This window comes from Streptomyces sp. NPDC036984, assembly GCF_055607665.1.
In genome coordinates, this window is record NZ_JBVJRL010000028.1 from 30,957 (window position 1) to 88,627 (window position 57,671).

General features: G+C 71.3%; 45 protein-coding genes and 6 pseudogenes (1 of these 51 only partly in view). 25 read left to right on the forward strand and 26 right to left on the reverse strand.

Annotated elements, in window-relative coordinates:
- Nucleotides 1-501: pseudogene (locus ACZ7DL_RS33960) on the forward strand (hypothetical protein); the annotation flags it as partial.
- A 763-nt stretch (nt 502-1,264) separates the two neighbouring features.
- Here ACZ7DL_RS33960 and ACZ7DL_RS33965 read toward each other — a convergent pair.
- From ACZ7DL_RS33965 to ACZ7DL_RS33995, 7 genes are all read right to left on the reverse strand, one after another.
- Nucleotides 1,265-4,120 (reverse strand): DEAD/DEAH box helicase, encoded by a 2,856-nt coding sequence (locus tag ACZ7DL_RS33965; RefSeq protein WP_470780159.1) that lies wholly within the window; start codon nt 4,118-4,120, stop codon nt 1,265-1,267.
- Nucleotides 4,121-4,216: 96 nt separating this feature from the next.
- Nucleotides 4,217-4,798 carry a sugar kinase gene (locus tag ACZ7DL_RS33970; RefSeq protein ID WP_470780161.1) on the reverse strand — a complete coding sequence of 194 codons (582 nt, stop codon included), beginning with the start codon at nt 4,796-4,798 and terminating at the stop codon, nt 4,217-4,219.
- Nucleotides 4,795-5,940, reverse strand: a complete 1,146-nt coding sequence (locus ACZ7DL_RS33975) for an ROK family glucokinase (protein WP_470780163.1) — start codon at nt 5,938-5,940, stop codon at nt 4,795-4,797. The genes ACZ7DL_RS33970 and ACZ7DL_RS33975 overlap by 4 nt, the downstream gene beginning before the upstream one ends.
- A gap of 141 nt (nt 5,941-6,081) precedes the next feature.
- Nucleotides 6,082-6,852, reverse strand: coding sequence for an ATP-binding cassette domain-containing protein (locus ACZ7DL_RS33980; protein WP_470780165.1), 771 nt, complete (start codon nt 6,850-6,852; stop codon nt 6,082-6,084).
- A complete protein-coding gene (locus ACZ7DL_RS33985) occupies nt 6,849-7,901 on the reverse strand; it encodes an ABC transporter permease (protein ID WP_470780167.1) in 1,053 nt (350 codons plus the stop codon). The genes ACZ7DL_RS33980 and ACZ7DL_RS33985 overlap by 4 nt, the downstream gene beginning before the upstream one ends.
- Nucleotides 7,898-8,902 (reverse strand): sugar ABC transporter substrate-binding protein, encoded by a 1,005-nt coding sequence (locus ACZ7DL_RS33990; protein WP_470780169.1) that lies wholly within the window; start codon nt 8,900-8,902, stop codon nt 7,898-7,900. The genes ACZ7DL_RS33985 and ACZ7DL_RS33990 overlap by 4 nt, the downstream gene beginning before the upstream one ends.
- A gap of 194 nt (nt 8,903-9,096) precedes the next feature.
- Nucleotides 9,097-9,834: a GntR family transcriptional regulator gene (locus ACZ7DL_RS33995; RefSeq protein WP_470780252.1), complete on the reverse strand. Its 738-nt coding sequence runs from the start codon at nt 9,832-9,834 to the stop codon at nt 9,097-9,099.
- A gap of 130 nt (nt 9,835-9,964) precedes the next feature.
- Between ACZ7DL_RS33995 and ACZ7DL_RS34000 the strand changes: the two genes are divergently transcribed.
- Nucleotides 9,965-10,981 (forward strand): Gfo/Idh/MocA family protein, encoded by a 1,017-nt coding sequence (locus tag ACZ7DL_RS34000; protein ID WP_470780171.1) that lies wholly within the window; start codon nt 9,965-9,967, stop codon nt 10,979-10,981.
- A gap of 17 nt (nt 10,982-10,998) precedes the next feature.
- On the opposite strand, the pseudogene ACZ7DL_RS34005 reads toward ACZ7DL_RS34000, so the two are convergent.
- The 3 pseudogenes from ACZ7DL_RS34005 to ACZ7DL_RS34015 all read right to left on the reverse strand — a co-directional run bounded on the left by ACZ7DL_RS34005 (nt 10,999) and on the right by ACZ7DL_RS34015 (nt 13,374).
- Nucleotides 10,999-11,799: pseudogene (locus ACZ7DL_RS34005) on the reverse strand (IS5 family transposase).
- A 300-nt stretch (nt 11,800-12,099) separates the two neighbouring features.
- Nucleotides 12,100-12,291, reverse strand: a pseudogene (locus ACZ7DL_RS34010) (hypothetical protein); the annotation flags it as partial.
- A gap of 480 nt (nt 12,292-12,771) precedes the next feature.
- Nucleotides 12,772-13,374, reverse strand: a pseudogene (locus ACZ7DL_RS34015) (DUF2867 domain-containing protein).
- Between the two features lie 94 nt (nt 13,375-13,468).
- Here ACZ7DL_RS34015 and ACZ7DL_RS34020 point away from each other — a divergent pair.
- On the forward strand, nt 13,469-14,029 hold the full coding sequence (locus ACZ7DL_RS34020) for a TetR/AcrR family transcriptional regulator (protein ID WP_470780173.1): 561 nt from the start codon (nt 13,469-13,471) through the stop codon (nt 14,027-14,029).
- Nucleotides 14,030-14,246: 217 nt separating this feature from the next.
- Entirely contained in the window at nt 14,247-14,375 is a 129-nt protein-coding gene (locus tag ACZ7DL_RS34025; RefSeq protein ID WP_470780265.1) for a hypothetical protein, read from the forward strand.
- Nucleotides 14,376-14,429: 54 nt separating this feature from the next.
- Here the strand turns inward: ACZ7DL_RS34025 and ACZ7DL_RS34030 are convergent.
- Nucleotides 14,430-14,621 (reverse strand): annotated as a pseudogene (locus ACZ7DL_RS34030) (transposase); the annotation flags it as partial.
- 195 nt (nt 14,622-14,816) lie between these two features.
- On the opposite strand from ACZ7DL_RS34030, the gene ACZ7DL_RS34035 reads away from it, so the two are divergent.
- Nucleotides 14,817-16,130, forward strand: a complete 1,314-nt coding sequence (locus tag ACZ7DL_RS34035) for a vanadium-dependent haloperoxidase (RefSeq protein WP_470780175.1) — start codon at nt 14,817-14,819, stop codon at nt 16,128-16,130.
- Between the two features lie 429 nt (nt 16,131-16,559).
- A pseudogene (locus ACZ7DL_RS34040) lies at nt 16,560-17,379 on the forward strand (IS5 family transposase).
- 118 nt (nt 17,380-17,497) lie between these two features.
- Here ACZ7DL_RS34040 and ACZ7DL_RS34045 read toward each other — a convergent pair.
- From ACZ7DL_RS34045 to ACZ7DL_RS34065, 5 genes are all read right to left on the reverse strand, one after another.
- Nucleotides 17,498-18,034, reverse strand: coding sequence for a hypothetical protein (locus ACZ7DL_RS34045; RefSeq protein ID WP_470780177.1), 537 nt, complete (start codon nt 18,032-18,034; stop codon nt 17,498-17,500).
- A 254-nt stretch (nt 18,035-18,288) separates the two neighbouring features.
- Nucleotides 18,289-19,563, reverse strand: coding sequence for a hypothetical protein (locus ACZ7DL_RS34050; RefSeq protein WP_470780179.1), 1,275 nt, complete (start codon nt 19,561-19,563; stop codon nt 18,289-18,291).
- A 129-nt stretch (nt 19,564-19,692) separates the two neighbouring features.
- Nucleotides 19,693-20,007, reverse strand: a complete 315-nt coding sequence (locus tag ACZ7DL_RS34055; protein ID WP_470780182.1) for a DUF6980 family protein — start codon at nt 20,005-20,007, stop codon at nt 19,693-19,695.
- A gap of 42 nt (nt 20,008-20,049) precedes the next feature.
- Complete coding sequence (locus ACZ7DL_RS34060; protein ID WP_470780184.1) at nt 20,050-20,751, reverse strand: response regulator; 702 nt, start codon at nt 20,749-20,751, stop codon at nt 20,050-20,052.
- A 140-nt stretch (nt 20,752-20,891) separates the two neighbouring features.
- On the reverse strand, nt 20,892-22,154 hold the full coding sequence (locus ACZ7DL_RS34065; RefSeq protein ID WP_470780186.1) for a sensor histidine kinase: 1,263 nt from the start codon (nt 22,152-22,154) through the stop codon (nt 20,892-20,894).
- Between the two features lie 200 nt (nt 22,155-22,354).
- On the opposite strand from ACZ7DL_RS34065, the gene ACZ7DL_RS34070 reads away from it, so the two are divergent.
- Nucleotides 22,355-22,555 carry a hypothetical protein gene (locus ACZ7DL_RS34070; RefSeq protein WP_470780187.1) on the forward strand — a complete coding sequence of 67 codons (201 nt, stop codon included), beginning with the start codon at nt 22,355-22,357 and terminating at the stop codon, nt 22,553-22,555.
- Between the two features lie 86 nt (nt 22,556-22,641).
- Nucleotides 22,642-23,028 (forward strand): guanyl-specific ribonuclease, encoded by a 387-nt coding sequence (locus ACZ7DL_RS34075; protein WP_470780189.1) that lies wholly within the window; start codon nt 22,642-22,644, stop codon nt 23,026-23,028.
- A 246-nt stretch (nt 23,029-23,274) separates the two neighbouring features.
- Here ACZ7DL_RS34075 and ACZ7DL_RS34080 read toward each other — a convergent pair whose 3' ends face one another.
- From ACZ7DL_RS34080 to allB, 4 genes are all read right to left on the reverse strand, one after another.
- Nucleotides 23,275-23,907 (reverse strand): dihydrofolate reductase family protein, encoded by a 633-nt coding sequence (locus ACZ7DL_RS34080; protein WP_470780254.1) that lies wholly within the window; start codon nt 23,905-23,907, stop codon nt 23,275-23,277.
- A 75-nt stretch (nt 23,908-23,982) separates the two neighbouring features.
- Nucleotides 23,983-24,798: an AIM24 family protein gene (locus ACZ7DL_RS34085; protein WP_470780192.1), complete on the reverse strand. Its 816-nt coding sequence runs from the start codon at nt 24,796-24,798 to the stop codon at nt 23,983-23,985.
- A gap of 124 nt (nt 24,799-24,922) precedes the next feature.
- Nucleotides 24,923-26,062: an allantoicase gene (gene alc / locus ACZ7DL_RS34090; RefSeq protein WP_470780194.1), complete on the reverse strand. Its 1,140-nt coding sequence runs from the start codon at nt 26,060-26,062 to the stop codon at nt 24,923-24,925.
- 90 nt (nt 26,063-26,152) lie between these two features.
- Nucleotides 26,153-27,490 (reverse strand): allantoinase AllB, encoded by a 1,338-nt coding sequence (gene allB / locus ACZ7DL_RS34095; RefSeq protein ID WP_470780196.1) that lies wholly within the window; start codon nt 27,488-27,490, stop codon nt 26,153-26,155.
- Between the two features lie 273 nt (nt 27,491-27,763).
- On the opposite strand from allB, the gene ACZ7DL_RS34100 reads away from it, so the two are divergent.
- Nucleotides 27,764-28,558 carry an IclR family transcriptional regulator gene (locus ACZ7DL_RS34100; RefSeq protein ID WP_470780198.1) on the forward strand — a complete coding sequence of 265 codons (795 nt, stop codon included), beginning with the start codon at nt 27,764-27,766 and terminating at the stop codon, nt 28,556-28,558.
- A 185-nt stretch (nt 28,559-28,743) separates the two neighbouring features.
- Here the strand turns inward: ACZ7DL_RS34100 and ACZ7DL_RS34105 are convergent, their stop codons facing one another.
- Complete coding sequence (locus tag ACZ7DL_RS34105) at nt 28,744-29,058, reverse strand: DUF5955 family protein (protein WP_470780200.1); 315 nt, start codon at nt 29,056-29,058, stop codon at nt 28,744-28,746.
- Between the two features lie 144 nt (nt 29,059-29,202).
- On the opposite strand from ACZ7DL_RS34105, the gene ACZ7DL_RS34110 reads away from it, so the two are divergent.
- The gene (locus ACZ7DL_RS34110) at nt 29,203-29,811 is read left to right on the forward strand and encodes a nucleotidyltransferase family protein (RefSeq protein WP_470780202.1); all 609 of its coding nucleotides are present in this window, start codon (nt 29,203-29,205) and stop codon (nt 29,809-29,811) included.
- A gap of 185 nt (nt 29,812-29,996) precedes the next feature.
- Entirely contained in the window at nt 29,997-31,622 is a 1,626-nt protein-coding gene (gene aceB, locus ACZ7DL_RS34115; protein ID WP_470780204.1) for a malate synthase A, read from the forward strand.
- Nucleotides 31,623-31,625: 3 nt separating this feature from the next.
- On the opposite strand, the gene ACZ7DL_RS34120 is transcribed toward aceB, so the two are convergent.
- Nucleotides 31,626-31,904 (reverse strand): Rdx family protein, encoded by a 279-nt coding sequence (locus ACZ7DL_RS34120; RefSeq protein WP_470780206.1) that lies wholly within the window; start codon nt 31,902-31,904, stop codon nt 31,626-31,628.
- Nucleotides 31,901-32,815: a HipA family kinase gene (locus tag ACZ7DL_RS34125; RefSeq protein ID WP_470780208.1), complete on the reverse strand. Its 915-nt coding sequence runs from the start codon at nt 32,813-32,815 to the stop codon at nt 31,901-31,903. Before ACZ7DL_RS34125 ends, ACZ7DL_RS34120 begins: the two co-directional genes overlap by 4 nt.
- 379 nt (nt 32,816-33,194) lie before the next feature.
- Here ACZ7DL_RS34125 and ACZ7DL_RS34130 point away from each other — a divergent pair, with 379 nt between their 5' ends.
- The 4 genes from ACZ7DL_RS34130 (at nt 33,195) to ACZ7DL_RS34145 (ending at nt 39,198) form a co-directional block, all read left to right on the forward strand.
- Nucleotides 33,195-33,617 carry an nSTAND1 domain-containing NTPase gene (locus tag ACZ7DL_RS34130; RefSeq protein ID WP_470780256.1) on the forward strand — a complete coding sequence of 141 codons (423 nt, stop codon included), beginning with the start codon at nt 33,195-33,197 and terminating at the stop codon, nt 33,615-33,617.
- 106 nt (nt 33,618-33,723) lie between these two features.
- The gene (locus ACZ7DL_RS34135) at nt 33,724-37,062 is read left to right on the forward strand and encodes a non-ribosomal peptide synthetase (protein WP_470780210.1); all 3,339 of its coding nucleotides are present in this window, start codon (nt 33,724-33,726) and stop codon (nt 37,060-37,062) included.
- Nucleotides 37,063-37,091: 29 nt separating this feature from the next.
- Complete coding sequence (locus ACZ7DL_RS34140; protein WP_470780211.1) at nt 37,092-38,183, forward strand: cytochrome P450 family protein; 1,092 nt, start codon at nt 37,092-37,094, stop codon at nt 38,181-38,183.
- Nucleotides 38,184-38,214: 31 nt separating this feature from the next.
- On the forward strand, nt 38,215-39,198 hold the full coding sequence (locus ACZ7DL_RS34145) for an aldo/keto reductase (RefSeq protein WP_470780213.1): 984 nt from the start codon (nt 38,215-38,217) through the stop codon (nt 39,196-39,198).
- On the opposite strand, the gene ACZ7DL_RS34150 is transcribed toward ACZ7DL_RS34145, so the two are convergent.
- Complete coding sequence (locus ACZ7DL_RS34150) at nt 39,199-39,957, reverse strand: thioesterase II family protein (protein WP_470780215.1); 759 nt, start codon at nt 39,955-39,957, stop codon at nt 39,199-39,201. It abuts the gene before it with no gap.
- A complete protein-coding gene (locus ACZ7DL_RS34155) occupies nt 39,950-41,191 on the reverse strand; it encodes a cytochrome P450 (RefSeq protein ID WP_470780216.1) in 1,242 nt (413 codons plus the stop codon). Before ACZ7DL_RS34155 ends, ACZ7DL_RS34150 begins: the two co-directional genes overlap by 8 nt.
- A gap of 686 nt (nt 41,192-41,877) precedes the next feature.
- On the opposite strand from ACZ7DL_RS34155, the gene ACZ7DL_RS34160 reads away from it, so the two are divergent.
- The 10 genes from ACZ7DL_RS34160 (at nt 41,878) to ACZ7DL_RS34205 (ending at nt 57,443) form a co-directional block, all read left to right on the forward strand.
- Nucleotides 41,878-43,545, forward strand: coding sequence for a condensation domain-containing protein (locus tag ACZ7DL_RS34160; RefSeq protein ID WP_470780217.1), 1,668 nt, complete (start codon nt 41,878-41,880; stop codon nt 43,543-43,545).
- 103 nt (nt 43,546-43,648) lie between these two features.
- Nucleotides 43,649-47,248 (forward strand): type I polyketide synthase, encoded by a 3,600-nt coding sequence (locus ACZ7DL_RS34165; protein WP_470780218.1) that lies wholly within the window; start codon nt 43,649-43,651, stop codon nt 47,246-47,248.
- Nucleotides 47,249-47,256: 8 nt separating this feature from the next.
- Nucleotides 47,257-48,654 carry an MFS transporter gene (locus tag ACZ7DL_RS34170; protein ID WP_470780219.1) on the forward strand — a complete coding sequence of 466 codons (1,398 nt, stop codon included), beginning with the start codon at nt 47,257-47,259 and terminating at the stop codon, nt 48,652-48,654.
- 20 nt (nt 48,655-48,674) lie between these two features.
- A complete protein-coding gene (locus ACZ7DL_RS34175) occupies nt 48,675-49,925 on the forward strand; it encodes a cytochrome P450 family protein (RefSeq protein WP_470780220.1) in 1,251 nt (416 codons plus the stop codon).
- A gap of 42 nt (nt 49,926-49,967) precedes the next feature.
- A complete protein-coding gene (locus tag ACZ7DL_RS34180; protein ID WP_470780221.1) occupies nt 49,968-50,669 on the forward strand; it encodes an SDR family oxidoreductase in 702 nt (233 codons plus the stop codon).
- An 11-nt stretch (nt 50,670-50,680) separates the two neighbouring features.
- Nucleotides 50,681-51,373, forward strand: coding sequence for a thioesterase II family protein (locus ACZ7DL_RS34185; protein ID WP_470780223.1), 693 nt, complete (start codon nt 50,681-50,683; stop codon nt 51,371-51,373).
- A gap of 11 nt (nt 51,374-51,384) precedes the next feature.
- Complete coding sequence (locus tag ACZ7DL_RS34190) at nt 51,385-52,209, forward strand: SDR family oxidoreductase (RefSeq protein ID WP_470780225.1); 825 nt, start codon at nt 51,385-51,387, stop codon at nt 52,207-52,209.
- A 342-nt stretch (nt 52,210-52,551) separates the two neighbouring features.
- Nucleotides 52,552-54,858 carry a non-ribosomal peptide synthetase gene (locus ACZ7DL_RS34195; RefSeq protein ID WP_470780257.1) on the forward strand — a complete coding sequence of 769 codons (2,307 nt, stop codon included), beginning with the start codon at nt 52,552-52,554 and terminating at the stop codon, nt 54,856-54,858.
- A 94-nt stretch (nt 54,859-54,952) separates the two neighbouring features.
- On the forward strand, nt 54,953-56,224 hold the full coding sequence (ccrA, locus tag ACZ7DL_RS34200; RefSeq protein ID WP_470780227.1) for a crotonyl-CoA carboxylase/reductase: 1,272 nt from the start codon (nt 54,953-54,955) through the stop codon (nt 56,222-56,224).
- Between the two features lie 442 nt (nt 56,225-56,666).
- Nucleotides 56,667-57,443, forward strand: coding sequence for a CAP domain-containing protein (locus tag ACZ7DL_RS34205; protein ID WP_470780229.1), 777 nt, complete (start codon nt 56,667-56,669; stop codon nt 57,441-57,443).
- A gap of 11 nt (nt 57,444-57,454) precedes the next feature.
- On the opposite strand, the gene ACZ7DL_RS34210 is transcribed toward ACZ7DL_RS34205, so the two are convergent.
- A protein-coding gene (locus tag ACZ7DL_RS34210) for an IucA/IucC family protein (RefSeq protein ID WP_470780260.1) crosses the window boundary here: on the reverse strand, nt 57,455-57,671 show its final stretch. Its footprint extends 1,283 nt past the window's final position; only the last 217 of its 1,500 coding nucleotides appear in the window; its start codon lies beyond the right edge, outside the window; its stop codon occupies nt 57,455-57,457.

Here is a 57,671-nt window from a genome sequence, read left to right on the forward strand (position 1 = left end):
GTCGGGGCCGAGACAGCGGAATCCGACACCGACACGGAAGACGTCGGGGCCGAGACAGCGGAATCCGACACCGACACGGAAGACGTCGGGGCCGAGACAGCGGAATCCGACACCGACACGGAAGACGTCGGGGCCGAGCGAGCGGGATCCGGCGCCGGGTCCGAAGGCGCCGGTGCCGAGGGCGCGGCCGTGGATGCCGAGGGTGCCGGCGACGCTTCGGAGTCCGAGGCCGAGGCCGCCGCCTCGTGCGTACGGAGTGGCGTCGGGGGCGAGGATGCCGAGGAGTCCGAAGACCTGGGGGCGGAGGCCGAGGGCATCGGCGTAGGCGCCGGGCCCGCGGCCACGGGCTCCGATCCCATGGCCGCGGCCGCGGCGCCCGGGTACGCCTGGGCCGTGTCCGAGGGGTGTTCGTCGGTCTGCGTGGGCGTGTCGGTGCCCGGTTCCTCCGGTTCCTCCGGTGATTCCGGCCAGGTGGGCATGCGGAACGCCGTCGCCAGGTAGTGCCGCATGTCCTGCGCGGCCTTGACCTTGGCGGATCGGCGCTCCGGCCCGGGAGCGGACGGCGTACGCGGCGAGGAAGCGGCGGGACGGGCCGGTACGCGGGGCTCCACCGCCTCCGCGCGCAGCGCCTCCCGCCGGGCCGCGCGCAACGCCTGCCGTGCGGCGTCACCGGGGCGCCTGTTCACGTCGACGTCCGGGCCGGACTCCGATGCGGGCCGTGCGGCATCGCCGGAGCGCCTGCGCACGTCAGCGTCCGGACCCGACTCCGATGCGGGCCGTGCGGCGGCCCCAGGACGCCTGCGCACCTCAGCGCCCAGGCCGGACTCCGATGCGGGCCGTGCGGCATCGCCGGAGCGCCTGCGCACGTCAGCGTCCGGACCCGACTCCGATGCGGGCCGTGCGGCGGCCCCAGGACGCCTGCGCACCTCAGCGCCCAGGCCCGGCTCCGGTGCCTGCCGCGCGCCCTCCTTCGGGGCTGCGTCCGCCACCGGAGCGGTGGAACAAGCGGGCGGCGCCTCGTCGGTACCCCCGCGCGTGGACATCGCGGCCCTGAGTGCCGCTCGGGCCGCGTCGCCGGGCCGTTGCTCCGTGGGGTGGGAGGAGGCCGTGCCGTCCGCGGTATCGGTACCGGAGGCGGCGTCGCCGGGCTCCGTGCCCCCCACCGCCGCCCGCGCCGTGTCCTCCCGCTCGGCCTCCGCCCTCTCCCGTGCCGCCCGCAGGGCCCGGCGGGCGGCGTCGCCGGGGCGGGGCCCGGCGGCGCCCGTCATGGTGTCCTCCGCAGGGAGACGAGCTCGGACAGTTCGCGGTCGGTCAGCTCGGTGAGGGCCGCCTCGCCGGAGCCGAGGATGGCGTCGGCCAGGGCACGCTTGGCGGCGAGCATCTCGGCGATGCGGTCCTCCACCGTGCCCTCGGTGACCAGGCGGTGGACCTGGACCGGCTGGGTCTGGCCGATGCGGTACGCGCGGTCGGTGGCCTGCACCTCGACGGCCGGGTTCCACCAGCGGTCGAAGTGGACGACATGGCCCGCGCGCGTGAGGTTCAGGCCGGTGCCGGCGGCCTTCAGGGACAGGACGAGGACCGGGGTCTCGCCGTTCTGGAAGCGGTCCACCATGCGCTCGCGCTCCGGCACCGGCGTGCCCCCGTGCAGCAGGTCCACGGGGATCGCGCGGGCGGACAGGTGGGCGGTGAGGAGTCGGGCCATGCCGACGTACTGGGTGAAGACGAGCGCCGAGCCGTCCTCGGCGAGCAGGGTGTCCAGCAGCTCGTCCAAAAGGGCGAGTTTGCCGGAGCGGGCCGCGAGCCGGTCGGCGCGCGCGTCCTCCTTCAGATACAGCGCCGGGTGGTCGCAGATCTGCTTCAGCGCGCCGAGCAGCTTCAGCACCAGGCCCCGGCGGGCCATGCCCTCCGCGGTCTCGATGGCCTGCATCGACTCGCGCACCACCGCCTCGTACAGCGTGGCCTGCTCCCGGGTGAGCGGCACCGGATGGTCCGTCTCGGTCTTGGGCGGCAGCTCGGGCACGATGCCGGGGTCGGACTTCTTGCGGCGCAGGAGGAACGGGCGGACCAGACGGGCCAGACGCTCGGCCGCCTCGGGGTCCTCGCCGGCCTCCACCGCGCGGGCGTGCCGGGCGCGGAAGGACTTCAGCGGGCCGAGGAGTCCGGGGGTGGTCCAGTCGAGCAGGGCCCACAGCTCGGAGAGGTTGTTCTCCACGGGGGTGCCGGTGAGCGCCACGCGCGCGGGGGCCGGGATGGTGCGCAGCGCCTTGGCGGTGGCCGAGTAGGGGTTCTTCACGTGCTGGGCCTCGTCGGCGACGACCATGCCCCAGGGCCGCTCGGCGAGGTGGGCCGCGGTGGAGCGCATGGTGCCGTACGTGGTGAGGACGAAGCCGCCGTCGACGCCGTCCAGGGTGCGGCCCTGGCCGTGGAAGCGGCGGACCGGGACGCCGGGCGCGAACCGGGCGATCTCCCGCTGCCAGTTGCCGAGCAGGGAGGCCGGGCAGACGACGAGGGTCGGCTCGGGACGGGCCCGCTTGAGGTGCAGGGCGATCAGGGTGACGGTCTTGCCGAGGCCCATGTCGTCGGCGAGGCAGCCGCCGAGTCCGAGGGAGGTCATCAGGTCGAGCCAGGCGAGGCCGCGCAGTTGGTAGTCGCGGAGGGTGGCGCGCAGGCCGGGCGGCGCGGTGGCCGGGCGCAGGCCGGCGGTGAGGCGGTCCCGGAGGGCGGCCAGCGCACCGACGGGGACGACCTCGACGGTCTCGCCGTCGACCTCGGCCTCGCCGGTGAGCGCCACGGACAGTGCGTCGACCGGGTCGAGCAGGCCCAGTTCGCGCTTGCGGGCCTTGCGGACCAGCGCGGGATCGACCAGCACCCAGCGGTCCCGGAGCCGTACGACCGGGCGGTGGGCCTCGGCGAGGGCGTCCATCTCGGCCTCGCTGAGCGGATCGCCGCCGAGCGCCAGCTGCCAGCGGAACCGGAGCAGGTCCTCGCTCTCGAAGAAGCCGGTGCCGTCGGTCGCCGAACCGGGTGCCGGGCGGACCACCGCGGCGGCGGTCAGGTCGCGGGCGAGGTCACGCGGCCAGTGCACGGCGACCCCGGCGGCGGCCAGCCGGCTCGCCGCCACGCCGAGCAGCTCGCCCAGCTCCTCCTCGGACAGGGCGAGGACGTCGGGTACGTCCTGCTCGGCGAGGCGGTCCAGGGGCGGCCACACCCGGGCGGCGCGCCGCACGGCGAGGGCCGCGTCCACGCGCGCGCGGGGGCCGAACGCCGTGTCGGCCTCGCCCGCCCACAGGGCCGCCGCGTCGGCCACCAGGGTGGGGTCGGCCAGGCTGTGCACCTGCACGATGGCCGCTCCGGCGGCGCGGGCGCCTTCGCTCGCACCGGCGTCGAACACGTCGTAGGCGGCCAGGTCCAGGCGGAGCGAGATCCGGACGCCGGCGTCCATACCGGCGGCGACCTCGGCCGCCCAGGCGTGGGCCGCGGGCAGGTACTGGGGCTCGCGGGCGGCGAAGGGGCGGCCGGCGGTGTAGGGGGCGGCGGGGGTGCGGGGCAGGGTGTCGGCGACCGCGTCCAGGAAGGAGCGGACGAGGGCCTCCGGCTCGGGCAGCTGAAGTGGGCCCGGGCCCGGGAGGGGCACGGCGTGGCCTTCGGGGGGCAGGGCGGCGGCGATCGCGCGCAGGTGGGCGATGTCGTCGGGCTCCAGGGGGCCGGCCCGCCAGGCGTCGTGGCCGGCCGGGGTCAGGCCGGGCAGCAGCCGGCCGCGGGCGACGAGCCGCAGCGCGTGCAGGGAGGCGGCGCCCCAGCAGGCGGTGGCCGGGTGGGCGGCCGGGTCGCGGCGGGCGCGGACCAGCAGGGGCAGGGCCTCGGCGAGCGGCAGAGTCAGCGCGGGCACCTGTCGGCGGCGCACACCGGCGCCATGGCGCCGTACGACCGTCAGCTCCTGTGCGGCGCCGCCGGCCCCCGGGGGCAGCGGGTCGCCTTCGGGGTCCCAGAAGGCGAGGCGGCCCTCGCGCGGCAGGGGGGCGGGCAGGTAGACGGACGCGAGGCGCACCGGGACCGGGTGCCCGCTCTCCGTCTCCCGGGAACCCCCCGTGCGCTCGGCCACCGCAGCCGTGCCGCTCATACGTCCTGCCACCTCCCGCCCGTGCCTCGGATCAGCTGTCTCCGACTCTACGGGCGGGGTCTGACAATCGGCTCCGAGGCCGGGTCGTGGCCCTGGCTACGGGACCGTGCGGGAGACGACGAAGACCATGGGGCGTTCCGGGTCGGACAGGTTGACGACCACGTCCTGGGTGGGCGCCGGGTTCTTCTGCTCGTGGGTCAGGCCCCACCAGGGGCCGGGGCCGGTGAAGGTCCAGCCGCTGACCTTCCGGTCCCGCTCACCGACCGCGATGTCGTTCTTCCTCAGCTGCTCCCGGCGTACGCCCATGGCCTCCAGGAAGCTGTCCAGGCCGGCGGGGTTGGTGCGGAACTGCACGTAGAGGCGGCTGGTCTTCCAGTTGTTCGTCTCGTAGTAGGCGATGTCGTCGGCCGGGTGCGGGACCGTCACCTGGTAGAGGCGGCGCTGCACCTTCGACGGCCAGCCCGCGGTGAGGCCGGTCGCCGAGTACTTCGCCTCCTTGTCCTTGCCGCTGTTGCGGCTCTGGTTCGCGGAGATCACCAGGTAGCCGGCCGGTACGCCGATGAGCAGCACGATGATCAGCAGGGTGAGGGCCCGCCGTCTGGCCTTGTGGCGCGGGTCCTCGGCGGGCTGTCGCCGCTGCTCCGGCGGGCCGCTCTGGTGGGGCAGCGACGGGGTCATGCGGTGTCCTGGTCGCGGCGGGCCTGGGCGTACCGCTCGTAGCGCTCGTAGCGCTCCACCCGGCGCCGCTTGGCCCGGCGGAACCTGCGGGCGACCAGCCGGGCCAGGTCGGCTGCGCCCACCATGCCGGCCTCGGGCCCGAGCTGGGCGCGGGTGATGCGGGCTTCGGGGCGGTAGCCGCGGCCGGTGAGATGGCGCTTGAAGGCGTCCCGGGCCGGGCCGATGAGCAGGTCGTCGGCGGCCGAGACACCGCCGCCGATCACGAAGCAGGAGGGGTCGAGGGCGGCGGCGAGGTTGGCGATGCCGACGCCGAGCCACTGGCCGATGTCCTGGAGCAGTTCCACGCACATCGCGTCGCCCTCGCGGGCCAGCTCGGTGATCATCGGGCCGGTGATGTCACCGATGTTGCCCTTGACGTGCTCGATGATCCCGTACGCCACCGGGGAGTCGGCCGCGGCCAGCTCCCTGGCCTCGCGGACGAGCGCGTTGCCGGAGCTGTACTGCTCCCAGCAGCCGCGGTTGCCGCACGGGCAGCGATGGCCGCCGGGCACGACCTGCATGTGGCCGAACTCGCCGGCGACGCCGAACTTGCCGCGCTTTACCTGGCCGTCCTCCAGGATGGCGCCGCCGATGCCGGTGCCGAGGGTGATCATGACGAGGTGGTCCTCGCCGTGGCCGGCGCCGAAGCGCCACTCCGCCCAGGCGGCGGTGTTGGCGTCGTTGTCCACCAGGACGGGCACGGAGAGCCGGCCGGCGAGGCGGTCGCGGAGGGGTTCGTTGCGCCAGGACAGGTGGGGGGCGAACAGGACGCGGTTGCGGTCGGCGTCGACCCAGCCGGCGGCGCCGATGCCGACCGCGTGCACGTCGTGCCGGTCGGACAGGTCCAGTACCAGCTCGACGATGGTGTCCTCGACGACCTTGGGGCTCTTGGACTTGTCCGGGGTCTCCGCGCGGAGCTTCTCCAGGATGTTGCCGTCGGCGTCCACGACGCCCGCCATGACCTTGGTGCCGCCGATGTCGATGCCGACCGTGGGCACGCGGGGTGCGGTCAGATGTGACCGACGCTCTCGGGTGCCGACGGTGCGTAGGACCGGGGCTCGGCGGGAGCCGATGGGGGCGGTGAGGTCGCGGTAGGTGCTCATCGCTTGTCGATTCTGCCTCACCGTGGGGGCGGGTGCGGTGCGGGGCAGGGGGTGGGGGTGCGCGGTCGTTGCCGGCTGCGGGTCCGTTCCGGTTGATCGCAACCACGCGGCGGAGCCGCACATCGCACAGCCCCGCGCCCCTTAGGTTCGCTGCAGTTCGTGGCGTAGAGCCTCCAGATCGGATCCTCCCGCCATCTGCTGCGTCAGCTCGTCCAGCGTGATCTCGTCCCGTGTGTGGTTGCCCACCATCGTGCCGCGCCTCAGCAGGACGAAGCGGTCACCGACCAGGTACGCATGGTGCGGATTGTGGGTGATCAAGACAACGCCCAAGCCCTCGTCTCGTGCTGCCGCCACATATTTGAGGACCACACCGGACTGCTTCACTCCCAGTGCCGCCGTCGGCTCGTCCAGGACCAGGACCTTGGCGCCGAAGTGGACGGCCCTGGCGATCGCCACGCACTGGCGTTCGCCGCCGGAGAGGGTACCGATGGGCTGGTCGACGTCCCGGAGGTCGATGCCCATGCGGAGCAGCGCCTCGCGGGTGGTGCGGCGCATGAGGTCGATGTCCAGGCGCTTGAAGGGCCCCTTGCCCGTGCGGGGCTCGGAGCCGAGGAAGAAGTTGCGCCAGACCGGCATGAGGGGGACCACGGCGAGGTCCTGGTAGACCGTGGCGATGCCCCGGTCCAGGGCCTCCCGCGGGGAGGAGAGGGTCGTCTCCTCCCCCTCGATGCTCAGCGTGCCGCGGTCGTGCTGGTGCAGGCCCGCGATGATCTTGATCAGGGTGGACTTGCCGGCCCCGTTGTCGCCGAGGACGCAGGTGATCTCACCGGGGTCGACCTGCAGCGAGACGCCTTCGAGGGCACGGACCGTGCCGTAGTACTTGCTGACATCGGCCAGCTCGACGAGAGTCACTTGGTGGCCTCCGCACGCTTGCGGACCCAGGCGTTGAGCAGGGTCGCCAGGAGCAGCATCGCTCCGAGGAAGAACTTGAACCAGTCGGGGTTCCACTCGGCGAAGACGATGCCCTTGCTGGTCATGCCGAACAGGAGCGCGCCCACGGCCGAGCCGACCGCGCTGCCGTAGCCGCCGGTGATCAGGCAGCCGCCGATGACGGCCGCGATGATGTAGATCAGCTCGTTGCCGACGCCTTCGCCGGACTGGACGGCGTCGAAGGAGAAGAGCAGGTGCTGGCCGGAGATCCAGGCGCCGAACGCGACGCCCATGTAGAGGCCGATCTTGGTCTTCGCGACCGGGACGCCGACCGCGCGGGCCGCGTCCTCGTTGCCGCCGACGGCGAAGATCCAGTTGCCGGTGCGGGTGCGCAGCAGGATCCAGGAGGCCAGGGCGACCAGGCCCAGCCACCACAGGATGGTGACCTTGACGTCGACGCCGCCGATGGTGAGCGTCGAGGCGAAGACCGCGTGGGCGCTCGGGAAGCCCTCCATGTCGCCGATGGTCTTGGTGGAGACGGTGCCGTCGATCAGCTTGGTGAAGCCGAGGTTCATGCCGGTCAGCATCAGGAAGGTGCCCAGCGTGACGATGAAGCTGGGCAGCCTGGTGCGGGTGAGCACGAAGCCGTTGAAGGCGCCGATGGCGAGGGTGACCAGCAGGGACACGCCGACGCCGACCCAGGTGTTGGCCGTCATCTGGTAGCTGAACATCGAGGAGATCAGCGCGGACGACGTCACCAGGACGCCCGCCGAGAGGTCGAACTCCCCGCCGATCATCAGCAGGGCCACGGGTACGGCCATGATGCCGATGGTCGAGGAGGCGTACAGGACCGTGCTGAGGCTGGAGGCGCGCAGGAAGCCGTCGGCGGCGAAGGCGAAGACGACGAGGACGGCGAGGGCGCCGACGACCGAACCCAGTTCGGGGCGGGCGAGCAGCTTCCGCAGCGGCGAGAGCCGCAGAATCCTTTCGTCGGCCGTCTCGTCACCGGTGCGTTCCAGGGCGGCGGTCATCGGGTGCCCCGCTCGGTGTACTCGGCCAGCGCGGACGCCTGGTCCTTGGTGATGATCTGCGGGCCGGTCAGTACCGGCTTGCCGCCGCCGAGGACGTCGCCGTTGTACTTGTACAGCCACAGCAGGTCGACGGCCTGGTAGCCCTGGAGGTACGGCTGCTGGTCCACGGCGAAGCCGAGGGTGCCGTCCTTGAGCGAGGCCGCGACCTTGGCGTTGAGGTCGAAGGTGTCGATCTCGGCCTTGCTGCCCGCGTCCGTCCTCGCCTTCACGGCGGTGTCGGCGTAGGGCGCGCCGAGGGTGACGACGGAGTCGATGGACCTGTCGGCCTGGAGCTTGGCCTCGATCGCGGACTGCACGTCGGGCATGTTGGTGCCGTTGACGTAGAGCTTGCGCAGCGTGCCGTGGAAGGTCTTGGCGACGCCGTCGCAGCGCTGCTCGTGACCGACGTTGCCCTGCTCGTGCAGCACGCACAGGGCCTTCTTCCTGCCGCGCTTGTTCAGCTCGTCGCCGACGGCCTCACCGGCGATGGTCTCGTCCTGGCCGATGTGGGTGAGGGCGCCGAACGCCTTGGACTCCTCCGAGCCGGAGTTCACCGTGATCACCGGGATGCCGGCCTTCTCGGCGCGGGCCACGGCGGCCTTCATGGCGGCCGGCTTGGCGAGGGTGACGATGATGCCGTCGACCTTCTTGTCCACGGCCGCGTCCACCAGCTGGGCCTGCTGCTGTGCCTCGTCGTCGTGCGAGTACAGGAACTTGATGTTGTCCTTGACGGCGGCCTGCTCGGCGCCGCTCTGCACGATGTCCCAGAAGGTGTCGCCGTCCCCGGAGTGGGTGATCATCGCGAAGGTCCAGCGCGGCGTGTTCACCGCCGCCCTCCCCTGGGCCGCGGCGGCTTTGCGGGCGTCCTCCGCCCGCTTGCCTCCGGTGCTGCTGCACGCCGCGAGGGACACGGAGAGTGCCCCCGTCAGCGCTATGCCTACCCAGGTCCGAAACCGTGCCACGAGGCCGTGCCCTTCTTGCTGTCCTGTGTTCCGACGTGCGTAAGGGGCGGGCGACCTCACCGTCGGTGTGTCCCGGCGGTGACCTCACCAGCCCCAAACACTTCAGTATCGAACACAGCGAACACCCATGACACGGCCGGGGACCGCAGACCGGTCACCTTGTCCGGACATTGCGACGAACGCCCGGGGTGCCGTCAGGGCCGGACGAGCAGCTGGAACTCGAAGGAGTAGCGGCTCGGACGGTAGGTGTGGTCGCCGAACTCGACCGCCCGGCCGGTGTCGTCGAAGGTGGTGCGCTGCATGGTGAGCAGCGGGGCACCCTCGGCCTCGGCGAGCCGCTCGGCCTCGGCGGCCGTGGCGCCGCGGGCGCCGATGGACTGGCGGGCGCTGTGCAGGGTGATCCCGGCGGACCGCATCAGCCGGTACAGGCCGGTGGCCTCCAGCTGGTCGGTGTCGAGATCGAGCAGGCCCGGCGGGAGGTGGTTGATCAGATAGGCCATCGGTTCGCCGTGCGCGAGCCGGAGCCGCTCGATGCGGTGGACGTCACCGCCCTCGGCGACCCCGAGCGCGGCGGCGACTTCGGTGGAGGCCGGCACGACCGTGTTGACCAGCACCTTGGTCGCCGGGCGCTGGCCGGCCGCCTCCAGGTCGTCGTAGAGGCTGCTCAGTTCCAGCGGGCGCTTGACCTGGCTGTGGACGACCTGGGTGCCGACGCCCCGGCGGCGGACGAGGAGCCCCTTGTCGACCAGGGACTGGATGGCCTGGCGGACGGTCGGCCGGGACAGGCCGAGCCGCGCGGCCAGCTCGATCTCGTTGCCGAGCAGGCTGCCCGGGGTGAGCCTGCCGTGCTCGATGGCGGCCTCCAGCTGCTGGGAGAGCTGGAAGTACAACGGCACCGGGGAGCTACGGTCCACACGGAGGTCGAGCGACACGGTCGGGTCCACATCTGGTTTCGGCACGGGCCCGAGCGTAGTCCCGTGCATGGTTGACGGGAAGTTGTGTAGTCCGATTGTCAGGACATACGCATTGACAGGATGCGGGGTCGGCCCGCACTTTGTTTCCATGCGCATCGGGGTCATCGGTACGGGCCGCATCGGCACCCTTCACGCGAGGACGCTCAGCCGCCACCGCGAAGTGGGCTCTCTGATCCTGACGGACGCGGACCCGGCGCGGGCGCAGGCCCTGGCGCACCGGCTGGGCGAGACCGCGGCGCCGGGCGTGGACGAGATCTTCACATGGGGCGTGGACGCGGTCGTGATCACCACGGCGACGGCGGCCCATGCGGAACTCATCGGCCGGGCGGCCCGCTCGGGCCTGCCGGTCTTCTGCGAGAAGCCGATCGCCCTCGACCTGCCGGGCACGCTGAACGCGCTCACCGAGGTGGAGACCGCCGGGACGGTGCTGCACATGGGCTTCCAGCGGCGGTTCGACGCGGGGTACGCCGGCGCCCGGGAGGCCGTGCGCACGGGCCGGCTCGGCCGGGTGCACACCGTACGGGCCATGACCTGCGACCAGTCCCCTCCCCCGGCCCAGTGGCTGCCGCTGTCCGGCGGGCTGTTCCGGGACACGCTGATCCACGACTTCGACATGCTGCGCTGGGTGACGGGCCGCGAGGTGGCCGACGTGTACGCCACCGGGTCGGACGGCGGCCCCGCGATGTTCCGCGAGGCGGGGGACGTCGACACGGGCGCGGCGCTGCTCACGCTGGACGACGGCACGCTGGCCACGGCGACGGCGACCCGGCTGAACGGCGCCGGGTACGACGTCCGCATGGAACTGGCCGGGGAGCACGACACCGTGGTGGTCGGCCTGGACGACCGTACGCCCCTCGCCTCCACCGAACCGACCGGGCCGCCGCCCGCGGACAAGCCTTGGGCGGGATTCCTGGAGCGGTTCGGGCCCGCCTACGAGGCGGAGCTGAACGCCTTCGTGGAGGTGGTACGCGGCGAGCGGGCCAACCCGTGCGACGGCCGGGAGGCGCTGCAAGCGCTGCGGATCGCCGAGGCCTGCGAGGTCTCGCGGCGCGAGCGGCGGCCGGTGGCCCTCATGGAGATCCCGGACCGGGAGCAGCCGTCGTAAGAGAGCATCATCAACGTTCACGCTGATGTGAGTGGGATGTTCGTTTCGATTCGCCAGGTTGGTGTGGATTCTCCGGTCAGTTCGCGGGACATTGTTTTAGCCATCGCCCAGTGGATCATCGTGCGGGATCGCTGCGGCAGGACTTCATGGTCCCGGGCCAGACAGCGGTGCTGCATCAGCCAGCCGAAGGTCCGCTCGATCACCCACCGCTTCGGCAGTGGCTCGACCCCCGTCGCCCGCGGCCGCTGCACCACCTCGACATCGATGCCGAGTCCGGCGCCATGGTTCAGGATGCCGCTCTGGGTATCCGCCGTCGGCCCAGACCTTGGTCACGCTGGGATGGGCTGCGGCCAGGTCGTCGAGTAGGAGCTTGCCGCCAGTGGTGTCGTGCACGTTGGCGGCGGTGATGAGGACGGCCAGCACCAGGCCGAGTGTGTCTGTGATCAGATGCCGCTTGCGTCCATTGATCTTCTTGCCGGCGTCCATGCCCTGGCTGGTCTCGGCCACATTTGCCGAGGTCTTCACGCTCTGGGCGTCCACCACGGCCGCGGTCGGCTCCGCGGTGCGGCCGTGGGCCCGGCGGGTCTTGTCACGTAACGGTCGTGGACCTGCTCGGTCGTGCCGTCCGCTTCCCACTTCGCGTAGTAGTCGTAGACGGTCTTGTACGGCGGGAAGTCATGCGGCAGGTACTCGCACGGAATGCCGGTGCGGTTGACGTAGAGGATCGCGTTGACGGTCTCCCGCAGCTCATGCACGCGAACCGCCGTTCCCGGGCCGGTCCGTCCGGCTCGCCAGGCGGTGAAGACCGGTTCGATCAAGGCCCATCGGGCATCGGAGACATCACTGCGGTACGGGCGACGAGCATCACACCTCGTTCAACGACCACCGACACCGAAAGTCACAAAAACATCCCTGACTACCAACTACCTAGATTAGATGCCCTCTAATACTGCAACGGTGCTTACCCTGACTGATGGCCAGGTCAGGGGCTGTGTCCGCGTCGTTTGTAGTGGCTGGTGCGGGCTTGGTGTTGTCGTCGGCGGCGCCAGGTGGACCAGTGCAGGATGTGTTCGACGGGTGTGGGTCGGCGGTTGGTGAGGCGGGTGATCAGCCGTCGTAAGCATCCGGTGGATGCGGTCCGGGCCCGCATGACCGGCTTCCTCCGCCAGCGTCCAGCCGTTCTTCCGTTGCAGCGGAGCGATCAGGCCCCGCATACAGGCCAGTGCCGACTCTCGCGGCTCCGACCTGCCGTCTGGGCTGTGGTGCGGGCGCGAGGAGCCGTCAAACCGGCCTCGCTGTGCGCGCGGCAGCGGTTCCGCCCATCGCTGGGCCGTTGTCGCAGAGCCCTGGAAGCGTTCCGCGCCCCCGGCACAGGGTCCAGCGGTGCTCGACTGTCTTCTACGGTCCGGTCGCCGGAGCTGGACCACCGGTGGTCAGGCGGGTATGGCCTGCCCTGCATCGTCAGGCGAGGTCACCCCAGGGTGGCGGCCGTCGGATCAGGCCCTGCATCACGTCGTGCTCGCGCGCGAAGGAAGAGGGTGCCCTCGTGGACGCAGCCGAACTTTCACCCACTCAGCCCCAGCGGTAAATCCGACACTCAGCGACATACGCGTGTTCCGGTTCATGCAGGGCAATATCGTGGAGCACTTGCGTACCAGCGAGCCGTACGACGCGGCATACGCGATCGGAATCCTCGCGTGCAACGACCCTCACTACGACGGGTTGGATGCCCGGTCAGAGCATGTGACTGGTGCGCTGAAGCGGCCCCACCCTTCGGGTGCTCGGACCGGTCAGCGCGCGCTGCGTCGCGTGGCGTTCGCTTGCCACTCGCGGCCGATGGAGCGCATCAGCGCGGGGTAGACCCCGATGTGGCGGAAGGGCTTGATGGCGGCCATGTAGAGGCTGCCGAACAGCCCGTTCGGCTTCACCAAGACGGCCATCTGGCCGCGTTAGCCGCCGGAACCGTCTTGGACCCAGCCGATATGCATCACCGCGTGCACGGTCTTGTTGCCCATCTCGGCGGCCCACTCCTCGTCCGTCTGATAAAGGGAAGCGAACGGGGAGGAGCCGAGGTCGGGACCTCGGGGGCCCTCGCGAAGATTCGCCGGCAGTCGGTCGTACAGGGAAGGCAGCCGGGTGCCGATGCCGGTATCGGACTGGTCCCAGCCGAGCAGTGCTCCGAGCTTCCATCGGATGGCGAAGAGCATGCGGGAGACGGGGCCTTCTCCGTTCACCCCGCTGCTGATTCCTTCGGCGATCTGGCGCACCAGCCACACAAGGTCCGTGGGTCCGCCGGGAGTGGGCAGCGCCCAGACGTCTTCGACCGTGAAGCCGCCGGCGATTTCGTGGATCCGCCAGGGGCGGTCGGTGTGGGCGGTTCGGGGAAGGCGCATGAGCAGGCCTCTGTCTATACGATGGCGTATATATCGAGCGTACCCGCCTCTATACGCCCCCGTATACTGGCAGGTAGGTGAGGAGGCACACACCATGGGCGCGACCCGCACGCCACGCGGCAAGTGGATCGAGGAAGGCTTGCGGGCACTGGTCGAAGGCGGCCCCCAAGCCGTCCGGATCGAGGCACTGGCGCAGGCACTCGGTGTCAGCAAGGGCGGCTTCTACGGGTACTTCCGCAACCGCGACGCGCTACTCACCGAAATGCTCGACACCTGGGAGCACGAGGTCACCGACAGCGTGATCGAACAGGTTGAAGGCGGTGGGGGAGATGCCAGGGCCAGACTGGAGCGGTTGTTCGCCCTCGTCGCCGCTACCACCGACGGTCCGGTTCGGGGCACCACCGCCGATATAGCAATCCGCGACTGGGCCCGCCGAGACCCGGCAGTCGCCGAGCGCCTGCGCCGCGTCGACAACCGCCGTATGGATTACCTGCGTTCCCTGTTCTCCTCCTTCTGCCCGGACGAGGACGAGGTCGAGGTCCGCTGCCTGCTCGCCGTCTCGGTGCGCATCGGCAATCACTTCAACGCGGCCGACAACGGCAAGCGCAGCCGCGCGGAGGTGATGGAGCTGATCAAGCAACGGCTGCTGGAGTAGCCCCCCACGCGCGCGCCCGGTCGCGAACTGTCTTGGGTTTGATCATCTGGTGGTCTTTTCGACCTGCGGTTCGCCCTCGTCATACACACACCCCCCCGGCAAGAGCCCGTCGTTCAACGCCCTCGTACGCAGCGAGGCGCAGAACGAGGGGTACCTCGTGCTCAGTCGCCGCAACGGGCCGATCGTCGAGCTTGGACTGCGCTCCTACTGTGCAAGCATGCGCACGAACTTGCCGCGCACCGCCCTCAAGGCGGGATGCCTGTGGCAGGACCTCGTCGACAACTTCTGGGTCGCCGCGAACATCGAAACGGACCTGAAGGGCGACGAGCTCCTCGCCCGCGCGTAGGCGGAGGAGACGCAGGCGCTCCTGCTGCTCGGCGCGCTGGCATCGCCCGCGGCCGCTGCAGACGAGTTTGAGGAACGCTTCATGGATGTCGGCTCGGCGTTCCCAGCGGATCCGTAGGCGCCGGAAGCCGTGCAGCCACGCGAAGCTTCTTTCGATCACCCAGCGGTAGGTCCCCAGTCCGGTTGCGGCGCGGTTCTCCGGGGCCTGGGGTGGATGCAGGGTCCGTCCGGCGGCGATGATCTTCTCGTAGCGGGCGGTGAGGCGTTCGAGGGCGCCCTGGGCGCCCGGTCGCGGCGAGTTGTCTTGCTCACGCAGGGGGCCGTTGCTAAGCCTTGGGCACTCAATGCTAGGGAGCCCGGTGTGCATCAAGAGTCCCCCCTTCCCGTTCCTCCGCGTTCACGTTTCCGAGCATTCATCTGCGCCGTCGCGGCCATCGCCCTAGTGACGCTCACTGCTGCGACAAGTCCCCCCGACACGGACACCCGGACGGCGGCGGACCCGGCGGCCGTGGTCCGCGAGTGGAACGCCATCGCCACCGACACGATCAAGACCAGCCTCGGCCCACGCCCCTCCGGGCAGGCAGCGATCTGGGAGGGGTTCGTCTCCGTCGCCGTGTACAACGCCGTGGTGGGGATCGAAGGCGGCTACGCCCTGTACAAATGGCACGAGCTCGGTCCGGCCAAGGCATCCTCCGCGGCGGCCGCCGCCACTGCGGCCCACGACGTGCTGCTCACCTACTTCCCGGCCTTCAAGGAGCGGCTCGACACCGCGTACGCGGACTCGCTCGCCGCTCTTCCGGCCGGTCAGGCCAGAGACCGGGGCGTGGACTACGGAAAGCGCGCTGCCGCCCGCATCATCGAACTCCGGGAGGGGGACGGCAGATTCGCGGACGTTCCTTTCACCGCTTCCCCAGCACCGGGGGTCTGGCGGCCCACCCCGCCCGCGTTCCAGCCCTTCATCGACACCTGGCTCGCCAGGCTCCGCCCCCTCCTGCTCGCTTCCCCGCAGCAGTTCCGCCCCGGCGGACCACCCGCCCTCTCCTCGGCCGCTTACGCCGAGGATGTCCAGGAGCTGAAGGCCATGGGCGCGAAGACCGGCTCGGGCAGGAGCGCGCAGCAGACCGAGACCGCCCTCTTCTTCAGCGGCAACCTGGTCGCACAGGTCCAGACGGCCGTACGAGACCACGCCGCCCGGCATCGGCTCGGCATCGCCGAGACGGCCCGGCTGTTCGCCGCGGTGAACGCGTCGGCGACCGACGCCGTCGTCACCGCATGGGACGCCAAGCTCCACTACGGCTCCTGGCGGCCGATCACCGCCATCCGCCTCGCCGACACCGACGGCAACCCCGCGACGACGGCTGACCCGGCCTGGGAGCCGCTGCTCCTCACTCCGCCACACCCGGACTACATCGCCGGCCATACGACCGTCACCGCGGCCGTAACACGCGCCGTGACCGGCGTTCTCGGCACCTCGCACATCGACCTCTACGTCCCCTCCGAGGTCACCGGCAACACGCGGTTCTACGGGTCCGCCGACGAACTCAACCGGGACGTCGTCGACGCCCGTGTGTGGGGCGGCGTCCACTCCCGCACGGCGGACGTAGTCGGCTGCCGGGCCGGCACCCACGTGGCCGCCTGGGCGCTGGACCACTACTTCCAGCCGGTCGCCAAGGAAGGTACCCAGCCGTCCCCGCCGACACGAGCGGCTCGACAGGGCAGGTCCGCCGAGCCGAAGTGCGGCGACGACACCGACTGAACCACAGAGCCGAAGTGGACCCGACGTCGAGCTGGGGAGGCGTCATGCTCCCCAGCGGCAGCCTCTACCGGCGTCTGGTAGCGCTGCTCTCGGGGATCGCGGGCTGAGTGTGGGTGTCCGCGTGCAAGAAGGCGGGTTCGGCGCCGGCTGCGAGTGGTCACGCGTACTGACGTGAGGGAGGCTGGGGCGATGACAGTGGCCAGCGAGGAAGAGGTGGCTGCGGTACTCACGCGTTGAGCCCCTTCCCAATCAGGGAGGGGGCTCGCTGCTGTCCTGAACAACAAGGGGGCAATCGCTGCCAGGTCGGGTTGCACCGATCACGAAGTTCCCTTCGCCTTGCGGCACTCGCCAGTAACAACTGGCTAACACAATGAGGTGAGGTGGTGCCGTGGATCGTGTCCGTGCGGTGGGTTGAGCCGTTGCCGGTGCATGGGGGCATCACCGTGGATCGTGTCGGACGGGTTGTGGGAGCGGATCGAACCGCTGTTGCCGAGGAGGGAGCGCAGGTTCCGGTATCCGGGCCGGAAGCCGTTGCCCGACCGGCAGGTGCTGTACGGGATCCTGTACGTGCTGCACACGGACATCCAGTGGGAGTACCTGCCCAGGGAGCTGGGTTCGGCTCGGGCATGACCTGCTGGCGCCGGCTGCGGGACTGGAACGAGGCCGGCGTCTGGCAGCGGCTGCACGAGGTGCTGCCGGCTGAGCTGAACGCGGAACGGAAGCTGGACTGGTCCCGCTGCGTGGTCGATTCCTCGCAGGTCAGGGCGTTAAAAGGGGGCTCGCGACGGGCCCGTCGCCGGTCGGCCGGGGCCGGGCCGGCTCCGAACACCACCTGATCACCGACGGACACGGTACCCCGCTCGCCGTCATCCTGACCGGCGCCAACCGCAACGACGTCACCCAGCTCCTGCCTCTGCTGGACGCCGTCCCGCCGGTCCGCGGCCGGGTCGGCCGACCGCGCCGCAGAGCGGTGACGCTCTACGCGGACCGCGGCTACGACCACGACTGCTACCGCGAGGAGGTCCGCGCCCGCGGGATCGTGCCGGCCATCGCACGGCGCGGCACCGAGCACGGCACCGGCCTCGGCGTATACCGGTGGGTGGTCGAGCGGGCCTTTGCCTGGCTCCACGGCTTCCGTCGACTGCGCGTGCGCTGGGAACGACGAGCAGACATCCACGAAGCGTTCCTCAAACTCGCCTGCTGCCTGATCACCCACCGACAACTGAACTCATTCTGTCAGCCGTTGTAAGACCGAAGGTTCGGCCGGGCCGCCGCCGCGCCGGCGAGGTGTGGGGCGGCCGGCTGGGGCGTTTCCTTCGGATCATCGGATCGCCGGTCCGGGTGTGTCGGTGAGCCGACGCAGGGCCTCACCACAGGACGGCGAAGCACCACACCCAGACGGCCATGAGGAGCAGTTCGGCGGTACCGCCGACCCGGCTCCTGCGGCTCGCCTCTGGAGTGCCGGCCAGGCCGCTCCGTCCCACAGCGGTGATCTGTGCCGACACCTGCCTACCGGCTTGTCCGGCCGGCCAGCCCGCGTAGGCGTCGAGACGGACACGGGGACCGCTGTGGAGCCGGAGCACAGGTCCCTGGCCGGATGGCCACGTCATGTCGGCGACATCGCTGAAGGGGATGTGCCAGCGGGAGAAGCGATTCCGCAGAGTCAGGGTGGCCCCGTCTGCCGTGACGCTCGCGCACAGACCCAGTCTCCGGGCGACGTATGCCCCCGTCGCCGCGAGCGTGCCGAACGGAAGACGGCGCCAGGCTTCCAGGTGCCACGTTTCCCGCAGCAACTCGGCGCAGAACCCCAGCCGCACAAGCAGTCCGATCGCCCAGCAGACGGTCTTGCCCGTACGTCGGGAGGCGATCTGGATGTGCCGGACGTCGGCCGCCTGCTGTGGCACGTGCCCTCCCGTGTTCCGTGCGTCCGCAGATCATGATCAGCGCCCGCGCGGGCAAGTCATCACGCGTTGCCGACGAGCTCCGCCAACGGCACCTGGCGTCTCGGGTGGACCGACCGATGGCCAGGGCGAGGGCTACCGCACCATGCAAGTGAGCTGCACCAAGGGCAAGGTGGTGCCGGCCTTCCCCGACTACGAGGTGGAGGAAGGACAGACTCGCATGGTCACCTGCACAAGGTTGAAGACACCCGAGGGCCTCAGATGGGGAGGATGCCGGGGAACGCGCCGTGGCCGACGTCCGGTGCGGTGAGGGCCAGCCAGCCGTGGCCGCGTACCTCGGTGTCCGGGCCGACCTCGCCGGGGTCGACCGAGAGGTACGCGCAGGCGGACCGGGCGCCCGTGGTGCCCGCGTTGGGCGGGGCTTCGTCGTACTCGGGGTCGAAGTCCGGGTCGTCGGCCGCGAGGGTCTCCCAGGGCAGCGGGTCGCCCTCCCATTCGGGGTCGCTCTCGGCGGCGTACTGACGGATCACCCGGCCGTTCTCGGCGACGATCCACACGTCGGAGCCGCCGGCGTCGTCCAGGAAGAAGAACTGGGCCTGGCCGCAGTGGACGCTGACCCGCTCGACCGTCTCGATCATGCCGTCCCAGGGGTCGCCGACGAGGAGGTCGAACGGACCGAAGACCAGGCGCCAGCCGTTCAGTTCCGGGGTGACGAAGGCCCGCCCCACGGTGCGGCCGGCGCCGTCCGGCCCGGGAACCCGGGTCTCCCCGCTCTCCGTCGCGTGGACGCCGGCGGCGACCGTGACGGGCCGCCGGTCGTACAGGCCCAGGGCCTCGAAGGCGCCCTCGTACGACGCCCCGGGCACGGCCATCCACCAGCCGCTGAGGGTCGATGAGGGAAGCCTCGGGATCTCGTGCGGGATCTTCACCCGTATCAGCCGCTCGATCGCCGCCCGGTCGCGGTCGTCGAGCGCGTCGGTGCCGCCGCCCGCGACCAGGGCCGCCATCGCGCCCCGCCGGATCCTCGGCGACACGGCCGGGTCGCGGCGCAGGGAGCGCAGCCGCGGCCGGAAGGAGTCGTGCAGCAGGCGGGCGTAGTCGGATGCCTTGTAGGGGACGAGGCGGCCGCGGGCGTAGGTGTCCACCAGGGCCCGCAGTCCGGCCTCGGAGTCCACCCGCAGTCTGACGAGCCCCTGGAAACCGTCGGTCGACTTCCCGTAGTCCGGATCGGCCGCCAGGGCCGCGTACTGGTCGGCGCAGCGCTCGTCGAACTCCCCGAGGAGCCGGCCCGCCTCCCAGTCCCGCACCTCCTTCCGGCGCCAGGCCGCCAACAGGGCGTCGAAGGCCGGCGGCCCGATGCGCCTCAACGCCCGCATGACCGGCTTCAGATCAGCGGTCCGTTGCGTATCGGGCAGACCCCGCAGCAGCATCGGCACCACGCTGTCGGCCTGCTCCGCCAGCCGTGCGGCGGCGGCCTCCACGCGTGCGGTGTCGTCGCTGTCGAGGTCCTGCAGAAGGGATTCGATCTTCATGGGGCTGCACAGTAGCCCGGGCCACTGACGGAGCCTCGCAGGGCCGTTCGCCGAGGCGGCTGACACCGGGAACGTCCCACGGGGGCGCTGTGGTTCACCCGGCCGCCCGTCGCCCAGGTGGCAAGGGATCTACTCCTGAGGCGGAGAGGCGAGCCAGCGGTCGTCGCGGAACTCGGCGGGGACCTCGTCCTCCCACGGATCGATCCCGCGGCGCTCCAGCTCGTCGAACCACCGGTCCCGCTGCGACTCGGGGAGGCGTCGTCCGCACCAGGGACAGAAGTCGATCGTGATGCTCGACGTGCCGCCGTCATGGATGATCAGCCCGTACTCCTGGAACCTGGCGTCGAAACCGACCAGCGCGTCCGGGCAGGTGAAGGGATCGGCGTGCCGGTCGCAGCGCACGGTCAGGCGGGTGGTCATCGCCTCGCAGCAGTGATGGGGCATGTCCTCGACTTCTCGTTGATCGGCACCGTGACCAGAAGGAGATCACTCTCCGTCGGCGCTTCCGCCGTCCTCCTCGTCGGTGTCCAGCAGCCCCGCGTCGTAGGCCAGCAGGGCGATCTGGACGCGGTTGTCGAGCCCGAGCTTGGCGAGGATGCGGGAGACGTGGGACTTGACGGTGGCCACGCTGATGAAGAGCTCGGCGGCGATCCGGGCGTTGGCGAGTCCGTGCCCGACGGCGACGGCGACCTCGCGCTCGCGGCCGTTGAGGACGGCGAGCCGTTCGCGCGCGCGGGTCTGCCGGGAGTCGGCGGCGGTACCGGCCGCGTGCCGCATGAGCTGCCGGGTGACGGCGGGCGACAGGACCGGGTCGCCGGCCGCGACCCGGCGGACGGCATCGACGATCTCGGCGGGCGGGGTGTCCTTCAGTACGAAGCCGGCCGCACCGGCGCGCAGGGCGTGCAGCACCTGTTCGTCCGCGTGGAAGGTGGTGAGCACCACGACGTGCGGTGCGTTCGGCCGGGCGCGCAGCCGTCGCGTCGCGGTGATCCCGTCCACCGCCGGCATCCGGATGTCCATCAGGACGACGTCCGGCCGCGTCCGCCCGGCGACTTCCTCGGCTGCCGCGCCGTCGGCCGCCTCCCCGACGATCTCGATGTCCCCGGCCCCGCCGATCATCATCGCCAGACCGGCGCGTACGAGGGGGTCGTCGTCCACGAGGAGCACTCTGATCGGTGTCGCAGTCATGGGGTTACGTAATCACGGGCGGGGAGTCGGAGCGGAGGAAACCATCTGAGTCCGGGTGCACGCGTGCGTGTGCGAGCGACTGCCCCGGCGGGCCGGCCGGGTTCACACGCGCCCGGTGATGTCCGCGGATGTGCCGTCCCTCACCCCCGTGGCCACGGCAGCCACCCCCGTACCTCGAATCCGCCGTCGGCTCTCGGGCCGTGTTCCAGGTGGCCTCCGGCGAGGGTGGCCCGTTCGGTGAGGCCGATCAGGCCCTGGCCGGAGCCGGGGACGGGTGGAACCTCGCGGGGCGGGGCGGGGTTGGTGACGGTGATCGTCAGGGCGTCGCCCGGGGTGCCGGCGAGGCGGACCGTGACCTCGGTGCCGGGGGCGTGCTTGCGGGCGTTGGTCAGGGCCTCCTGGGCGATGCGGTAGGCGGTGCGGCCGACGGAGGCGGGGACGGCGGCCGGGTCGGCGACCCGGTGGTCGAGGCCGACCTCCATGCCGGCCTCGCGGGACTCGGCGACGAGGGCGTCCAGCGCGGCCAGCGTCGGCTGGGGTCGTCCGCCGGTCTGCTCGTCGGACTCGCCGGCGCGCAGTACGCCGATGATCTCCCGCAGGTCCTGCAGGGCCTCGTGGGCGCTCTCCCGGATCACCCCGGCGGCCCGCGCGATCTCCTCGCGTGACGCGTCCGGCCGGAACTCCAGGGCGCCCGCGTGCACGCTGAGCAGGGTGAGCCGGTGGGCGAGCACATCATGCATCTCGCGGGCGATGGCCTCGCGGGCCAGCCGCTGCGCCCGCTCGGCGCGCAGCCGGGCCTCGGTCTCCGCCCGGTGCGCCCGGTCCCTGAGGCTCAGCATCAGCATCCGCTTGGAACGGGCGAACATGCCCCAGCCGACGACCGACACGGTGAGCAGTCCGGTGAACGCGACGACCCCGAGGTAGGGCAGGTCGGGGTCGGGCCGCACCCAGTAGAAGAGGGGGACCAGCGCGAGGTCGGCGCCGCCGATCCAGGCCACGTACCGGAAGGGCCGGTGCACGGCCAGCGTGAACAGGGAGACCAGCGCCGCGCCGCCCGCCGAGTTGGACAGGAAGCCGACCGGGACCATGGCCACGGCGAGCCCGACCGGCCGGCGGCGCCGCAGCCAGACCGCCGCGCAGCCGAGGGCGCCCAAGGCCTGGTCGAGGACAGCCAGGGAGCGCGGCAGGCCGGGTTCGCGGGACAGCGTCATGGCGGCGGCCAGCCCCACGCCCACGGCCAGGAGGAAGCAGCAGAAGTCGACGGCCCAGTCGCGCGCCGTGCGCCGCGGCCGCCGGCCGGAGGCCCCGGCGTCCGGGTCCAGCTCGTGGATGAGGGCGGAGGGGAACAGCCACCGGCGCCCCGCCGGCCCCTGCGGCGCCGGCGCCGGCTCGTCATTGCTCACGGTCGACAAATCTACGCACGGACGGCGGCCCGGCGCCGCTCCTCGCCCCGTATCACCGACCGGACGCCGGGAATCACCGACCAAAGTCGCACCGGCGTCGACTTTCGGACCGCGACACCGGCGGCGGAACAGCCTTGTGACGGCACGATGCCGACTCGCGGCCGATGCGGGGCGGGCGGCGAGCCTGGGAAGGTCGTGCCGTGAAACCCGTACTGGAACTTCTCGGATTCGTCGCCCTGGTGCAGGGCGTGCTGGGCCTCGTGCACGAGTTCGCCGACTGGGACGTGGGCCTCGTGCAGCGGATCGGCTTTCTCGACGGCTACGAGGTGTACGCGAGCGTCGCGCTCGTCGCGCTCGCCCTCGCGCTCTTCGCCGCGGCGGAGAGCCGGAAAGCCGAGTGAACTCCCGGAAAATTCATCGGATCTGACGGTTAACACTACAGAGTTGTCATTGACATGCCATCCGCTACGCGCGTCACCATGGCGGTATGAAAATCCCCCACAGCATCACTCGTATCGGCGCCGCGGCCGCCGTCCTGTCCGCCCTCCTCGTCGGTGGCACCGTCTCCGCCACCACGGCGAACGCCGCGGTCGGCAGCATCTGCCACAGCGCCCTCCCCTCGCAGGCGCACGACACGCTCGACCTGATCGACCGGGGCGGTCCGTACCCGTACTCGCAGGACGGCAGCGTCTTCCAGAACCGCGAAGGCGTCCTGCCCAGCCAGTCCTCCGGCTACTACCACGAGTACACCGTCATCACCCCGGGCTCCTCCACCCGCGGAGCACGGCGCATCGTCACCGGCCAGGAGTACGAGGAGGACTACTACACCTCCGACCACTACGCCACGTTCAAGCTGATCGACTTCGACTGCTGAGGTCCCGCGCCCGAGCCCCTCGCCCCGCGTTCCCCCCACAGCCGTACCGGCGCGGGGCGAGGTCGGACCGGCACCCTGCGGGCTAGGGGGTTTCGTTTGGATCAGCCCGGGTCCGCGACGCCCGGCACGGCACCTCGCCGCGTTGTCGGACCACCCGAGTACGCCCAGTACGCGGGTGATCCTCCGCCTTGCGATGCACCGCACCATGCGCCGCGGCCTGATCCGACCTGATCCAAACGAAACCCCCTAGGCCCTGTCGTCTTCGGGCAGCTCGTACGACCCGTACTCGGGGCTGCCCGCGAAGTCGTACGTCTGGATGGAGACCCCCGCGCCCGTGACGCGCCCGGCACTGTGCCGGAAGCGGGCGGGCATCGTGCCGTCCGGGAACAGGCGGCGGCCGGTACCGAGGACCACCGGGAAGGTCAGCAGGTGCAGGGTGTCCAGGAGCCGCAGGTCCAGCAGGGAGCGGACCAGGGCGCCGCTGCCGTGGATCTGGAGTTCGCCGTCCGTGCGTTCCTTGAGGGCCGTGACCTCCTTGACGAGGTCACCGGAGACGACGGTGGTGCCGGACCACTCCGGCTTCGGGAGGGTGGCGGAGACGACGTACTTCGGGAGGGCGTTGAGCCTGCCCGCGACCGGGTGCGCCGGGTCGGTCACCTTCGGCCAGTAGGAGGCGAAGATCTCGTAGGTACGGCGGCCCAGCAGGAAGGCGCCCACCCGGCCGAAGACCTCGTCGACGAACCGGCCGAAGTCGTCGTCGCCGAACGGGAAGCTCCAGCCGCCCTGGTCGAAACCGCCGCTGGGGTCCTCCTGGGGGCCGCCGGGGGCCTGATAGACGCCGTCGAGGCTGACGAAGACGGTGGAGACGAGCTTGCCCATGGCGGGTGCCTTCTTCCAGGTGGTGGGGTCCGCTGTCATCACCTCAGACCCCGCCCGGCCCCGCAACTCATCGGTTCAGCCGGCGTGCGTCGAGAACAGTCCGCCGGTCGGGCCCTGCTTGTCGCCGCCCTGGGCCTTCTTCAGGGCGTTGGCGAGGCTCTCGATGGTGAGGGACTGGAGGATCACCCGGCCGTTGCCCTCCAGGGTGGCCAGGGACAGGCCCTCGCCACCGAAGACGGCGTTCATGATGCCCTGCCGGTTGAGGCCGCCGACGCGCTGGACGCCGTACTCGATGCCCTCCTCGAAGGCGACCACACAGCCGGTGTCGACCTCGATACGGCCGCCGAAGTCGGCCGGGTTCAGGTCGATGAAGTTGCCCGCGCCGGCGATGATCACCGTGCCGTGTCCGGTGAACTTCTCCAGGATGAAGCCCTCGCCGCCGCTCATGCCGGTCCGGCCGCCGGCGAAGGCGATGCCGAAGTCGACGGTGGACTCGGCGGCCACGAAGGCGTCCTTCTCGGCGAACCACGCGCGCGTGCCGTCGAGCTCCAGGGCGCGCATCTCGCCGGGGAGCACGCCCGCGAAGCCGACCGTGCCCTCGCCGCCCTGAGCGGTGAAGTACTGGAAGGCCAGCGACTCACCCGCGAGCATGCGCTGGCCGACCTGCATGGCGGTCCCCATGGCCTGGCGCAGCAGGCCGCCCATGCCGCCGCCCGAGCCGCCCGGCTGCCCACCGCCGCCTCCGGACGGTCCGGACAGCCGGGTTTCCATGGTCACGCTGGTGGTCTTGAACAGGAACTTCCCGGCCTCGCAGTACACGGTCTGGCCGGGGTGCAGGTTGACGACCGCCATCTGCATGGCGTTGCCGACGATCTCTTGCTGAAGGGTCACGTGGGAGAGAACGCGGGAGGTGGACGGAAGAGTTCCGGACCGGGCGAACAGGTCCGCCGGAGTGACACGTGGAGCGCCCCGGTGCTGTCCAGGCCGGGGCGCCCCACGCGCGCGTGGGGGTGGGTCAGCCGCCGAGTTCCTGGTGGCGGGCGGCGAGACGGGCCGCGCCCGCCTCCGTCAGGGAGCCGAACAGGCGCAGGCGGGAGATGCCGCCGTCGGGGAAGATGTCGATCCGCGCGTGCGTGCCGACCGCCGGCTCGGGCAGGACGAAGCGGTGGTTGGTGTCCGGCTGGAGGCGGGTGCGCGGGAGGATCTCGACCCACTCGCCGGCCCCGCTTTCATCGGCATCCTTGACGGACACCGACGCCCAGCCGGCGCTGTTGCCCTTCAGGTAGGCGGTGTCGATCTCGATGGCCCGGATCCGGGACTGGGACACCAGCTGGTAGCGGATCCAGTCGTTGCCCTGGTCGCGCCGGCGCCGGGTCTCCCAGCCGTCGTCCATCTTGCGGGAGCGACCCGGCTGGATGGTGTTGGTGGCCGGGGAGTAGAAGAGGTTGGAGGCGTCCTCGACCTGACCGCCGTTCTCCAGGGCGACCACGTCGAAGGTGCCGAGGACCGCCAGCCACCGCGGGTCCGGGACGACCTCGCCGTACACGCGCAGGCGGGCGATGCCGCCGTCGGGGTGCTGGTTGACCCTCAGGTGCGTGAAGCGCTGCTCGACGGTGACCTCGAAGCCGTTCGCCGCGTGGCCGCCGACGGCGGTGCGCGGGACGATGGTCGTCCACTTCACGTCGTCACCGAGAAGCTCCTCCGGGGAGGGCGAGCCGGGTACGGACGCAGCCTCGACCGAGACGGCCTGCGGGTAGTTGCCGCGGAAGTGGGCGGTGTCGACGACGATCCCGCGGATCACCCCGGGTGCGCCGAGCCGGACCAGCGCCCAGTCGTGGTCCTCGGCGGTCGGCCAGGGGTGCTCGGCGGAGACACCGCGCCGGCGGCGGGTCTCCCAGCCGTCCATGATCTTGCCCTTGTGGCCGAAGTGCTCGGGGTCGAACTCGGCGCGCTCGGGCACCAGCAGGTTCTCCCGCTGGGCGAAGAACTCGTCGTTGGCGGCGATGACACCGGCGCCGAGCTGCCGGTCGGCGAGGTTGGCGTACTGGGTGAAGGGGAAGTCGGCGGTGCGGTAGTCCGCGTACGGGTCGCCGCCTCCGTAGGGGTTCGCGTCGCCGGTGAAGCTGGCCCAACTCGATTGTTGCTGCGCCGTCACGGTGATCAGGGGGTCCTTTCTGGAGTCGGCCGGGTGCGGGATGCGGGTGGGGGTCCCCTGCTCGAACGAGGCCGAGGGCTCGGGGGAGGGTCACTGGGCGCGGTCGAGCAGCGTGCCCTTCGGCTCGGTGAACGCGCCGTCGGCGACGATGCGCTCGCCGCGCAGCCAGGTGGACTTGACGACGCCGTACAGGGTCTTGCCGGCGTAGGCGGTGACCCGGTTGCGGTGCTGGAGGCCGGCCGGGTCGACGGTGAAGGTCTCGTCGGGGGCGAGGACGGCGAAGTCGGCGTCGCGGCCGGCCTCGATGGCGCCCTTCCGGCCGAGGCCGACCAGGGCGGCGGTCTGCGTGGACATCCAGCGGACCACGTCCTCCAGGCCGTGGCCGCGCTTGCGGGCCTCGGTCCACACCGCCGACAGGCTCAGCTGGAGGCCGGAGATCCCGCCCCACGCGGTGGCGAAGTCGTCGGTCTTCAGGTCGGCGGTGGAGGGCGAGTGGTCGGTGACCACGCAGTCGATGGTGCCGTCGGCGAGGGCCTCCCAGAGGAGGTCCTGGTTGGCGGCCTCACGGATGGGCGGGCAGCACTTGAACTCGCTGGCGCCGTCCGGGACTTCCTCGGCGGTGAGGGTGAGGTAGTGCGGGCAGGTCTCCACGGTGACGCGGACGCCCTCGGCGCGGGCGGCGCGGATCAGCGGCAGTGCGTCGCTGGAGGACAGGTGCAGGATGTGCACGCGCGCGTTCAGGCGCCTGGCCTGCGCGATGAGGTTGGCGATGGCCGTGTCCTCGGCGTCGCGCGGGCGGGAGGCGAGGAAGTGGGCGTACTTCGGGCCGCCGTGCTGAGGGGCGGCGGCCAGGTGGTGCGGGTCCTCGGCGTGCACGATGAGCAGCCCGTCGAACCCGGCGATCTCGGCCATGGACCGGGCGAGCCGGTCCTGGTCGAGGTGCGGGAACTCGTCCACGCCGGACGGGGACAGGAAGGCCTTGAAGCCGAAGACGCCGGCGTCGTGCAGCGGGCGCAGGTCCTTGACGTTGTCGGGCAGGGCGCCGCCCCAGAAGCCGACGTCGATGTGCGCCTTGTCCCGGGCGACGTCCTTCTTGATCCGCAGGTGGTCGACGGTGGTCGTCGGCGGGAGGGAGTTGAGCGGCATGTCGACCAGGGTCGTGATGCCGCCGGCCGCGGCCGCGCGGGTGGCGGTCCAGAAGCCCTCCCACTCGGTGCGGCCCGGGTCGTTGACGTGCACGTGGGTGTCGACCAGGCCGGGCAGCAGGACGTGGTCGCCGACGTCCTCCAGCCGGACCGCGGCCGGTACCTCGGCGTCGTACGGCAGGACGGCCGTGATCTTCCCGGCGGACACGGTGACCGTGGCGGCCCGCGTCCCTTCCGGAGTGATCACGCGCGTCGAGCGCAGCACCAGTTCAGCGTCGGACACCCGAACCCCTCTCTCTACCGCCGTTGCACGTCCAGGAAACGGGATTTACACCCACGTAACGGATTTCAACGTTCTGTTGAAGGAGTCTTCACTCCCGCTTCTCCGCCGTCAAGAGGCACACTTCCGGGCAGCGGGGAGCAGGCACCCGACCCTGGACATTTCCACAAAGCGGAATTAGAATTCCAGCAGGCAGAACGTAGCTACGTACAAGCAGGGAGTCAACCGCCTGCCGGGTAGGCTTCTGCCCTCCTGCCACCCCGAAAGGAACGCGCCGTGCCGACGTCCAACGCCAGCACCACCGACTCCGCCAAGCCCTCCGCCGCCGGCGGGGTGCAGTCCCTGGAGCGCGCCTTCGACCTGCTCGAGCGGATGGCGGACGCGGGAGGCGAGGTCGGCCTGAGCGAACTGTCCGCGGCCAGCGGCCTGCCGTTGCCGACCATCCACCGACTGATGCGCACGCTGGTCGCCTGCGGCTACGTACGACAGCAGGCCAACCGGAGGTATGCGCTCGGCCCCCGGCTGATCCGGCTCGGCGAGTCCGCGTCCCGGCTGCTCGGCACCTGGGCGCGACCGTACCTGGCCCGGCTGGTGGAGGAGACCGGCGAGACGGCGAACATGGCGCTGCTCGACGGGGATGAGATCGTGTACGTGGCGCAGGTGCCGTCGAAGCACTCCATGCGGATGTTCACCGAGGTGGGCCGGCGGGTGCTGCCGCACTCGACCGGCGTGGGCAAGGCGCTGCTCGCCGGAGTGCCGGACGACGAGGTGCGGGCGCTGCTCGCGCGCACCGGGATGCCCGCGGCCACGGACAAGACCATCACCACGCCCGAGGGGTTCCTCGCGGCGCTGGAGGACGTGCGGCGGACGGGGTACGCCGTCGACGACAACGAGCAGGAGATCGGGGTGCGGTGCCTCGCGGTGTCCGTCCCGGACAGCCCGACGGCCGCGGCGATTTCCATCTCCGGGCCGGCGGGGCGGGTCACCGAGGCGGCGACCGAGAAGATCGTGCCGATGCTCCAGCAGGTGGCCACGGAACTTTCCCAGGCGCTGGCCAGCTCGGGGGGCTGAGCCCGACCGGCCCCCACCCCACCACCCTGGCACACTCGGCGCACTTGCCGCCGCCGGCCCCGCCGACGTCGACACCACCACCGTGAACTCCCCGTCCGGCAACCACTGCTCATAACCGCCCACACCCGCCGCCGACCGGCCGCACACCTGTTCCCACGCGCGGCCGGCGGCGTCTTGGCGGGGGCTCAGCGGCCCGGCGGTTCCCCGAACAGGTTCACCGCCTCGCGGACCTCCCGCAGCCCCCTCGCCAGCGCGCTCACCGAGCCGATCGCCCCGGCGATGAGCAGCAGCGAGCCACGCATGCGCGGGATCTCCGGCGGGCCGCCCGCGGCCATCGCCGCCAGGGCCGCCAGTTCGTCCTCGGCTATCGCCCGGTCGGGGAAGTCCGCCGTCAACGCGGCGAGTTCGCGGCGCAGCCGGGACACCGCGGTCCGCAGTTCCGCCACTCTCGGGTCCTCGTCGCTGCCGGTCACCGGCCTCTGCCCCAAGCTCCGCAACACAGCCCTCCCCCTGGCGCGCCGTCGTGCGCGGGTCAGTAAACGCCACCCCGTGCGGGAGCGCCACAGCGCGGACCGAAATTCAGCCCAACGGAACGGGCACCGGAAAAACCGTCCGGTTCCGCCGCCGTCGGGTATGCAGGACTCATGACGGACAACCGGGATCTTCAGGGGGATGTCGCGGGGCTGCTGCTCGCCGCCGGCGGCGGCAGGCGGCTCGGCGGGCGCCCCAAGGCACTGCTGCCGCACCGGGGCCGGCCCCTGGTGGAACACGCGGCCGGGGTGCTGCGCGCGGCCGGGTGCGGGCGGATCCATGTGGTGCTGGGCGCCCGGGCGGACGAGGTGCGCCGGCGCGCCGAGCTGCCCGGCTGCGTACTGGTGGACAACCCCGACTGGGCGCGGGGCATGGGCTCCTCGCTGCGCGTCGGACTGGCCTCGCTCACCGGTACGGGCGCGACGGCGGCCCTGGTCTGCCTGGTCGACCAGCCCGGCATCGGGCCGGCCGCGGTGGCCCGGGTGCTCGGCGCGTACGAGGACGAGAAATCGCTGGTCTCGGCCGCCTATGGAGGGGTGCGCGGACATCCCGTGCTGTTCGGCGCCGCGCACTGGGCGGGGATCGCGGAGACGGCCACCGGGGATCGCGGGGCACGGGCCTACCTGACGGCGCACGAGGCCGGGATCCGGCTCGTGGAGTGCGGGGACGTCGCCGAGCCGTACGACATCGACACCGAGGCCGACCTGAGCCACCTTGAGTGAACGGGGTGGCACCGAGCGCCACCTTGCCTCGACCCAGAGAATCTCGACATCAACAAACCATTGAAGTTCCACGATGAGGAAACTACTATCCACTGATCAGAAGCGCCTGACCGCACAGCGGGCGCTGATTGCCCTATTCGTGCCACTTGGCACTTGGTGCCACCCGCTGAAGGAAGTGACAGCTCATGTCCGCACCAGCGCCGTCCCCGCTGGCCATCGTCGACGCCGAGCCCCTGCCCCGGCAGGAGGAGGTCCTCACGGACGCGGCGCTCGCCTTCGTGGCGGAGCTGCACCGGCGGTTCACCCCGCGCCGTGACGAACTTCTGGCCCGCCGGGCCGAGCGCCGCGCCGAGATCGCCCGCACCTCCACGCTCGACTTCCTGCCCGAGACGGCCGCAGTCCGCGCCGACGACTCCTGGCGGGTGGCTCCCGCCCCGGCCGCCCTGAACGACCGGCGCGTCGAGATCACCGGTCCCACCGACCGCAAGATGACCATCAACGCGCTCAACTCGGGCGCGAGGGTCTGGCTCGCCGACTTCGAGGACGCCTCCGCGCCCACCTGGGAGAACGTGGTCCTCGGTCAGATCAACCTGATCGACGCCTACACCCGGAACATCGACTTCACCGACCCGAGGTCCGGGAAGTCGTACGCCCTGCGGCCGAACGAGGAGCTGGCGACCGTCGTCATGCGCCCGCGCGGCTGGCACCTGAACGAACGCCACCTCGTCGACACCGACGGCACGCCTGTCCCCGGCGCCCTCGTCGACTTCGGCCTCTACTTCTTCCACAACGCCCAGCGGCTGCTCGACCTCGGCAAGGGGCCGTACTTCTACCTGCCGAAGACCGAGTCGCACCTCGAAGCCCGCCTGTGGAACGAGGTCTTCGTCTTCGCGCAGGACTACGTCGGCATCCCGCAGGGCACCATCCGCGCCACCGTCCTGATCGAGACCATCACGGCCGCGTACGAGATGGAGGAGATCCTCTACGAACTGCGCGACCACGCCGCCGGGCTGAACGCCGGCCGCTGGGACTACCTGTTCTCCATCGTGAAGAACTTCCGCGACGGCGGCGCCCGGTTCGTGCTCCCGGACCGCAACGCGGTCACCATGACCGCCCCGTTCATGCGGGCCTACACCGAACTCCTCGTCCGCACCTGCCACAAGCGCGGCGCGCACGCCATCGGCGGCATGGCGGCCTTCATCCCGTCCCGCAAGGACGCCGAGGTCAACAAGGTCGCCTTCGAGAAGGTCCGCGCCGACAAGGACCGTGAGGCGAACGACGGTTTCGACGGCTCCTGGGTCGCCCACCCCGACCTGGTGCCGATCGCCATGGAGTCCTTCGACAAGGTCCTCGGCGCGCAGCCGAACCAGAAGGACCGGCTGCGCGAGGACGTCCACGTCGAGGCCGCCGATCTGATCGCGATCGACTCACTGGACGCGAAGCCGACGTACGCGGGCCTGGTCAACGCCGTCCAGGTCGGCATCCGTTACATCGAGGCCTGGCTGCGCGGGCTCGGCGCGGTCGCCATCTTCAACCTGATGGAGGACGCGGCCACCGCCGAGATCTCCCGCTCGCAGATCTGGCAGTGGATCAACGCCGGCGTCGAGTTCGAGAACGGCGAGAAGGCCACGCCGGAGCTGGCCCGCAAGGTCGCCGCCGAGGAACTCGACGCCATCCGCAAGGAGATCGGCGAGGAGGCCTTCGCCGCCGGGCACTGGCAGGAGGCGCACGACCTGCTGCTCCAGGTGTCCCTGGACGAGAACTACGCCGACTTCCTCACCCTGCCGGCGTACGAGCAGCTCAAGGGCTGACCCTCAGGAAGAAGACGCCTCCGAGTGGCCCAGGGACTTTCCCGGGGCCACTCGGTCGCGTACGAGCCGCTTCACCGCCGTCGGCTCCGGGAAGCCGTGCTCGCGGCGGTCCCACACCACCTCGCCGTCGACGCGCACCACGAACACACCGCCCGTGCCCGGCTTCAGCGACAGCTCGGTCAGCTCGGCCTCGAAGGTGGTCAGGAGTTCCTGCGCCAGCCAGGCGGCACGCGGCAGCCAACGGCACTGGGTGCAGTACTCGATCTGAACCGTGCGACTCATTCCAGGTGCACCGACCAATCCTGTTCCGCCGCCGGCTTGCCGTGCAGGTCGGGGACCCGCTTCAGCCAGTCCGGGCGGCCCTCCTGGGTCCTGGCCGCGCGGGCGGCCTCCTCGGCCGCGAGCTGCTCGCGGCTCGGGAAATCGGTGGGCAGCCACTCGGGCGAGAGCCGGACGCGGTCCATGAGGTAGCCGACGTAGGCGTCCCGGACGTCGTCCGGCGTGGCGAATCCGGCGTCCTCGGCGAGCCAGGCGTCCGGCACCTCGGCGACGATCGCGCGCAGCAGCTCCTCGGTCACCAGGGGGGCCAGTCCGGCGTCGGCGGCGCGCACGTCGGGGCCGTAGTGGCCGAGGGCGTGGTGGCGGAAGTCGTACTTCTTGCCGGGGGTGGTGGTGTCCCAGCGGTGGTGGAAGACGAGGGCCGCGCCGTGGTCGATGAGCCACAGGCGTGGGGGCGTGGTGCCGAGCGTGGGCCAGACCATCAGGTTGGAACTGTGCACCGTGCGGTCGACGTTGGCGGTCAGCGCGTCCAGCCAGACGATCCGGCCGGCCTCCAGCGGGTCCACCGGGAAGGTCCGGGCGACCTCCGGCGTGAAGTCCCGGGCGCCCGGCAGATAGTCCATACCGAGGTTGACGCCCGCGCTGGCGCTGTGCAGGTCGCGCACCTCCTGATGCGGCTCGGCGGCGGCGACGGCGGGATCGAAGTGGACGAGGACCAGTTCGGGGAAGCGCAGGCCGAGCGCGCGGGCGAGCTCCCCGACGATGACCTCGGCGACCAGCGCCTTGTGGCCCTGCGCGGAGCCGGTGAACTTGACGACGTAGGTGCCGAGGTCGTCGGCCTCCACGACGCCGGGCACGGAGCCGCCGGACCGCAGGGGCTCGATGTACCGGGTCGCAGCAACTTGCCTCAGCATGTTCGAAGGCCCCATCCCGCTTCTACCTGATATTCCACGGCCACCTCCCAGGTGCTGCACTCCGGGGAACGTCCACGATCACCCCTGGGGAGAATCTTGGAGTGCCGGCCGGCACGCTCGTCTCCCTTATCTCCCCAGCAGTCCGTCGATGGCGTTGCGACCGTTGCTTCCGGCCTCCGGCATGAAATGAGCATAGTAACCAAGCGTGACAGCCGGAGAGGATGCCCGGGCCATCGCGCCGGCGTCACCACGGACTGCGCCGCCTCCAGCGTGATCGAGGCGTAGGTGCGCCGCAGCACGCGGAAGCTCCCACTGCCACTCCTTCGCCCCCCTCGACATCAGGCGAGTGGTCACCGCCCTGCGGGGCGATCAGTCCACCGTGCCGGCGTACGGGGCGTCCGGCTGCGGGAAGTCGTCACTCGCGCCGGCCGGGGTGGTGCCGAGGACGCGGCACGACGGCTACCGGACTCCGCGGGTCAACGCCACGCGTGTCGCACCGCGAGGACGCCCGGGGCAATTCGCCGGCGGTAGGGAACCGGCAAGCACCAAGGAGCCGGCGGTAGGGAACCGGCCAAATGCCAGAGAATGGAACCGGCCAACTGCCTGCATCTATACGGGTGTTGACGGTGGTTCTGCTGTTGACAGTGATCAAGGAGGGCTTTTAGCATCGCTAAACATGGGGGAGATCAAATCGCGCGTTCACCGGACCTTCACAGCCTCACGCGCTCGTATCCGACGAGGCGCCCGGACGCCGGCACGGACTTCACTTCACTTCTCCCGCGCCCGCCGTTTCACAGGCTGATCCGGCCTGCGAAACGGTCCCGTCAAGGGGTCTCGCCTGGCTGTGACCACCTCCTGGTCAGCACCGGGCCCAGGCAGCAGATTCACCCTAGAACCCGGAGGTCGGCATGTCATTGGACGAGTTCGCGCTCTCGGTCCTCGGACCGGCGACGGACAGGACGACGTTCGCCAACAACAGCTTCATCGCGCTCGGCGGTGACTCGCTGCGGGCGATGCGGCTGACCGCCCTGGCCCAGGAGCAGCTCGGTCTGCGGCTGTCGATGGCGGAGCTGCTGTCGTCCGCGCCGCTGGGCACGGTGCTGGCGAACGCCGTCGGCACGGCACCCGCCCCCGCCCCGGCACCCGAGCCCACGGCGCCCGCACTGACCCCGACGCAACGGGGCATGTGGCTGATCGAGAACGTCCTCGGCGGCTCCACGTACAACCTGGTCTTCACGTCGTACGTGGACAGCGGCACGCTGGACCGCGAGGTCTTCGCTCGCGCCGCCGCCGCCACGACGGCGCGGCACGCCTCCCTGCGTACCGTGCTCCGCGAGCAGGACGGCGAGATCGTGCCGGTCGTGCTCGACGAGGTCGAGCCGGACATCGTGGACATCGGGCACGACGGCCCGGACTTCGAGGAGTTCGTCCGCGCCACCGCCGCCGAGCGTGGCCGTGTCCCCTTCGATCTCACCGCCGCTCCCCCGCTGCGCTACCTGTTCGTCACCGGCGCGCGGAAGCAGGCGGTCGTGCTGGTCGCGCACCACGTGCTCCTCGACGGGTGGGCGGTCGGCCTGCTGCTCGACGAGCTGTTCCGTTCCTACCGGGCGCTGAGGGCGGGCGAGCCCCTGCCGTACACCGGGCCCGCTCCCACCACGGAAGCCTTGCTGCGCCGCCACGAGCAGGACCGCACCAGCGGCGAGTGGGACCGTCTGGCCGAGTTCTGGCTCAAGCACCTGGACGGTGCGCCCACCGTCCTGGAAGTGCCCACCGACCAGCCGCGCCCCACGGTCCAGGATCCGGCAGGCGATCGCATCCCTCTTGATCTTGACACGAACCTGACAAGTCTGGTCGAGAGCCGCGCACGGGACCTGGGCATCACGCCCTTCGCACTGCTCCTTGCCTCCTACGGCCTGACGCTGAGCCGCTGGACCGGCGTCGACCGGCTCCTGGTCGGCGTCTCCCTCTACGGGCGCGACAACTCCGAACTCGCCGAGCTGATCGCCGTCGCGGGCAACCTGGTCCCGATCCTCCTGGAGGTCGACGACGACGCGCCCGCCGCGGACTACCTGCGCGCGGTGCAGGACTCGCTGGCGCGCGGCATCGAGGCGGGGGCACTGCCCTTCGACGAGCTGGTCACCCGGCTCGGCGTGGAGCGCGGGCTGAGCGCCCACCCGCTGGTCCAGGTCTCCTTCGGCATGCACGACCAGCTGGTGCCGCAGCACATCGAGGCCGGCGACGTACGGCTCCGCATCGAGGAGGGCCACGGCGGCGGCGCCCAGTTCGACCTGTCGCTGCTGTTCGGCCGGTCCCGCCCGACACTGGGCGCACAACTGGAGTACGCGACGGCGCTGTGGCAGGAGGACGACGCCCGAGCGTTCCTCGACGACTTCACCACGGCCACGCGCGAACTCGCCACGGCCGACGGCAAGGTGGAGGACCTGCGCTGCCTGTCCGCCGAGCGGCGGGCGGAGCTCGACGCCCTGAACGGCACGCGCGGCACCTTCCCCGCGGTCACCGCGGACGAGCTGTTCCGCCGGGCGGCGCAGCGCACGCCGGAGGCCGTGGCGGTGCGCGAGGGCGACCTGGAGCTGACCTACGCGCAGCTCGCGGGCGCGGCGGCCGAGCAGGCGCGCCGCCTTCGGGAACTCGGCGTCGGCCGCGGTGAACGGGTCCTGATCGCACTGGACCGGTCGATCGCCGAGGTCGTGGCGGTGCTCGGCACCGCCTGGGCGGGTGCCGTGTACGTGGGCGTCGACATGAGCCAGCCCGAGGAGCAGCTCCGGCACATCCTGGCCAAGGCCGCGCCGAAGGCCGCCCTGGCCTCCTCCCCGGACGCCGTGGCACGCCTCGGTGTGCCGGCCTGTGCAACGTGGGAGCCGACCTGGGAACCCTCGGCCGCCGAGCCCACGGCCGCCGGCCCCGACGACCTGGCCTACATCGCCTTCACCTCCGGCTCCACGGGTCTGCCCAAGGGCGTCGCGGTGCCTCACCGGGCGGTCGTGCGGCTCGTACACGAACCCGACTTCGTCCGCTTCGGACCGGACGACCGAATGCTCCGCCTGTCGCCGCTGGCGTTCGACGCGTCCACCCTGGAGCTGTGGGGCCCGCTCGCGGGCGGTGCGGCGGTGGAGGTGTACCCGGCGGGACTTCCGTCGCCCAGCGAGCTGGGCGCGTTCCTTCTCGACCGGCAGGTCACCGTCGCGTGGCTGACCGCCGGCCTGTTCCGGCTGGTCGAGGAGTTCGCGCCGACGGGGCTCGGCGGCCTGCGGCAGCTGCTCACCGGCGGCGACGTCGTGCCCCACGCCCACGTGGCGCGTGTGCTGGAGCGCCACCCCGGAATCATCGTCACCAACGGCTACGGCCCCACGGAGAACACGACCTTCACCGCCACCCACTCGGTCACGTCGGCCGCGGAGGCGGACGGCCCCCTGCCCATCGGCACCCCAGTGCCGGGCACGCGCGTGTACGTCCTCGACCGGCGGCACCGGGTCGTGCCACCGGGAGCGGTCGGCGAACTGTACGCGGCGGGCGACGGCCTGGCGCACGGCTATGTGGACGACGAGGCCGAGTCGGCCAGGGGCTTCGGCACCTTCTCCCCCGACGTCCCGGACCGGCTCTACCGCACCGGTGACCTGGTCCGCGTGGACCGCGACGGGCGGCTGCGCTTCCTCGGCCGCCGCGACGACCAGGTGAAACTGCGCGGGTTCCGCATCGAGCTGTCCGCCATCGCCGATGTACTGGCCGCCGACCCGCGGGTGCGCGACGCGGCCGTCGTGGTCACCGACGACGGGGACAGCGCGGACAAGCGGCTGCTCGCCGCGATCGTTCCGGCCGGTGGGCCGGTGGGCACCGACGAACTGCGCGATCTGGTGGCCGACCGGCTGCCCGCGTACATGGTGCCGAGCCTGTGGGCCGTGGTGGACCGGATGCCGGTGACCGGCAACGGCAAGGTGGACCGCCGGAAACTCGCGGCGGTGGCGGCACCTGCCGGGCAGCGGGCCGCGGCGCCCGAACCGGACCCGCTGGGCAAGGCGCCCGACCTGTTCGCCCGCGTCCTTGAGCAGCCCGTCGAGCTGACCGCGGACACCGACTTCTTCACCGTCGGCGGCAACTCTCTGGGAGCCTTGCAGCTGCTGCGCCTGGTCCGCGACGAGCTGGGGGTCTCCGTGCGGCTGCGCGACTTCCTGCTGGCGCCGACCCCCGCGGGCCTGAACAAGCTCATCGACCAGGCGGCGCGGTCGTGACCGGGCCGGTTCGCGCCGAGGTGGGCGGCATGACGTGGGACGACGGATTGGAGTGCTGGGTGGTGTCCGACGCCGCGCTGGCCCGCGTCGTCCTCAACCACCAGGGGTTCTCGTCCCAGACGTCGAAGCGGCTGGGCGAGCTCTACATGACGGAGGAGTCCCGGCGGGAGCACCGGGACCTGACCGAGTTCCTGCGGCTGTGGTTCGTGCACACCGACGGCGAGGAGCACGCCTCGCTGCGCAAACCGCTGCAGCGCATGTTCTCCGCCTCCCACACCCGGTCCCTCGGCCCTCGGATCGAGGCCATCGTGGACGCCTGCCTGGACGACCTGGCCGCCGACGCCCGGCACGACGCCGTGCCGACCGTGGCCGAGGGCGTGTCGGGACGGGTGATGGGCCACATCGTCGGTGTGCCGCAGGAGCCGGCCGTGCTGCACGCGTGGTCCCGGGCCCTGTCCGGGTTCATCGCCGCGATGTACCGGCGCGACCACGCCGAGACCGCACACCGCGTGATGCTGGAGATGACCGCGGCGCTGGAGCTCTCCCCCGCCCTGGAAGGGTTTCCCCGCGACACTCCGGAGGACCGCGCCCGCACCACCGCGACCTGGGCGATGATCCTGTTCGGCGGCCTGGAGACCACCGCGTCGCTGATCGGGTCCTGTCTGCTGGCCGTGCTGGACGACCCTGCCCTGTGGGAACGGGTCCGCGCCGACCGGCCGGGCGAGGTCGAGTCGCTGGTCGAGTCCGTGCTGGAGAAACGGCCTCCGCTGCGCAACGTGGGCCGGGTCGTCGCGCGGGACTTCGAGTTCGAGGGCGCACAACTGCGCGAGGGCGACCTGGTGCTGGTGTCGCTGGCCGGCGGCGGTCTGTTCGACTCCGACCTGTCCGACCTCGCCCCGGTCGCCGAACGCGCCGACCGCCACCTGGTGTTCGGGCACGGCGTGCACTACTGCATCGGCGCGCCGCTGGCGCGGCTCGAGGCCGCGGCCGTGCTGCGGCGGTTCGTCCGGCGGTTCCCGGACGCCGCCCTGGCGGAAAACGCCGTCGAGTGGGGGCCCAACCTCGCCTACGTCGGGCTGGACCACCTGTTCCTGAACCTCGACGGGGACCGTGCACCATGAAACGCCCCACCGCATTGGAGACGTTACCCGGATGAAGTACCGGAAGATCGGCACCAACCCGCAGCACCGTCGTGAAGTGAGCGCCCTCGCGTTGGGTGCCATGTTGTTCGGCACGGTCGTCGAGGAGGAGCGGGCGTTCGCCGTCCTGGACCGGTTCGTGGAGGCCGGCGGCACCTTCCTCGACACGGCCAACAACTACGCGTTCTGGGTCAACGGCACCCAGGGCGGGGAGAGCGAGGAACTGCTCGGGCGGTGGCGGCGCAGTCGGGGCATCACCGACGAGGTGGTGATCGCCACCAAGCTCGGCGGCCGGCCGAAGGCACCGGGCCGCGACTTCTTCAACCCCGAGGGCCTCGCGCCGGACGTGATCCGCGAGTCGTCGGCGCGCAGCCGCAAGAACCTGGGCGTGGAGCAGCTGGACCTGCTGTATGCGCACGCGGACTTCATGGACGTGCCGCAGAAGGACATCGTCGAGACCTTCGCCTCCCTGGTGGAGGACGGGTCGGTGGCCATGATCGGCGCCAGCAACCACTGGTCGTGGCGGCTGGAGCAGTGGCGCGCGCTCGCCGACGCCGCCGACCTGCCCGGCTACGAGGTCATCCAGTACCACCACACCTACCTCCGGGCGCGCGGCGACGTGCCGGGCCGCCGGTCCAAGGACGGCGACCAGGGGCTGTTCAGCGCGGAGCTGATCACCTACCTGCGCAGTCGCCCGAACCTGACTCTGGTGGCGTACACGCCGCTGCTGTCCGGTGCCTACGTGCGCGAGGACCGGCCGCTGGGCGAACTGCACGACCACGCGGGCACCAAGGCCCGGCTCCGGGCGCTGCACGAGGTGGTGCGGGAGACCGGCGCCACCGCCAACCAGGTGGTGCTGTCCTGGATGATCGGCGGCGACCTGCCGGTCATCCCGCTGGTCGGCGCGTCATCGGTGGCGCAGCTGAACGAGAGCCTGGAGGCGGTGGACCTGGAGCTGACCGCCGACCAGCGCGCCTTGCTGGACGCGGCGCACTGATCAGCGTGGCTCGGTGAGGGCGGTGGCGACGACGTCGAGGACGCGCGCCACGCCCGCCGGGTCGAAGAAGTGACCGCCGGGTACGACCTCGAAGGCGTACGGCCCGGTGGTCTCCTCCTGCCATGCCGCCATCCGCTCCGGCGACGCCTCGTGGTCGTCCGCGCCGGAGAAGACGTACAGCGGGACGTCCAGCGGAGGTCGCGCAGGGGCGCCGGAGGTGGCGACCACGGTGAGGTCGGCGCGCAGCGGGGGCAGGAACAGCTCCAGGAGATCCGGCCGCTCGAACACGATGGGCGGCGTGCCGCCCAGTTCCCGCAGGTAGGCGATCAGGCCGTCGTCGGACTCGTCCCAGCCGCGCACCCGCGTGCCCAGCGCGGGAGCGGCACTGGAGGCCACGAACAGTGCGCGCGGGCCGGGCCGGTCGCCGGCGCGCAGTGCGTGCGCCAGCGCCAGCGCGACCCGGGCGCCCATGCTGTGGCCGTAGAAGGCGAACGGCTCGGCCAGCAGCGGGTCCAGCACGTCCAGCAGTTCCGCCACCAGCGGTTCCATGTGGACGTGCGGCGGCTCGTCCAGCCGGGTGTCCCGGCCGGGCAACTGCACCGCCACCGTCGCGACGTCCGGCGGCATCCGGTCCGGCCAGTCCCGGAACATCGCGGCGGTACCGCCCGCATAGTGGAAGCACAGAAGCCGGATCCGGGTGTCGCCCGGCGTCCCGAAGTGGCGCAGTGCCCGCTGCCGGCGGGACAGGAGGTCAGTCACGGCGCTTCGCGGTGATCGGCACGTGCTTGTAGCCGGACACGAAGTTGGACACCAGCCGCTCGGGGGTGCCGGCGGACTCGAAGTCCTGGTACTGCGCCAGGAGTTCCTCGAACAGGATGCGCAGGGTGACCCGGGCCACGCTGTGGCCGACGCAGTAGTGCGGGCCGATGCCGAACGCGAGGTGCTTGTTCGGCTTGCGGCGGATGTCGAACGTCTCGGCGTCCGGGAACTCGGTCTCGTCCCGGTTGGCCGCGCCCAGCCACACCACCACCGCCTCGCCGGCCGCGATCGGAGTGTTCCGCACGACCACGTCCTGCGTGGCGTAGCGCAGCATGTGGTTCACCGGCGACGACCAGCGCAGGGCCTCCTCGACCGCGGTGACGCCCACCTCCGGCTCGGCGGCCCACTGCGGCAGCACGTCGGAGTCGATGAACTCGGCCATCACGAAGTTGGGGGCGTGCGGCGTGGTCACGTTCGCGCCGAGCAGCAGGCTGTAGCAGTTGGAGACGACCTCGCTGGGCGTCATCTGCCTGCCCTCGAACGTGGTCTTCATCAGCACGCTGATCAGGTCGTCGCCCAAGTTGTCGCGGCGGAACCTCACCAGGTCCTGGAAGTAGGCGAACAGCTCGCGGTGCGCCATGCTCAGCGTCGCGGACCGGTTGCCCTCGTCCTGGTACTCGGGGTCGTCGGCGGCGATGCAGATCGTGGTGAGCCTGCTCAGCCACGGCCAGTCCTCGGCCGGCAGCCCCATCATGGTGCCGGTGACCGACATCGGCATGGCCAGCATGGCCTGCCCCCAGTCGAACACGCCGCCGTCGCCGAGCGGAGCGAGGAGGTCGGTGATCAGCCCGCGGATCATCTCGCGCTGCCGGTCGACCGCCTGGACGGCCAGAGCCTTCTTCAGCCGCGCCTGCATGATCGTGTGCCGCGGCGGGTCGGTGACCGCGATCTGCTGGCCGCCCGCCGGGTCGTCCATTCCGAGCAGGGACAGCATGTTGCCGCGCTCGGAGGTGAAGAGCGCGGTGTTGCGCAGCACGTAATCGGTTTCCTTGAAGTGCACCACCGACCAGAAACCGCGTTGTTCGTCGACCTGGTGCCAGGACAACCCGTCCTTGGCGCGCAGCTCTCGCCATACCTTGTGCGCATCGCCGTCGCTGTACAGGTGCGGGTCGACCAGATCGGTGTCACCTATGTGCACCGGGCATCCGGAAACGGTTGCGTCGTGGACGTGCATGGCCGGGTGTCCTCATCGGTTCGGGGAGCGAGCCATCCGGCAGACTCCTGGTCGGCAGGCGGGCACAGTGCTATTACGGACGTGGGCCACGGACGGATTGCCCGACGGGCCGCGTTCTGGGATAACTCAACGGCCTACCGCATCCGGAATGTGCGGCATCGTCGCCGTGGGCCGAAGAATGGAGAGCGGTACCACCGCTCGATCAGACGGACCGCCGTCGGCCGGCGACCATCAAGCGCGCTCGGTCGGAAAACGGTTGATTCGCACAGGACGTCACCTATCGCTTTGCGGGCAGACGCCGGTCGTCATCACATCCCCCGGAACTCCCAGTTCTGTGCGCGGACTTGACACATGGTCATCCCGGCGAGCCAGTCAATCATCATGCTCATGAAACCGTCAACCACAGTGGACCGGGAACCTGGTGCAATGCCCCAGAAAGAGCCCGATTTTGGCGAAGCGGAACGTGCTTGACGGGACTCAACGTCCCAACCTAGAGTCCGACTTGGAGATCATCGGCGATGAGTCGAAACACTGGCTCGCCGACAGGGATCAACGGGGGCACGCTGGCATTCACTCCCGTTTAGGTGGAATCTCTAGGGGGGAAATCATGCCATCGTTACCGCATGCCCACGCCTGGGCATTACCGCGGCGCCCCCTCGTCACACGGGCGAGGGATGAACAGCCCGATGAATAGTTCTCGTCCCTGCCAAGGCGCTTGGTATCCGGCGACGCCGACCCAGCAGGGTATCTGGATTCTCGACCGGATCGAACGACTGCGTCCGACCTATTTGCTGCCGAGCGTCCTGGAATTCACCGGACCCGTCGACTGCTCCTTACTGACTTCCGCCGTGGAACGCGCGCTGGGACGTCATCCCGCCCTGCGTTCGAGGTTCCGGCTGGACGCCGCCGCGCTGCGCGTCGAGTACTGCACCGACGGGTCGGCGCCCGAGGTGGGCTTCACCGATGCGGTGGCCGACGACTGGTCCGCCGACGAGGTGGAGCGCCTCGTGGAAGCGCTCTGTTACACACCGTTCGAGCTCGCCGAGGAGGCGCCGGCGCGGGCCGAGGTGATCCGTCTCGACGCCGACCGCACGCTGCTCGTACTGACCGTGCACCACATCGTGTTCGACGGGGTGTCCCGGCAGCTGCTGGTGGACGAGATCGGCACGACCTACCGGGCGCTCGCCCGCGGTGCGGAGCCGGAGCTGCCCACCCCGCCGCACCCGGCACAGGTGCAGGGCGGGCCGGAGGACGAGGGCCTCGCCGAGCGGGTCGCGGGCGTGGTGGAACGGCTGCGCGGCGCGCCGACCACGGTGGCGCTGCCCTACGACAGCGACCCCGAGGATCCCGAGCTGTCGATGATCGGCGCCACCGCGGACATCCTGCTCGACGCCGACGTCACCCAGACGGTGCTGAACGTCGCCAGGCAGGAGGGCTGCACCGTCTTCATGGCCGGCGTGGCACTGCTGGCCGCCACCCTCGCCCGGACCACCGGGCAGAACGACTTCCTGTTCGCGGTCGTCTGGCCCGGACGGGACGATCCTGCCGCCGCGGACGTCATTGGCATGTTCATGACTACACTGGTGCTGCGCGTCCGGATCGAACCCGACACCTCGTGGCGGGAGCTGCTCCAGACCGCGCGGATCGCGGGCATGGAGACGTTCATCGACTCGGACGTGCCACTGGACGCGATCGCGGCCGCGCTCGACCCCGACCGCGACATGGCGCGCCCCCCGCTGACCCCGGTCCTGGTCAACCTGGCCGAGGCGCCGGATCCGCTGGAGCTCGCCCCCGACGTGGTGGGCCGCTTCCAGCCGCTGCGCCCGGAGTACAGCAAGTGGGATCTGGCGCTGTTCGTCCGCCTGGACCGGACCACCGGACGGGACCGGCTCGAACTGTCTCTGAATCACCCAGCGGCGCTGTTCACCGAGACCACGACCACGGAGTTCCTGGCGGCCATGCGCCGCAGCGCCACCGACCTCGCACACGCCCCGGAGGAATACGTGCTGAACCAGCCTGCCGCGAACAAGGCCGACCTGAACGACCCCGCCGCGCGGTTGGACCTCGTCCGGTCCATCTGGCAGGAGATCCTCAAGACCGACCACGTGGACGACGACATCAGCTTCTTCGACGCGGGCGGCGACTCGCTGCGACTGGTGGTCCTCGTGGAGCGGCTCAACCAGGAGTCCGGGCGGGTGCTGCGGACCGTCGACCTGTTCCGTGCCGGGACGGTGCGCGGGCAGGCGGAGCTGCTGTCCGCCCCTGCCGAGAGCACGAGCGGCGGCCCGGGCAGCAGCCGCGACCGGCTGATGGGCGCGGTGCGCGACCGCCGCACCGGCGAGCAGCGGAGCTGACCCTGCCTCGCTGAGCCGACGTACGTGGTCCGCCCGCCTCACGAGGGCGGGCGGACCACGGGACGCCGAACCCGGTCGCACACCTGGAGGGGGAAGGAACGAGGTGACCAACACCGAGAATGCGGTCGCTGTCGTCGGGATGGCATGCCGCTTGCCCGGCGCGAACAACGTCGAGGAGTTCTGGGAGCTGCTGCGCAACGGCGTGGAGGGCATCACCCGGTTCGACGTCGAGGATCTGGTGCGCACCAAGGGCGCCGACCCGGACGACGTGCGACAGCCGAACTTCGTGCCGGCCAAGGGCGTCCTGGAAGGCTCGGCGAACTTCGACTGGCCGTTCTTCGCCTATAGCCGCGCCGAGGCCGCGCGCATCGACCCCCAGCAGCGGGTTTTCCTGGAGGCCGCATCGTCCGCTCTGGACGACGCCGGTCTGGACCCGACCCGGTTCGACGGCTGGATCGGCGTGTACGCGGGCGCCGACCGCACCCACTCCGGCGAGGGGCTGGACCTCACTCCTCTGGACCGGGTGCTCGGGTTGGAGAAGGACCATGTCGCCACCCGCGTCGCCTACAAACTCGGGCTGCGCGGCCCGGCGTTGACCGTACAGACCTCATGTTCCACCTCGCTGGTCGCGATCCACATGGCGGTGCAGAGCCTGCTGAGCCGGGAGTGCGACGCGGCGCTGGCGGGCGGTGTGGCCGTGGCGCCCAAGGGCGAGTGGGGCTACTGGCACGAGCCGGGCGGCCCGCTGTCCGCGGACGGACACACCCGGCCGTTCGACGCGTCCGCCACCGGCACCGTGCCCAGCGAAGGTGTCGGCGTGGTGGTGCTCAAGCGGCTGGCCGACGCGCTGGCCGACGGCGACCGGATCGCGGCGGTGGTGCTCGGCTCGGCTCTGAACAACGACGGCGCCGAGAAGATGGGCTACACCACGCCCTCCATCCCCGGCCAGCGGGACGTCATCCGCTACGCGCAGAAGCTCGCGGGCGTGGAGGCGGGCGACATCGACTACGTCGAGGCGCATGCCACCGCCACCCCGATCGGCGACCCCGTCGAGGTCCAGGCGTTGACCGAGGCGTTCCGCATGTCCACCGGCGAGGTCGGCTACTGCCTGCTGGGCGGCGCGAAGAGCAACCTCGGCCACACCGGCGCGGCGGCGGGCGTGGCCTCGTTCATCAAGACCGTGCTCATGCTCGAACACGGCGAAGTGGTGCCCAGCCTGCACTTCGACCAGCCGAACCCGATGCTGGACCTGGCGGACACGCCGTTCCGGGTGTGTACGGAACACAAGCCGTGGCCCGACCGTGGCACCCGGCTGGCTGCGGTGAGCTCGTTCGGCGTGGGCGGCACCAACGCGCACGTCGTCCTGCAAGGCCCGCCGGCCCGCGACCAGGCCGCACCGCAACCGGGCGGGACGCTCCTCCCGCTGTCCGCGGCCACGCCGGAGGCCCTGGCGAAGTTGCGTGCGGACCTGGCCGACGCGGTGCGCGAGGAGCCGGACCTGCGCGCGGTGGCCCGCACCCTGGCCGGCCGCCGCGTCCACAAGCACCGGCAGGCGCTCGCGGTGTCCGACCCGGCGCACGCCGCAAACCTGCTGGCCGCCGCAGGCGATCCGGTGCAACGACCGCTGGGCAAGGTGGCGTTCCTCTTCCCGGGGCACGGCACCTTGCGGTACAACGCGGGCGCGCCCGCCTATCGGCTGCTGCCCGGTTTCCGCCGCCGGTTCGACGAGCTCCGGGACGCCGTGCTGGAGCGCTGCGGCGTCGACCTGACACCGGTGGTGGCCGAGGCCGACGGCGGGCCCGAGTGGTTCGAGGAGGGCACCAACCAGCAACTCGGCCTGTTCGCCCTCGGCTACGCGCTGGGCCGGCAGCTCATGGACTGGGGCATCACCCCCGTCGGCATGTTCGGCAACAGCATCGGCGAGTACGCACCGGCCGTCCTGGCCGGAGTGTGGTCGCCCGCCGACGCCGCCGCCCTGGTGTACGAGCGGGCGCGGGTGGCGTGGGCCGAGACACCGCCCGGCCGCATGGTCGCGGTGACCTGCACCTCCGACGAGGTGCTGCGCAGGATCGGCCCGGACAGCCCGGTCGAGGTGTCGGTGATCAGCCGCGGCGGCGTGGTGCTGTCCGGACGCGAGTCCGACGTGGACGAACTGCTGGCCGGGGACGCCTTGGCCGGACTGGACCTGCGGGTGCTCGCCGTGGACCGGCCGGGGCACTGCTCGTTGCTGGCCCCGGCGGGGGACATCCTGCACCGGGTCGTCGCGAACACCCCGGCGTCGCCCGCGGTGCTGCCGTTGGTGTCCAACACCACGGGCACGTGGGCCGACCCGGAGGCGGTGGCCGGGCCCGACTACTGGGCCACGCAGTTCACCCGGCCGGTGCTGCTGGACGCCGGCGTGGAGACGTTGCTGGACGCGGGCGTCGACACGTTCCTGGAGTTGGGACCCGGCGGTTCCATGCTGGGCACGGTGCGCTGGAACGGGCGCTGGGACGACAGCCGCTCCGGCCTGCCGATGCTGGGCCGCGCCGAGGACGGCGACCTCGGCCTGCTGCGGGCGCTGGGCGGGCTGTGGGAGCGCGGTGTGGACGTGCTGGGGGAGACCGTGCTCGCGGGCACCGGCTCCCTGGTGCGCCGCTCCCTGCCGCCGCACCCCTTCCTGGGCCAGGACCCGGGCGGCGACCAGCCGGTGCAGGCCGCCGTCCGGACGAAGGCGCGACCGGTGCCGGTCGGTGACTCGGTGCGACCGGCGCTGGAACGGGTGTGGACCACGGCGCTGGGACAGCCGCCCACCTCCGACGCGGACCACTTCTACGCGCTCGGCGGCGAGTCGCTGAACGCGTTGCACATGATGAGCCGGCTACGGCAGCAGTCCGGGCTCGTGGTGTCGCTGGCCGAGTTCTCCCGCGAACCCACGTTCGGTCGCCTGGTCGAGCTGGCCGAGCGGGACCGGCCGACGACACCGGCCACGCGCACTCCGGTGAACGCCGTACGGCTGCGGGAAGGGGCGGGCCGCCCGCTGTTCCTCGCCGCCGACGCCGCCGGCACCGCCCTCAGCTACCAGGCGCTGGCCGACCGGCTCGACGCGGACCGCCCGGTGTACGGGCTGGAGCCCGACCCGGCGGACGGAGCGCACCGGTCCGTGCTCCAGGTGGCGGCGCACCACGTGGACGCGGTGCTCGCCATCCAGCCCGAGGGCCCGTACACGCTGGGCGGCTGGTCGTTCGGCGCCGTGGTGGCGCACGAGATGGCCCGTCTGCTCGTCGCGCGCGGTGAGGTCGTCGACGTGCTGTTGTGCATCGACGCCTTCATGCCGGGCCGGATGGGCCTGCCCGTCGGCATCGACCCGGAGTTCCTGTACAGCCACGCCTTCTTCCAGGTGGCCGGCGTGCTGAACCTCGGCGTGGTCGGTCGGCAGATGCGACGCAACCCCGCGCTGCGCAAGCTGTTCCTGGACAAGGCGCGCGTGCTCGCGCCGTACCGGCCGCGTGCGGTGGACTGCCCGGCCGTGGTGTTCAAGGTGGGCCTGGACGCGCGCGGAGCGGAGCGGCTCACCACCCGCCTGGCTCCGCTGTACGGCGGAGGCGTGCGTGTGCTCCCCGTCCCGGGCGACCACTGGTCGGTGCTGACCGAGCCACACGTGCACCAACTCGCCGAAGACCTGCGAACCACGTTGCTCGGCCACGCGCCGGAGCGGAATTGAGGCCGTGGATGTCCACTGAACCGCGCGAGCACGTCGACAGCGCACCGGACCGGGTGGGCGAAGCCGACCCGCCCGAGGCCGTACCCGAAGCGGGCGCCGCGGCACCGGAGACTTCCGAAGCGGGCGCCGCGGCACCGGAGACTTCCGAAGCGGAGACTTCCGAAGCGGAGACTCCGGCTGCGGAGCCCGCGGAGAAGCCGCTGATCAAGAACTGGGACTTCCAGGCGCTGTGGAGCAGCGAGGCTTTCGCCGCGCTGGCCAAGGAAACCGCGGAAATCGCCTATCCCATGCTGATCCTGGCCACCACCGGGTCGACGCTGTTCGCGGGCATGGTCGGCTCGGCGCAGCTGATCACGGCGAGCCTGATCTCCCTCCCGGCCGGCACACTCGCCGACCGGCTGGACCGCAGGCTGCTGCTGATGGGCTGCAACCTGGTGCGCGTCGCGCTGCTGGCGTTGTTCAGCGTGCTCATCTTCACCGACCACACGAACATGGTCGTGATCTTCTCGATCGCCCTCGGCTCGGCCGTCTGCTTCGGCCTGTCGCAGCCCGCCGGCCTGGCCGCGATCAAGGCGCTGGTGCCGGCGTCCCAACTGACCCAGGCAACCGCGCAGAACCAGATCCGGTACTTCGGCGCGACCGTGGCCGGACCGCCGATCGGCGGCGCGCTGTTCGGTGTGGCACGGGCGTTCCCGTACCTGGCGTCGGCGGTGTCGTTCCTGATCTCCACCGTGCTCCTGATGTTCGTTCGCAAGCCGATGCAGGGCGAGTCGAGCGGCGCGGCCAAGGAGAAGCGCGGCACGGCCGAGGGCTTCCGGTTCCTTTTCAGGCAACCGATCCTGCGCCCGCTGATCATCTGGATCATGGGGTCGAACATGGCGTTCACCCACTCCGGCGTGTTCCTGGCGTTGATCGCGGTGGCGCGGGGGCGGGGCGCGTCGGAGTCGTTCATCGGCGCCACGCTCGCCGTGGCCGGTCTGGGCGGGCTGTTCGGTTCGCTGATCGCCGGATGGGTCTTCAAGAAGGTGAAGCCGTCGGTGATCGTGCTCTACGGCGCGTGGATCGGCCCGGTGGTGGCGATCCTGCTCGCGATCACGCCCGGCGTGATCCCGCTGGGCATCATCGTCACCCTGGTGTTCATCCGCGGCCCGATCATCAGCACGCTGTTCCTCTCCTACCTGGCCGCCGTCGCCCCGGACAAGGTCCAGGGCCGGGTGCTCGGCGCGGTCTTCTTCATGTCCATGAGTGCGGCTCCGATCGGTGTCTTCCTCGTCGGCGCCATCTTCCAACTGGCCGGTCCCACCTGGGTGTTCATCACCATGTGCACGATCTCGACGGTCGCCGCGCTGCCCACCCTCACCAAGCAGATCCGCCACTTGCCCGCCCCGGAATCAGTGGCCGTATGACGATCATCGGAGGAGAAGGAATGAGCACCGAAGCGCAGCCGGGCCTCCACTACGAGCAGCTGCCCCCGGAGTTCTTCACCGAGCCGAACCCCAACCGGCACGCCGACATGGCGCGGCTGCGCTCGAAGTGCCCGGTGCACCAGATCGACCACCCCGTCGGCGCCGAGGCGTACGTCGTCATGGACTACGAGACGGTCAGCGGCCTGTTCAGCGACCCGCGGCTGTCCAAGAGCGTGGACAAGGCGCCGGCGTGGTGGCAGGACCTGCTGAAGGACTCCAGCCCGATCCTGATCCGCAACATGCTCACGGCGGACGCCCCGGAACACACCCGGCTGCGCAAACTGGTGGCGCAGGCGTTCACCCCGCGCAAGATGCAGGCGCTGCGGGCGAAGATCCAGGAGACCACCGACGATCTGATCGACGCCTTCAGCGACGGCAAGGCCGACCTGTTCGAAGAGTTCGCGCTGACCCTGCCGCTGAAGGTGATCTGCGAGTTCCTCGGCGTGCCGTTCGAGGACCGGGACAAGCTGCACGAGTGGGGTCTGCTGCTCAGCGGGGCGCCGTACGCGGACGATGAGATGAACCGCAAGCTGAAGTGGGCCAGCGACGGCATCGAGGAGTACCTGAACGAGCTGCTGGCCGCGCGCCGCACCATGGAACTGGGCGACGACCTGGTCAGCACGCTGATCCGGGCCGCCGACGAGGACGGCCGGTTCACCAACGACGAGCTGGTGTCCACCCTCATCCTGCTGATCAACGCCGGTCACAAGACGACCGCGTACATGATCTCCAGCGGCATGGAGGCGCTGTTCGCCCACCCGGACCAGCTGGAGCTGCTGCGCAACGACCCGAGCCTCGCGCCCAGCGCGATCGAGGAGTTCCTGCGGTACGAGCCGCCCGTCTACCGGGGCACGCTGCGCGTCGCGGCCGAGGACCTGGAGCTGGCCGGGGTGCCCATCGGCAAGGAAGCGTTCGTGCACCTGATGATCGGCTCCGCGAACCGCGACCCGAAGGTGTTCGAGGACCCGGACCGGCTGGACATCACGCGCACCGGCAACCGGCACTTCTCCTTCGGCCACGGCGCGCACTTCTGCCCGGGTTCCCCGCTGTCCCGCCTGGAGGGCGAGATCGCGTTCAACACCCTGCTGCGCCGGCTGCCGGACATCGCGCTCGCGGTGCCGCGCGAGGAGCTCCCGTGGCTCTACGACAACTCCGTCGGCCGCGGTGTCTCCAGCCTGCCGATCACCTACACCACGAAGCTGCCCCGCTAGTTCCCGCGCGCCAGTCACAGACAGACGAACTTGGAGCTTCACATGACCGACACCCCCGTCACGCTGATCACCGGTGGTGGCAGCGGCATCGGAGCCGCCACCGCACGGCGGCTGCTCGACAAGGGGCAGCGGGTGACCATCGTCGGACGCGGTCAGGAACGGCTGGACCGGTTCGCGAAGGAGGTCGGCAACCCGAGCGAACTGCTGGCGGTGCGGGGCGACGCCGGGGACTGGGACGTGGTCCAGTCTGCGGTGGCCGCGACGCTGGAGCGGTTCGGCCGGCTGGACGCCGCGGTCGCGAACGCCGGCTTCGCCACGCACGACGACATCGCGGAAGGCGACCCGGCCGGCTGGCGGGAGATGGTCCTGGCCAACGTGCTGGGCCCGGCACTGCTGGTCCGGGCCGCGCTGCCCGCGCTGAAGGAGTCCAAGGGGCGGATCGTGCTGGTGGGCAGCGTCGCCGGGCACGCGTATGGGGCGGGCAACATCTACGGCATCACCAAGTGGGCGGTCACCGGCCTGGCGGAGAACACCCGCCGCCAGGTCACCTCCGACGGTGTCGGGGTGACCCTGGTGTCGCCGGGCCGCACCGAGACACCGTTCTGGGACGAGATGGGCGGGCTGCCGGACGGTCTGCTGCTGTCGGCGGACCAGGTCGCCGACACGATCGTGTTCGCGCTGAGCCAGCCGTCGCCCGTGGACATCAACACCATCATCGTCAGGCCCATCGGCCAGCCTGCCTGAGGGGGAGAAAAGTGAAGATCGCACTGGTATGCCTGCCGTTCGCCGGGGCGGGAGCCTCGTTCTTCCATCCGTGGTCGGCGCATGCGGGTGATCGGCTGGTCGTCGTACCGGTGCAGCTGCCCGGTCGGGAGCGGCGGATCGACGTCGAGCCCTACCGGGACGCCGTGGTCGCGGCGGACGAGCTGCTGCCGGAGCTGGTACGGCAGCTCGACGGTCTGACCGACGTGGTGCTGTTCGGGCACAGCATGGGCGCGGTCCTGGCCTACGAGCTGGCGCATCGGGTGGCCGCGCACCCGGGCCTGGTGCTGCGGCACCTGTTCGTCAGCGGGTCGCCGGAACCGCACACCCAGCGGCCCCAGCGCGCCACCGGCCTGAGCGACGACGAGTTCCTGGCACGGGTGTCGCAGTTCGCCGGGTTCAGCCACGAGGCGCTGGAGGATCCGGAGATGCGCGAGCTGATCCTGCCGACGCTGCGCGCCGACGTGGAGATGCACGAGAACTACCGTCCGAGCACCGACGGCCGGTTGCCGGCCCCCATCACGTCTTTGCGCGGGTCGGACGACACGCTGGTGACCGCGGCCGAATGCGCCCGCTGGTCCGAGGTGGCCGGCGCCGGTTTCGAGTACGTGGAGCTGCCCGGCGGGCACATGTACCTGACCGATTCGGCACCCGACCTGCTCAAGCTGATCGACACCACGGGCTAGGGAGACAGTCGATGCGGTTGACCGGGAAAGTCGTCGTCATCACCGGGGCGGCCCGCGGGATCGGCCGCGCCACCGCGGTCGCCTGCGCCGCCGAGGGCGCGGACCTCGTGCTGCTGGACGTGTGCGGGGACCTGTCGGGCGTGCCGTACCCGCTGGGGTCGGCCGGCCAGCTGGAGCACACGGGGGCGCTGTGCCGGGGCCGGGGCGCGTCGGTGCTCACCGTGAAGGCGGACGTGCGCGACACCGCGTCGGTGCGGGACGCGGTGCAGCTGGCGGGTGAGCGCTACGGCCGGATCGACGCGGTGGTGAACAACGCGGGCATCGCCGCGCCTTCGGGCAAGCAGGTGCACGAGATCACCGAGGACGAGTGGTCACTGATGCTCGACGTCGACTTGACCGGGGCGTGGCGGCTGATCCGCGAAGTCGGCAAGGCCATGAGCGACCAGCGCTCGGGCAGCATCGTGAACATCGCGTCCACCGCCGGACTGGTCGGTTACCGGCACTTCGCCGGATATGTGGCGGCCAAGCACGGGCTGATCGGGCTGACCAAGGCCGCGGCGCTGGACTACGCGCCGATGAAGGTGCGGGTGAACGCGGTGTGCCCGGGCAATGTGCGGGACACCGCCGAGGGCGAGGGCCGGATGCTGCGGGAGATCGCCCGCGCGCTGGACGTCCCGGCGGACGAGCACGTGGCGGCGTTCACCCAGTCGCAGCCGATGAACCGGTTGGTCGAGCCCGACGACGTCGCCGGGGCCGTGGTGTTCCTCGTGTCGGACGACTCGGCGCAGGTGACCGGCTCGGTGCTGACCGTCGACGGCGGCTTCACCGCTCACTGACCAGGAGGACATGTGTTTTCAGGTGCCCGATGCCACGCGCTGGCCGTCCGGCTCACCGAGGCGGTCCGCCCGGAGGCGCCGGACGTGCCCGGCTGGTCCCGGTTGTGGGTGGAGGACGTGCCCGCCGGGTCGACCGAACCGGTCGCCCTACGGCGGCGCGAGGCCGAGACGGGCCGGGCGGCGACCGGCCTGCGGTGCACCCTGCTGCGCTACCGGGACGGCGTCGCGGACCTGGTGCTGGTGGCGGACCGGGGATTCCTGGACGCGGCCGGTCTGCGGACGGCGGCGGCCGTGCTGAGCGGTGCGGACCCGGTGGAGCCGGCGGAGCCGGGCGGGACCGACATGGTGGCGGTCGCGGCGGCGGCGGTGCCGGACTGGGCCGCGGCTCCCGACCCGGTGCCCGCGGGCGCCTTCGAGCTGGTCCTGCCGCAGTCCGAGGCCGGGACCGCGGACAGTTGGCGCACCGCGCTCGCGATCACCCTGGTGCGCTACGCATCGGTCGACTCCCCCGGCTGGGCGGTCATCGGCACCGACCGGGGCGCGGTTCGGGTGACACCCGGAGCCGCCGACGAACCGACCGGTGAACCGGCCGCGGCCGGACTGCTCGTGTCCGACGTGGACTTCGCGGGGGACCGCGGGACCGCCGAGTACCGGCCCTGCCTCGTGCCGCCGTTTCCGTTGACGTTCTCGTCGTGGCGCGAGGGCGACACGGCCCGGTTGCGCTGCGACCACCAGGCCGGGCGGATCTCGCCGGCGCAGGTCGAGCAGTTCACCCGGCACCTGGCGCATGTGCACCGCCAGGTACTGGCGGACCCGTACGTTGACGACGCCGACGCGGTAGAGCTGCTGGACGCGGCGGAACGCGAGCGGGTGGCCCTGCTGGGCCGGCCGGCCCAGGCGCTCACGACCACGCCGACGCGGATCGACGCGGCGTTCCGCGCGGTCGCGGCCCGCAACCCCGACGCGGTGGCGCTCACCGACGGCGAGGTCTCCCTCACCTACGGCGAGCTGGACGAACGCTCGGACGCGGTGGCCGGCGGACTGCGCGCGCTCGGTGTGTCGGACGGCGACCGCGTCGGAGTGTGCCTGGAGCGCACCGCGGAACTCGTCGTCACCCTGCTGGGCGTGCTCAAGGCGGGCGCCGCCTACGTGCCCAGTGACCCCGCCTATCCGGCCGAGCGGCTGGCCTACACCGCGCAGGACGCCGACCTGCGACTGGTGGTCACGCGGCTGCCCGAACTCCCCGGCGCCGCCGCCCTGATGACACCGGACGACGTACTCGCGGCCGGGGCGGAACCGCGCACCGGCTCGGCGTCGCCGGACGACCCCGCGTACGTGATCTACACGTCCGGATCGACGGGCCGACCCAAGGGCGTGGTGGTGCCGCACCGCAACGTCGTCGCGTTGGTCGACGCGACCCGCGAGGAGTACGGGCTCGGGTCGTCGGACGTGTGGACCCTGTTCCATTCCAGCGCGTTCGACTTCTCGGTGTGGGAGATCTGGGGCTGTCTGCTCACCGGCGGCCGGCTGGTCGTGGTGCCGTACTTCGTCTCCCGTGAACCGGAGAGGTTCCGCGACCTGCTGGCGGCGGAACGGGTCACCGTGCTCAGCCAGACCCCGTCGGCGTTCGGCCAGCTCCTCGAAGTACCGCACGACGACCTGCTGGTGCGGTTGGTGGTGTTCGGCGGCGAGCCGCTGGACCAGCGGGCGCTGCTGCCGTGGTTCGACGCGCACCCCGAGTCGGTGTGCCGGGTGGTGAACATGTTCGGCATCACCGAGACCACCGTGCACGTCACGCACCAGACGGTCACCCGGCGGCACGCGCTGGCCGGGTCACGGTCGGTGGGGCCGGCGCTGCCCGGCTGGCACCTGTACGTGGTGGACCCGTCCGGGCGGCTGCTGCCCCCGGGTGTGCCGGGGGAGATCTGGGTAGGCGGGGCCGGGGTGGCGTCCGGCTACCTCAACCAGGACGACCTGACCGCTCAGCGTTTCACCGAGGACCCGCTGCTGCCGGGCGGCCGGGTCTACCACTCGGGCGACCTGGGCAGGCTGAGGCCGGACGGCGCACTGGAACACCTGGGGCGCATCGACAGCCAGGTGAAGGTGCGCGGGTTCCGCATCGAGCTGGACGAGATCCGCGCGGTGCTGTTGGAGGACCCGGACGTGCGCACGGCGGCCGTCGTGGTGCACCGGGACGATCCGAACGACGCGGCCACCGCCCGGATCGACGCGTACGTGGTGCTGGCGCCCGGTGGTTCCGATGACACGTCGGGCGTGCGCAAGCGGGCCGCCGAGATCCTGCCCGAATACATGGTGCCGACCACGGTGACCGCCCTGGACGCCCTGCCGTTGACCACGAACGGCAAGCTGGACGCGGCGAAGCTGCCGCGGCCGGCAGCCCCGGCGGAGCCGCTCGACCCGCCCGCGGACGGCGACGACCTGGCATCCAGGCTGCGCGAGGTGTGGGGCTCGGTGCTGGGCGTCCCGGTGGGGCTGGACGACGACTTCTTCGAGCTGGGCGGCAACTCCCTGTTCGCGGTCCGCATCGGGGCGCGCCTGCGGGCCGGCGGCCTGCCGCCGTTGCCCCTGCGTGAGTTGTACCGCCACCCGACCATCCGCTCGGTGGTTTCGGCGCTCGGGAAGAGCTGAGCACCACAGGATCGACGGCCACCCGAACCCGGGGTGCGCCCGACTGATCGTCCCCGTGTTCAGCGGAGGCGGGTTACTGGAAAGGATGCCGGTGATGGTGAAGTCGGTCTACGAACTGGGCGAACTTCCGCCCCTGGGCAGCGTGCCCGAGCAGATGTACGCCTCGGTGATCCGCCCGGAGCGGTACGGACCGCCGAGCAGCGCTTTCGAAATCGAACGACTGCCGGTGCCCGAGGTGGGCCGCGGCCAGGTCCTGGTGCTCATGATGGCCGCCGGGATCAACTACAACAACGTCTGGTCGGCGCTCGGTTACCCGCTCGACGTCATAGCCGCCCGCGCGAAGGCCGGCGACCAGAGCGGTTTCCACATCGGCGGGTCGGAAGGCGCCGGCGTGGTGTGGGCGGTCGGCGAGGGCGTCCGCGACGTCCGGGTCGGCTCCGAGGTCGTGCTGTCCGGGCTCCAGTGGGACGAGACGGCCGCCGACATCAGGCTGGGCGCCGACCCGGTCCTCTCCTCGACGCAGGCCGTGTGGGGCTACGAGAACAACTACGGCTCCTTCGCGCAGTTCACCGTCGTCGACGAGTACCAGTGCCACCCCAAGCCCGCGAACCTCACGTGGGAAGAGGCGGCCTGCTTCATGCTGACCGGCGTGACGGCCTACCGGCAGCTGCGCGGCTGGCCCCCGCACGTCGTACAGCCCGGCGACCCGGTGCTCATCTGGGGCGGCGCGGGCGGCCTCGGCTCCATGGCCATCCAGATCGTCCGGATGTACGGTGGCGTCCCGATCGCGGTCATCTCCGACGACGCCCGCGCCGAGCACTGCATGCGGCTGGGCGCCGCGGGCGTCATCAACCGCAAGGAGTTCGACCACTGGGGCCGGTTGCCCGACACCACGGACGATGAGGCGATGGCACGCTGGACGCACGGCGCGCGCGCCTTCGGCCGCCGTATCTGGGACATCCTCGGCGAGCGCCGGTCGCCGCGCATCGTGCTGGAGCACGTGGGTCAGGACACCATCCCGACCTCGATGTACGTGTGCGACTCGGGTGGCATGGTGGTGATCTGCGGCGGCACCAGCGGCTACAACGCCGACACCGACCTGCGGCACTTCTGGATGCGGCAGAAGCGGCTCCAGGGCTCGCACTACGCCAATTCGCGCGAGTGCCGTGAGGTGACCGAACTGGTCGGATCGGGCCGGCTGGACCCGTGCCTGTCGTGGTGCGGCGATCTGGCCGAGGTGGGCCTGGCCCACCAGCTCATGCACGACAACGCCCACCCGCCGGGCAACATGGCCGTCCTGGTCAACGCGCCCCGCCCCGGACTGCGCGACCTGGAGTCCACGCTCGCCGCACTCGCCTCGGCCTGAGCGGCACGTCCGCCGCACCACGGGCGGGATGGAGTCCGGTCCGGTCATGCCCGGCCGCATCTCCACCCGCCCGGGTGTCTTCCACGCCGCATCGGCGATGCGATGTGACATCCCTCACGCGCAGGTCGGCTACTAGCCGGGCGCGGTAGTAGACACCACCCTGTCGACAAATAGGATTTGTCCGGCTTGAGGGGGGTGCGGGTGGCCGTTCGCGTGCGGGCTCGCCGCTCGCTCGGCACCTGCCCGCATCCGCCGCGCGTGCCGCTCTCCTGACGGTGCGGCAGCCCTCAGCAAACGTCGCGGACGCGAAGTCGACAGCAAAGCAGCCGCCTGGCAAGAGGCGCCCGGAGCTACGAAGCAAGGTAGTAGAAGAGCCCTTTGCGCTCCCCGTGAAGCCGTCCTGAGAATGAGCGCCCGGCGATCACCGAGTGAGGTTCCACGCATGGGCAAGCACCGCAAGACGCAGCACTACCGGCGCATAGTCGTCGCCGCCGTCGCCATCGGCGCCGTGGGCGTACCGTCCGTGGCCCTGGCCTGCTCCGACTGGCCCTACGGCACGGGCGACCAGCCGTACGTCGCCGCGACGAGCACGCCCACGGCGCCGTGGCACCACGGCCACCGGCATCACCACCGCAACGGTGACGCCCCCCGCGCGCCCTGGACCAGCGCGGCGCCGACGCCCGCGGCCCCCGCTCACCCCAGCGCGACGAAGCCGGCCGCACCCCACACGACCGCGCCGACGCCCACGCCCCCCAAGCCCGCGCCCAGCACCCCCAAGGCCACCGCCGCCGCGTCCACGGCCCCTGCCGCGCCGAGCACCCCGAAGCCCACCGCCACGGCGTCCACGGTCAGCACGCGGATCGTCCAGCTCGTCAACGCCGAACGCGCCAAGGCCGGATGCCAGCCGCTCACCCTCAACTCGGCGCTCACCAAGGCCGCGCAGGCCCACAGCGCGGACATGGCGGCCCACCAGACCATGTCCCACACCGGTTCCGACGGCTCCGCCCCGGGCGACCGCATCACCGCCGCCGGCTACGCCTGGAGCAGCTACGGGGAGAACGTCGCCTACGGCTACACCACCCCGGAGGAGGTCATGGCGGGCTGGATGTCCAGCCCGGGCCACCGGGCCAACATCCTCAACTGCGGGTTCAAGGAGATCGGCGTCGGTCTCGCGCAGCCCGGCAGCTACTGGACCCAGGACTTCGGCACCGCCCGCTGACCTGAGCCGGGTCAGGTGCCGGCCAGCGGGTTCGGCAGGGGCAGATAGCGGGCGTCCGCGCCGTCCGCGCCGGTCCAGCGCAGCAGCAGGTTGGTCTTGCCGGGCAGGGTGGGCGCGGTGAGCAGGGCGGGGATCTCGGGCAGGTCGTGCCGGGCGAGTTCGCGTCGGACGGCGGGCCACGGGTCGAAGCCGGGGTGGTGGTCGGCGAGGGCGCCGGCGATCTCGGTC

Coding starts and splice junctions, on each gene's coding strand:
- ACZ7DL_RS33965 (WP_470780159.1), bottom strand. CDS start 4,120: ATGAGCGGCACGGCTGCGGTGGCCGAGCGCACGGGGGGTTCCCGGGAG.
- ACZ7DL_RS33970 (WP_470780161.1), bottom strand. CDS start 4,798: ATGACCCCGTCGCTGCCCCACCAGAGCGGCCCGCCGGAGCAGCGGCGA.
- ACZ7DL_RS33975 (WP_470780163.1), bottom strand. CDS start 5,940: ATGAGCACCTACCGCGACCTCACCGCCCCCATCGGCTCCCGCCGAGCC.
- ACZ7DL_RS33985 (WP_470780167.1), bottom strand. CDS start 7,901: ATGACCGCCGCCCTGGAACGCACCGGTGACGAGACGGCCGACGAAAGG.
- ACZ7DL_RS34000 (WP_470780171.1), top strand. CDS start 9,965: ATGCGCATCGGGGTCATCGGTACGGGCCGCATCGGCACCCTTCACGCG.
- ACZ7DL_RS34020 (WP_470780173.1), top strand. CDS start 13,469: ATGGGCGCGACCCGCACGCCACGCGGCAAGTGGATCGAGGAAGGCTTG.
- ACZ7DL_RS34025 (WP_470780265.1), top strand. CDS start 14,247: ATGCGCACGAACTTGCCGCGCACCGCCCTCAAGGCGGGATGCCTGTGG.
- ACZ7DL_RS34050 (WP_470780179.1), bottom strand. CDS start 19,563: ATGAAGATCGAATCCCTTCTGCAGGACCTCGACAGCGACGACACCGCA.
- ACZ7DL_RS34055 (WP_470780182.1), bottom strand. CDS start 20,007: ATGCCCCATCACTGCTGCGAGGCGATGACCACCCGCCTGACCGTGCGC.
- ACZ7DL_RS34060 (WP_470780184.1), bottom strand. CDS start 20,751: ATGACTGCGACACCGATCAGAGTGCTCCTCGTGGACGACGACCCCCTC.
- ACZ7DL_RS34075 (WP_470780189.1), top strand. CDS start 22,642: ATGAAAATCCCCCACAGCATCACTCGTATCGGCGCCGCGGCCGCCGTC.
- ACZ7DL_RS34080 (WP_470780254.1), bottom strand. CDS start 23,907: ATGGGCAAGCTCGTCTCCACCGTCTTCGTCAGCCTCGACGGCGTCTAT.
- ACZ7DL_RS34110 (WP_470780202.1), top strand. CDS start 29,203: ATGACGGACAACCGGGATCTTCAGGGGGATGTCGCGGGGCTGCTGCTC.
- aceB (WP_470780204.1), top strand. CDS start 29,997: ATGTCCGCACCAGCGCCGTCCCCGCTGGCCATCGTCGACGCCGAGCCC.
- ACZ7DL_RS34120 (WP_470780206.1), bottom strand. CDS start 31,904: ATGAGTCGCACGGTTCAGATCGAGTACTGCACCCAGTGCCGTTGGCTG.
- ACZ7DL_RS34125 (WP_470780208.1), bottom strand. CDS start 32,815: ATGCTGAGGCAAGTTGCTGCGACCCGGTACATCGAGCCCCTGCGGTCC.
- ACZ7DL_RS34135 (WP_470780210.1), top strand. CDS start 33,724: ATGTCATTGGACGAGTTCGCGCTCTCGGTCCTCGGACCGGCGACGGAC.
- ACZ7DL_RS34140 (WP_470780211.1), top strand. CDS start 37,092: ATGACGTGGGACGACGGATTGGAGTGCTGGGTGGTGTCCGACGCCGCG.
- ACZ7DL_RS34145 (WP_470780213.1), top strand. CDS start 38,215: ATGAAGTACCGGAAGATCGGCACCAACCCGCAGCACCGTCGTGAAGTG.
- ACZ7DL_RS34155 (WP_470780216.1), bottom strand. CDS start 41,191: ATGCACGTCCACGACGCAACCGTTTCCGGATGCCCGGTGCACATAGGT.
- ACZ7DL_RS34160 (WP_470780217.1), top strand. CDS start 41,878: ATGAATAGTTCTCGTCCCTGCCAAGGCGCTTGGTATCCGGCGACGCCG.
- ACZ7DL_RS34170 (WP_470780219.1), top strand. CDS start 47,257: ATGTCCACTGAACCGCGCGAGCACGTCGACAGCGCACCGGACCGGGTG.
- ACZ7DL_RS34175 (WP_470780220.1), top strand. CDS start 48,675: ATGAGCACCGAAGCGCAGCCGGGCCTCCACTACGAGCAGCTGCCCCCG.
- ACZ7DL_RS34180 (WP_470780221.1), top strand. CDS start 49,968: ATGACCGACACCCCCGTCACGCTGATCACCGGTGGTGGCAGCGGCATC.
- ACZ7DL_RS34190 (WP_470780225.1), top strand. CDS start 51,385: ATGCGGTTGACCGGGAAAGTCGTCGTCATCACCGGGGCGGCCCGCGGG.
- ACZ7DL_RS34195 (WP_470780257.1), top strand. CDS start 52,552: ATGGTGGCGGTCGCGGCGGCGGCGGTGCCGGACTGGGCCGCGGCTCCC.
- ccrA (WP_470780227.1), top strand. CDS start 54,953: ATGGTGAAGTCGGTCTACGAACTGGGCGAACTTCCGCCCCTGGGCAGC.
- ACZ7DL_RS34205 (WP_470780229.1), top strand. CDS start 56,667: ATGGGCAAGCACCGCAAGACGCAGCACTACCGGCGCATAGTCGTCGCC.